Source organism: Mesorhizobium sp. WSM4810, from assembly GCF_055811235.1.
In genome coordinates this window covers 1-47452 of sequence record NZ_JBVVQV010000018.1, presented here as the reverse complement: position 1 = coordinate 47452, position 47452 = coordinate 1, and the positions used below count along the sequence as shown (strand labels likewise).

Genomic DNA, 47452 nt, shown 5'->3' with positions numbered 1-47452 from the left:
GCCCCTCTCTTTTTTTTGTGGCCGTTTTTTACATTGGGGGGGGGGCCCCCCCCCCCCCCCCCCCTTTTTTTTTTTTTTTTTTTTGGGGGGGGGGGGGGGGGGGCGCCCCCCCCCCCCGTCCGGTCGAGCATTCCGAAGGAGCTCGAAGAGCGGCTGGCCTTACTCCTCGATGCCCTTGGTGCCGCGCCGCTTGAGGTAGGCGTCCCAATAGAAATCGTCGGCATTTTCCGCGGTGACGATGGAAAAGCCGTTGTCGACGAAGGGCACGCTCATGGCGTTGAATCCCGACCGCCGGGCGTCGTTCATCGGGTCGATCAGTTCGGGATGCTTGGCCATCCACAGCAGCATGAACCCCATATAGCCCTGCATGCCCTGGTTCGGGTTGACTGAGCCAAAGATTTCGCCGGCCTTTATCATGTCGAGGATCTTGGCGTTGACGTCGGCCAGCATGACCCGGATCTTGCCGCCGCCTTCCTTGGCGGCCTGAGCTGCGCCGATTGCCGAGTTGGCTTCCGGCATGAACACCGCGCCCAGATCGGGATGCGCCTGAGCAAGGCTGAGCACGGCCTGATAGGCCTTCGTCGCATCCTGGTTCGACGCAGCGCGGCCGACGAGCTTCATATCCGGCCATTTGGCTTCCATGCGGGCGATGAAGGCGGCAATGCGCTTGTCGTGATTGTCCTGTCCGGGGTTTTCGAGGACCGCGTATTCGCCCTTGCCGTCCATCGCCTTGGCGACTGCATCGGCAGCATAGGTGCCTTCGGCGACGTTGTCGGAGGTGATGTAGGATACGCGTTTGGAGTTGGGCGAGTCTGCGGCGAATGTGACTACTGCCGTTCCCTGCTCAATGGCCCGATTGATTGGCTCGATGAAGGGATCGGAGTTCATCGGATGGACCAGGATGCCAGCCGGCTTCTGAGCCAGCGCCTGGTCGAACGTCGCTATTTGCTTGTTCACGTCGTATTCGGGGGTCCCGGTGTATTCGGTCTCGCAGCCGAACTGTTTTCCAGCCTGCTTGAACATCTCGTAGACCGGGAACCAGTATTCGACGCCGGAAACCATGACGTTCATGACGTATTTTTCACCCGGCTCGCATTTGAACGGGTTAGCGGCCTGGGCAGCGGCGTGGCTTGCCCCCAACACTGTGGTGGCGGCTGCCGAAATGGCGAGCATGCTCAAAAATTTGCGCAAGAGTCCTCCCTCGGCCGAAGCCTGGTCAATTGGGCGGTCGGACACTTGCGTGCCGCCGCTTGTGGTTGATGAGGCCGAACCTCCTCCCGAGGCCCAGCGGTTGATCATTCGCAGCAGTTGGCTCGAGTGTCAATAAAATTCACATACAGAAATATATTTCACAACTGCTCGTGCACCCGCCCCCGAGACGACAAGCGCCGCCATCGCAGCGGCTGTCCTCGTTCACGAGGACCGGCGCCGAAGCCGTTAGGGTCGCCAGGGTTGGTGAGTGAACAGCCAGGGAAGCTCAGGTCAGCGGTTTCAACTGACCTGGCGATGCTTTCCTGAATGACCTACGACCGTTGTAGGTCAAGGCAGGCAGGGATTGAATGTCAGGGACGGGCCTTCTTCCCCTCTCAGGGGACTTCAGATCGTCCAGCCTTAGACATGCACGGCAATCGAATTGCGCTCCACCAAGCGGGCCGCCAGGACACGGTGCTCGAAAGGTAAGGTGGCCTCCGCCAGCCTCTTCAAGAGAAGCTCCGCCGCCGCCGCTCCGATCAAATGGGCGGGTTGCGCGATGGCTGTGATACCTTGTGCCACGAACTGCATCCAGTCGAGATCGTCGAAGCAAAGCAGCGAAACGTCTCCTGGAATCGCAAGCTTCAGTGCGGAAGTCGCCTCCAGAACGCCTGTCGACATCACACCGTCGGCGGTGAATAGAGCGGACGGCGCATTGCGCATCGTCAGCAGATCGAGCGCCTCTTTGCGGGCCGCCTCGCTGGAATAGACCGTCACGCGGCGGATCAACTGCAGATTCGGCTCGATTCCTGCGGCACGATGGGCTTCCAGATAACCCAACAGCCGTTGCCAGCTTGGATGGTGGTAGCGAACCTCGGCGCTGGAGAGGTCGACGTTCGCCACAAACGAGCCGACATCATCGCGCTGGCCCGGACCTAGTTCGGCCAGTATGCCGATGCGGCTGTGTCCGGCCTCAATCATTGCAGCGATGCTGCTGCGCGTTACAGACACGTTGTCGACCACCACGGAATCGGTTTCCAGGCCTGCCACGATGCGGTCGAACTGCACCACCGGACAGCGAGCCGCGACCGCCTCACGAAGATGATCCGGCTGATCCGCGAAGGTCGACGAGACGATCAAACCATCGACCTGTTTTTCCAGCAGCAGTTGGACTGCCTCTCGCTCGAGTTCGGCATTTTCGTCACTATTCGTAACGATAACCCCGAAGCCGCCACGGCGCGCGACATCCCCTATTCCACGCAAGACGCTCGCGTAGAACGGGCTTTCGATGTCGCCGACCACAACTCCGATAGTCTGCGTTTTACCGGTGATCAGACCTTTTGCCAGGCGATTGGGGCGATAGCCGAGCGCTGCTGCGGCGGCGCGCACCTTCTCCTGAACCTCGGGGCTGCTGTAACCGTAGTCGCCAAGCACACGCCCCGCCGTGGCGGAACTGACCCCGGCGCGGCGAGCAACCTCTATGATGGTTGCGTTTTTTGACGATCTTTGAATCACTCAGCAAGCTCCGCCGCCCATTCGTGCGTCGTAACGACGAGCTAGTGGCAGTTAGGTCCACCCCGCAAGCCCGAACACAGCAGCACTCGCCGTTGCACACACTATTGCAATCAGAGCACCTCAGACAGAAAGCGCCGAAGACGTGGGCTTTGCGGATTGTCGAAAAGGTCCGCTGGTCGCCCTGCCTCGACAATCCGTCCCTCGTCCATGAATACGACCTGGTTTGCAACCTTGCGAGCGAAGTTCATCTCGTGCGTAACGACGACCATCGTCATCCCGCCCCGTCCGAGGTCGGCCATCAAGTTCAGGACACCCTTCACCAATTCCGGATCGAGGGCGCTGGTGACTTCGTCGAACAGCATAATTTCGGGTTCGAGGGCCAGGGCTCGCGCGATGGCCACCCGCTGCTGCTGTCCGCCCGAAAGATTTGCCGGCCGATGGTCTTTTCGCTCCAAAAGTCCAACTTCATGCAGCCTTGCTAAGGCCGCGCGCTCAGCCGCCTCGCGTGACATGCCTTTTACCTTGCGCAGCGCCAGGGTGATGTTGGCGAGCGCACTGCGGTCGGGGAACAAGTTGAATTGCTGGAAAACCATGCCGACACGCCGCCGGAGCTGGTCAGGGGTCTGGCTGTAGATGCTTTCGCCATCGAGCAGGATGTCTCCGGCTCGACACTCGACGAGGCGGTTGAGGCAACGCAGCAAGGTCGACTTGCCCGAGCCGGATGGCCCGATCAGGCAGGTGACCGTCCCGGGTTCCACTTTCAGACTGACGTCATGGAGCACCTGGACGGCGCCGTAGGCCATGTCGATATTCTTGACCTCGATGCTGCCACCCTTGAAGCGCGCGGGCGACTTCGCTGCGCCCGGTAAACCGGCGTCAGCCAGCTCGGCGACTTCCTTGAGGCCGCTCTGCACGCCGCTGATACGCTTGCCGACGCGCAGGCGCGCGTCGATGTAGTTGACGAGGTGGGTTAGCGGCACCGTGATCACGAGATAGAACACGCCGGCCAGCAAGAGTGGTGACAGGTTGCCGGTCAGCACGGCCTGATCTTGGCCGACACGGAACAGTTCGCGTTCGGAGGCGAGCAGGCCAAGGAAATAGACCAGGCTGGAGTCTTTGACGTTGCCGATGAACTGGTTGACCAGTGCCGGTAGGACGCGGCGGATGCCTTGCGGGATCACCACCAGGCGCATGCCTTGGCCATACGTCATTCCGAGAGTGCGGGTGGCGTCGATCTGACCACGCTCGACGCTCTGAATGCCGGCCCGGAAAATTTCTCCGATGTAGGCGCCGGCAATAAGGCTGAGTGCCAGAATGCCCAGCGGATAAGGCGATGGACCGAACAGATCGCGGCCCAACCGCGCGAAGCCCTGGCCAATGATCAGAATAGTCACGATGGCGGGAAGCCCACGGAAGATATCGGTGTAGACCCGCGCGAGGAGTTTCAGCGGCCGGTTCTCGGAGATCCCCATCACGGCGAGGACCATTCCGATCAGCGTCCCGAAAAACGTTGAGGCGACAGCCAGGATCAGGGTGTTCTTGAGGCCGACCGTCACCATGTTTGGCAGAACTTCTGCCATCGCCTGGAAATCAAGGAAGCTGCGGGCGAAGGTATCGAACCAGCTCATATCAAGTCCATCTATAACTCGGCCGGGCACCGTTGCTCACGGGCCCGGCCAGAAAACACAGCAAAGTCGCTCGAACTCACTTCTTGGGCAGATATTGATCCGGCATGGGGGTGCCCGCGAACCATTTTTCGTGCAGCCGCTTCCAGGTGCCATCATCCATGGCCTCGCGCAGCGCCTTGTTCAGTGCCTCGCGGAAGGCATCGTTGCCTTTCTTGACGACGAACCCGGCTGGCGCATCGAAGGACGGCACGTTCATTGTTATCTTCAGGTTCTTGTAGCGTTCTACATACTGCTTAGCCGACTCATAGTCGGTGAAATGGCCATCGATCGTCCCATTGTTCAGCGCCGCCACTGCTGTGTTGTTGTCGGGGAACTTGACGATGTCGCCCTTCAGATTCTTCTCGGCATAGATTTCCTGCAGCGTCCCCTGGATGACGCCGATGCGCTTTCCGGCGGTGCTCTCATTGCTCGTCAGAGCCGGATCGGCCGAAATGATCGACAGATAGCCGGCGATATATCCGTCGCTAAAATCCACGGTCTTCTTGCGCTCCGCGGTCGTGCCAATGGCAGCGACAGCGACGTCGAAGCGGCCGTTGGCGACGGATGGCAGCAGCGCCGAGAATTCCTGGCCGGTGAAGACAACCTGCTCCTCCTTGAACCCAAGCCGGCGCGCCACGTCGCGGAAGAGTTCAGCATCGAAGCCGGTGAAGTTTCCATTGGCGTCGGTGAAGACGTAGGGCTTCGCATCGCCCATCGTTCCGACGCTGATCGCCATCGGGTCGATGAGATTGTAGGGGTTGTCGCTCGCCTTTGCCTGCGTGGACCAGGCCAATGTGCCAAATCCTGTCACCAACGCGACGGTCAGCGCCAGACCGCATTTCACCAGGTGGCGCCTGCTCGAATTTGTTTGCATGTCTTCTCCTCTTAATCGGCCGAACCCGGCCTTGCGGTTCCACTCGACGTCTGATCCATCAAAAATGCTCTTAGGCGGCGTTTCGTTGAGCGGATGAGAACGTTATCACTTCCCCTAGCATTATCCGTTCCTCGCGTCAATTGTTTCGGAGAATTTCGCAGCTAGACAGCTTTCCCGGGTGGAGCGTGCCGGGCCCCGCGGAGGATCTCAGGCGTCATGTTCCCGATATCTATTGCTGACGCATGGCCGATCGCGCCGTAGTACTGGCAGGTTGCAGCCGCCGCCTCTGCGGCATGGCGGAGAATGTCCTGAGGCGCCTCTTCGTGAAGCAGGCCGAGTAGCGTTCGGGCGATGAAGGTGTCGCCCGCGCCTAAGGTGTCGACGGGTTCGACCAGCCGCGCCGGAGTGTGGTAGGAGACAGAGTCTCTGTGAAGCACCGCGCCGGCTCGACCGCGAGTCACCAAAACCCACTTTGAACCACATACAAGCAGCTCGGATACGATTGCGGCCAATTCCTTGTCGTCGAGACCATCCCCTGAGACGGAAGCCAGATAGCAATAAGGTCCAATCTTTCGCCGATGCTCCGGTTCCCGTCGCGTAGAAAAATCGTAAGATAATAGAGAGTTACCTGACACTGAGGCAATCCACGGGTCTAATCCGCTGGACTGGCCGATATGCACGGCCTGAAAGCCTGAGAGAAAATCCAGATCTTCATGCGTCGGCGTGAACATCGAAACACCGAGGTCGAAATCCAGGAAAATCCGATCGGCGTTGTGGTGACCTATGAGGCAGTAAGCGGTCGGCCCTTCGAGGCGCCGCAATCGGGTGATGTCAACGCGCTCCGACGCCAGTGCCGTGCAGATCAGGTCCCCGGCCTGGTCTTTTCCGATCGCTCCAACATAGGCCGACTGCCCGCCGAAGCGGCTCAGGTGGACTGCGACATTGAGGCAGTTTCCGCCAGGATACATCTCCCCGCGATCAAGATAGCAATCGACCACGTTATCGCCCATCGCGGCAATCTTGACCATTGCAGGACTTTCAGCTTATAGGATGTGATAACGTTCGCACAATGACTGCTGCCTGTCAATTGCGCGCCGACCCCAACTCTGTCAGCGAGACGAGGATACTCATGATTTCCGCCCTGCCTGCCGACGTAGAACGCGCTCTGAACGCCACCGCGGGCAGGCAGTTTTCGCACCTCTTTCTCGTGGCGTGCGGCGGCTCGCTCTCGATCATGATGGCAGGCAAATACTTCCTCGACCGCCACAATGGGACATTCGCCTGTGACAGCTACAACGCGGATGAATTCGTCTGCCGAGATCCGCGGCGGTTGGGACCTGACACGCTCGTTGTCCTTTGCTCGCAGACAGGAACCACCAAGGAGACAGTGCGGGCGGCCAATCATGCCAGGGCGCGGGGCGCAACGACAATCGGCATGACGCTCGACCAGACATCGCCCCTCGCGCGGGCGGTCGACCACCCGATTGCCTACCAGGCTTCGTACACGACGGGCAAAGCAATCGATGCAGCCTGCAGCAATTACGGCGTGCTCTACATGCTGCTCGCCGGTTTGATCGATGCTCGGGAGGATGGCGGGCTGACCGACGACCTGCTGATCTCCCTGGGCCATCTTCAACCGGCCATCGAGCGCGCGCACCGGGCCTACGCAGACCGGTTCGAGGCGTTTGCCCCTCGCTTCGCACCTCGAGAGGCAATCTACACACTGGCCAGCGGTGCCAGCTACGGTGCGGCCTATTCCTACGCCATCTGCGTGCTGATGGAAATGCAGTGGTACGACTCGCAGGCAATACACGCGAACGAGTTCTTTCATGGCCCATTCGAAGTCGTGGATAAGGATGCTTGCTTCATTGTCTTGCTGGGTTTGGACGAGACGCGGAGCCTTTCCGAACGCGCCCGCGATTTCCTTATCGAGTACGGCAGCCGGGAAAACATCCTGGTGCTCGATGGAGCCGAACTCGACCTCAGCGGTATGTCCGAACACATCAAACCCTATCTCGTGCCTTTGGTCTTCTTCGACACTCTATGGCGTTTTGCCTACAAGCTGGCCGGTTTGCGCGATCGGCCAATGCTCGAGGGCCGGCGCTACATGAAGAAGCTGTCGGACTACTAGTCCCGCCGCGCGTGTGGCGATCTCACACTCCCAGCCTGTCTTCCGCGTAGAAGGATTTCCCTATGACTGCATCCCCTAAGCCGCGCCATGTCGTCGTTGTCGGCGCAGGCATCTTTGGCACCTCGACGGCGCTGCACCTCGCCCGCCTTGGCCTTGATGTGACCATGGTCAACGACGGCGCGCCGTCCAACGGTGCATCCGGCCGTTCACTTTCCTGGCTGAACTCAGCGCGACGCGCGGACACTGCCTATCACCGTTTGAGGCTTGCAGGCATCGACCGTTATCGGACCCTGGCCGCCACAAGGCCGGAAACCGCATCGTGGCTTCGCTTTGACGGCGGCCTCACCTGGGATGCGGATGATGAGGCGAACCAGATCGCATCGATGTGGCAGTTGGAGCAGGATATTGGTTATGACTCGCTTCTGCTCGACCCTGCCGAAGTTGGCGCAGTGACGCCCGGCATCGATGCCAGTGCGATCGCCCCGCAGGGCGCCATCTTCAATCCTGGCGAAGGATGGGTTGACCTGCCCTCTTTGATCGATCTGCTACTCAATGAATTCCGCTCCCGCGGCGGCAAGCTTGTTCAGGACGCAGGACGCGTGCGGCTAGTTGCCACAGGCGGTCGCGCACGTGGCGTCGTCACTGCTGGCGGTGCGCCGGTCGAGGCGGATGCAGTCGTCCTTGCCGTAGGGCCAGCGACGCCTTGCATGCTTGCGGGGATCGGAGTCCATGTCCCCGACGCCACGCCGATTTCACTTCTCTTGAAGACCAAACCGATCAAGACCGACCTCCGTGCCGTGCTGAATACGCCGCGTGTTGCGGTGCGCCCGACGCCGGATGGCGCACTTGTTTTGGATTCGGCATGGTCGGAGGAAGAAGTCGTGGTCAACTCAGACGGCACCTACACCGTGCACGACAAAACCGTAAAGGGACTGCTCGACGAAGCTAGCGCCGTGCTCGACGGCAATCCGTGGCTCCAACTCGCAACCTACGCCGTTGGCCCGAAGCCTATCCCCGGCGATGGCGAGCCGGTGCTTGGCTCCGTCGAGACCGTCGCCGATCTTCACGTCGTCTTTAGCCACAGCGGCGCCACGCTTGGACTGATCGTCGGCGAATTGCTGGCCAAAGAAATCGCCTCCGGCAATCCGCACCCCATGCTTGCAACCTTCCGCGCCGCCCGTTTCGGCTAAAAGGGCAATCGCGGCCGAGATCGAACTGTCCAGATGAGCCGCGGTGGCATTGCCCAGATGACCGCCTTCGGAGGTTGATCCGCGCAGCTGACTAGGATAACATGACAATCGTAGTTTAGTTTTAGCCGCGGCCGCAGCAAGGCTGGCCCTTCACGCGCGGCGCCATCAAAACCTTTGAAACTTAGCACAGAGCGCCTGCCCGGCGTCTGTGCGACATGGCGTCCGCAACGAATGATCGACAAGAATCAGATTGCAGCAGAACAGGCAACGTTTCGAGCCTTTGCAAACAGCTATCTGCGTGAGCTGAATTCCGGGAACCCGGTGTTCCACCGCGTTGGAGAACGGAACTTCGATTGCGTGGAGATTTCCCTGCCGTCGCGGCATGCCGTGCTGCGCATCGAAATCAAATCCCGATCGCTTTGCGGAATGCACCTGTTTGGACAGGTCTGGATGCGTCAGGATGCCGGTCCGAACTGGCACGAGATAGAACCGATCCTGGCCGTGCATCTGCTTGTGCTGGGAGCCAGAGAAGCCGGATCGGCCACGCACCGACAAGCCGATGTCGAGCTCCTCGAACGGATTCTTCAGAGCTGTCAGGCGACGAAGCGTTACCTCGACGCCGCCGATCGGGCGCCGTCACCGATCGGCTTTATAGCCGCGGAACAATCCCTGTATTTCGGACATCCGCTGCATCCGACGCCCAAGAGTCTGCAGGGCATGTCGAACTGGCAGCAGGATGTCTATGCCCCCGAATTGCGCGGCGGTTTCCAGCTGGCCTATTTCGCCGCCGCTGCCCACCTCGTCCGCGAGGATTCCGCCGGCATCGCGGTGACCTCGATCGTCAGCTCACTGCTGGGGAACGACGCCGATAAGGTAGCCGCAGGCAACGGCGAGATGCTCCTGCCCATGCATCCGCTTCAGGCGCAAGCATTGATGCTCGACCCGGCGGTGCGCGCGCTCATGGATTCAAGGCAAATCCGGTATCTCGGTCCGGCAGGGCCGGTGTTCTCGGCGACTTCTTCGGTGCGCACGGTTTACAGCGATGACGCCGCCTGGATGCCGAAATTCTCGCTGCCCGTCCGCATCACCAACTCCAAGCGCGTCAACAGGCGGCACGAGTTGGAGGCAGGCGTTGCGGTGGCGCGCCTGTTCGAACGCGCCGGGATCGACATGTTCGAGCCGCGCCTCGGCTTTCTCCATGACAGCGCCTACGTGACGCTGGATTTTTCCGGACAGGCCGAGAGCGGTTTCGAAGTCATCTTCCGCGAAAACCCGTTCCGGGGCCGCGCCGACCACCCCGTGATCACCGTTTCGGCACTGACGGCCGAACCACGTCCCGGGCACAGCTCATTGTTCGAAACCATCGTCCGGCGTGTCGCGCAGGATCATGATATCTCGGTGCGGCAGGCGTGCCGTCGCTGGTTCGAATGCTATCTCGACTGTGCGCTCGATCCGCTGGTCAAACTCTACGATCGGTTCGGCGTCGCGCTGGAAGCGCATCAGCAGAACAGCTTGCTTGACCTTTCGCAGCAGGGGCTGCCCAGCCGATACTTTTATCGCGACAGCCAGGGATTCTATCTCTCGAACAGTTTCAGGGCCCGGTGGTATGGCCTGGTCCCGGAGGTTGTCCAGATCCGCAGTCTTTTCTTCGACGACCGTGAGATTCGCGAGCGGCTCTCCTACTACCTCATCGTCAATCAGATCTTCTCGGTCGTCGCTCGCGCCGGGCATGACGGCCTGGCAAGCGAGGCCGAACTGCTCGCCATGCTGCGTGCGCGGCTCAAGAAGCTGGCGCAAGAGCTCACTGGCGCGGGCGGGGAATTCGCGACTAGCCTGCTGGACAAGCCGCACATCACCGCGAAGGCCAACCTGGCAATCCGACTGCAGGATGTCGATGAGCTGGCCGAGGGCGGCAGCGCCGTCTACACGCATTTTCCCAATCCAGTGAGCCGTGTCGGGCTATTTGTCGCCGCGGAGCAGGCACATGCCATTGCCTCTTGATCTCCACGGCATCCCCGAGCTGCGTGTGATGCGCCAGCTCGCGGAAGCCCTGGTCTATGAGGGCCTGGTCGGTTGCGCGGTGTCGCGAGACGGCGGGAAAGCCCGCTTCGAATGGCGCTGCGGCGGCGCCTCGATACGCTGCGAGGGATCGATCGGCGCCTTCGGTCGGGTCAGGGTTGTCGCCGAGACGATCGAGCGGGGCTGCGCCGACCAATGGCGCCCGGCGACGCTCGGCGATCTGCTTGCGAGCATAGACACCTGCCCCGAACGGCGCGCGCAACTCACGTCCGAACTGGATCGGACGCTCGATTTCAGCGCCTGGAACCAGCTCAATCTCCGGCCCAGACCGCGCCGCAATCTGCCATTTGCGCAACTCGACAGCGCGATCGATGAGGGTCATCCCTATCATCCGTGTTTCAAGGCGCGCACCGGCTTCGACTATGCCGACCACGCTGCGTACGGCCCGGAAGCAGGCAACGCCTTCCAGCTGGCCTGGCTGGCGGTCGCGCCCGAACGTCTGCACTTGGCGTTTCCCACGGACGAGCAGGCTTTCTGGTTGCACGAACTCGGCGCCGAAACCTACGCGCTGCTGGACGAACGCCGTGCCCGGCTCGGCGACAATGCAAGGCGGTTCGGCCTGATGCCCCTGCATCCCTGGCAATGGAAAGCGTTGCAGGGCTCGGAGCTGTCGCGCTGGCTGGCGGAGGGCTCCGCCGGATTCCTCGGCGAGGCCGGCGACCTCTATACCGCCAGCCAATCCGTGCGGACGCTTTTCAATCGCGATCACCCGCGGCGCGCCAATCTCAAACTGCCGATGAATCTCGTCAACTCGTCGGCCAAGCGCATCATCGAACCGCATTCGGTGTGCAGCGCGCCGGTGATCAGCCGCTGGCTCAAGGACATTGTCGCCAGCGATCCGCTGTTCGAGGCGCGCTATCCGCTCACGATCCTGGCCGAATATGCCGGCACGATCGCAGATCGGGAAGGACCGCTGGCAGGACAGATCGCCGCGATCTGGCGGGAGGACGTTACCAGCAGCCTCCAGCCCGGCGAAACCGCGGTGCCGCTCAACGCGCTGATCGCCTTGGAGAGTGACGGCCGGCCGTTCGTCGCGGACTGGATCGATGAGTACGGGCTGGACGCCTGGCTCGACAGGCTTGTGGCTACGGTGGTGATGCCGGTGTTTCACCTGCTCGTCGGCCATGGCATCGCGACGGAAGCGCATGGCCAGAACCTGATCCTGATCCATCGCGATGGCTGGCCAGTAAGGCTGGCAATGCGCGACTTCCACGACAGCGTCGAATACGTGCCGGGCTTCCTGCGCGATCCCTCCACCCTTCCCGACTTCCTCGCCTTGAACCCCGCCTACCGCGACGCCGCGCCCAACCAGTACTACTGGATGGAGAGCGCCGATTTGCTCGGCGAGCTCTGCCTGGACGCGCTGTTCGTCTACAACCTCGCCGAGATCTCGCATCTGCTGCGGCAATGTTACGGTCTTGACGAAGACAGCTTCTGGTCAGGCGTCGGCAGGCGGTTGCAGGACCATTGCCGGCAGTTCGGACTGACACACCGGCAGGCGGCGCTTGGCCTGTTCCGGCCACGCATCCGCACGGAATCGCTGCTGCGACGCAAGCTCGCGCCACCGGGCACCGAATGCGCTCACGAAATCCCAAACAGCCTTGCAGTCGCGTAAGGAGACAGAAAATATGATCGCAATCAACGACACGGTCTTTGATCAAACCTATTTCCGCGACGCGGCGGACCGCATTGCGGCCGCGGTGCAACTCGACAAGCGCGCAGGCGACCGTTTTGCGGTCTGTTTCTCCGAGGCGCAGGATTGGCTGGCGTTCTTCTTTGCCGCGCGCGCGGCCGGCGCCAGCGTGCTGCCGCTGCATCCCTCGACGCCATATGCCGCGGCGCGCCGGCAGGCGGAGACGGCGAAGTGCAACCGGCTTTTCTACAACCGGCTAGATGGCGAGCCGATCTGCGAGGAGCGCGCCAGCGAAGCTGGACAGCTGCTGCAGATGAGTTCTGGCACGACCGGCGAGCCGAAATGCATCGCGCGCGCCTGGAGCGACATAGACGACGAGATCGACAGCTACACCTCGGCGTTTGTCGAGCCACAGGACATGACCCCGTTGATCGCCGGCCCAACCACTCATTCCTATGGCTTGATCTGCGGCGTAATGGTGGCGCTGAAGCGCGGCCAGTCGCCCGCCATACTGGACACCGGGAACCCAAAATTCCTGCTGCGCAAGCTGCGCGAAACGGAGCGCCCCTATCTGATCTCATCGCCGGCCATCCTTCACACGCTGGCTAGGCTCTTGCCGGCCGGCGAGCAGATCTACGCAACGATGACGTCCGGCACCCTCTTGCCCGACCCCTGGTTCGGGCAGATCAGGGCCAAGTCCAGGCACATGTTCCAGCAGTACGGCTGCTCGGAAGCCGGCTGCATAGCGATCAACCCGGATGTGCAGGCGGCTAATGAGGTCGGCTATGTGCTGCCGCGCTTCGCGTTGCGAGACGCCGGCACTTCCAATGAACCGAAGGAAATTGCCGTCGAGCGCAAAGGCGTGGTCGTCGAGACGCACGACCTCGGCTACCGCCGCGACGACGGCATGCTGGTCTTCCTGTCGCGTCTCGACGACCTGATCAACGTCTCGGGCCTCAACGTCTATCCGAAGGAAGTCGAGGACGTGGTCATGACGTTCGCCGGCATTGGCGACGCGGTCGTGTTCCGCAAGCAGGATGCATTCGCGGGCGAGCGCGTCGCGCTTCTGTTCAGCGCCGAACATGCGGTCGACCGGGCACAGCTTCGGCAATGGTGCGCCGAACGGCTTGCAGCACACCAGATGCCGACCGAGATCGTTCAGGTGGAGCAGATCCCGCGCCAAGCGAACGGCAAGATCAGCCGGCGTGACGTGGCTGCGCGCTACGGCACGGGCGAATTCGCGCCGGTACGGACGGAGGCAGCCTGATGACCTACGATCAAATACTCGACGCGATGGGGACGATCCTGCGCGACAAGCTCGACAACCAGCACATGGATAGCTTCGCACCGCAAGCCAGGCTGAACGAGGATCTGTATCTCGATTCCGTGCTCATTCTCGAACTCATGCTGGCGCTTGAACTCGACCACGGTGTCGCGCTTCCCGAGGAGGTGATCAGCCGTCAGGATCTGGACACGGTGGACGACCTGGCGCGGCTGTTCGTCGCCGTCTCGGAACCGAACAGAACACTTGTTAAGCCGGCAAAGGAACTTGTTATCGCTCGCGCCGAAAGAGAGGCGGTTGAGCGGATCGGCGTGCATGGCGAGGACTTCGTCGACATCAAGGTCCATTGCTTCGTCAGCAATGTCTGCCACGCGGTGAAGCAAAGGCAGCTTGATCATCGACCTTTCTTCTTCGGCGTCTGGGATGCGGGTTTCGCCGTCGATAAAAGCTGGCGGCTGGCGTATCACGCGCCTGAAATCAACCACGACTTCTTCCGCGATTGGTTCGAGCGCCTGTACGGCGCCAAGGTCCGCCAATGGTATCGGCCGGACGCAGCCAAGGTAGAGAACCTGGCGACGATGCTGGAGCTTCTGGAGCGCAAGAAGCAGGGCGAGTATCTGATGGTCATGCTCGATCTCTTCCACCTGCCGGAGCGCGAGAACAAGTTCAACCAGAATCCGTTCCCGCACTATCTGATGTTGGAACACACCGAGGATCCCGCAGTATGGATGGTTCTGGATCCGGATTTCCGCTGGGAAGGCAGGATCGAGAAGCAGGTAGTCATCAATGCGATCATGCAGCCGACGGTTGCCGGCGGCTTCATCTTCGACGCTGCCGACATCAGGAAACCGTCCGCCGTCGATCTGCGCGACTATTTCCTTGCCTGTTTCCATGAAGACGACAATCTGCTGACGCGCGCAACGCGCGAAGTCGTTCGGGCGCATCTGGAAGGCCGCGACGGCGTGAAGCTGGCCGAGTTGTCGATGGCGCTGCGCGAGCTGCCGGTCATATCGATCCGCAAATACGCGCTGGAGCATGGCTTCGCCTTTTTCTGGCGATCGCTGCAGCTTTCCAACGCCGGGTTCGACACGATCTGCGACGACATCGAATCTCTGATCCAGGAATTCAAGGCGCTTCACTACGCCATCATGAAACTCAGCCAGACAGGCGACGAAGCCCTGGCGTCGCGGGTGTTCGAGAAACTCGATATGCTGGACGCGATGGAGCGCTCGCTGAAGCGCCGCCTTGCCCAGACATATCGGGTGTGGTGCGACACGCGCGGCCTCCAGCACGCGCCGCGCCACGATGTCGAGGACGCCGTCGCATGAGGCTGTCGCTCTGCACGATCACCTTCCGCCATCATCTGCTGTCGCTGGAGGACATCGCGCGATGGGCAGAGGCGAACGACTTCCAGGGCATCGAGCTCTGGGGCGCACACGCGCGCAACATGCAGCATATGACCGAGCGCAACGCCGAATGGATGGCGGCATTCGGCCTTTCCGTACCGATGCTCAGCGACTATCTGCCTCTCGATGACGATCTGGCGTCGCTGCGCCACGCCACGTCGAACCTCTGCCGTCTGGCCGGCCGCTGGGGCGCCCGCAAGGTGCGCACGTTCGCCGGCAAGTCGGCAAGCCGGGACACCTCGCCCGAAGCGCGCTGGCGACTGTCGGCGAGGCTCAAGGACGCCTGCATGATGGCGCAGGACCAGGGCTGCGAGATCCTGGTGGAGACACATCCGGGAACGCTTGCCGATACACTGTCGTCGACGCAGCGCCTGCTCGAGGAGGTCGACCATCCGGCGCTGGGCATCAATTTCGACACCTTGCACGTCTGGGAAGGCGGCGCCGATCCGGTCGCCGCGCATCGCGCCCTGTTGCCGCATATCCGGCACTATCATCTGAAGAATGTCCGCTCGCGTGCCGACCTCGCCGTGTTCGAGCCGGCAAACGTCTATGCCGCGTCCGGAAAGCGGACGGGCATGACCGCGCTTTTCGACGGCGCGGTGGACTATCTGCAATTCCTCCACGAATTGTTCGAGCGCGAGGAGGTGGATGCCTCGCTGGAATGGTTCGGCGGCGACTGCTTCAACATACTCGCCAACGACGCCCGCAATATGCGCCTGCTGCGGGCGGACCGCGAAGCACCGGTTCGCGCCGGCGTAGCGTAAGCGACCGCGTTTCGAGACCAGTTTCAGGGCCGGCACAGGTCACTCCCGCGCCAGCCTTTTCGACGCGCCGTGGCGCTCCGGGTCAGAACCGCGCCGTGACGCTCAGACGGAACGAGCGGCCAGGATCTTTGTGTGGTTCATTGCCCGGCCCTAGTTCCGCAAAATCCTGACCGTAGGCGGCTCGGTCCGTATAATCTTCGTCGAATATATTGAGAGCGTCGGCGCGCAGCGTGAAGTTCGGCTTCGAAGGCGGCGTCCATTCGACATAGGCGTTCACCACCTCATAGCCCGGCAGTTCCTTCTTTGCGCTTGTCGGGTCGGTGTCATGCCGCACCAAGGTCCTGTCGGTCCTCAAGGCGATTTCGATGTCGCCACCGACTTTGAGGCCCCAATCGTCGAACGTGTAGCCGCCGCCGATCATCACGATCTGACCGAGAGGTGTCGTCAAATAGCGGCCGATCTCCGTATCGGCCGGCATGCCGTCGACGTCGGCATTGATATCGGCATATTTCACACTGACAAAGCCGGCGTCCCAATCATAGCGGCCGCCGATTTCCCAGCCCTTCGAATCGAGATCGAGCGTTCGGATCGATGTATCCCCGGGAAGGTATGGCGCGCGTCCGTAGACCGGCAGGCGTGCGTTGTCGATGTTCGTACGGAACAAATTGGCCTCGAAAGTGAAGCCGTTGTAACGCATTTCCAGCCCCGCAGTGTAGTTGTCAGATGTCACCGGCTCTGGACCCTCGCCATAGGTCCAGACTGGATTCTGGATGAAGTTCTCCGCCAGCGGAACACCACCCCAGACATGCGAGGTGCCGGCCTTGACCGTCAGGAATTCCGGTACGAGGTCGTATTCGCCGGAAATGTTGCCGCTCAGGCCCGCATTGTTCCAATCCGAATCATCGACGCCGGTGAACCATTGATGGTCCCCACGTGCGCCGAAGGAGATCCTGGCCCGATCGAACGGCTCCAGGCGGGCTTGGGCATAAGCCCCGACGTTGCTGGCGCGTTCGTCGGCAAATTCGAAGAAACCGGGGAAGCGCGAATCCAGTGCTGCCTTGTCGCTGTAGAAATCGAGACCCGCGGTGACGCTTCCGACGTCGAGCGAAAAGCGGTTTTCGACCTTGCCGTTGAGGCTGGTCGTTTCTCCAAAGGCTGGCCCAGTGACGCCTGCCTGGGGACCGCGAGGGGCCGTAACTTCTGTGCCCAGTTCGGTCCGGGAATATGCAAGCACGATCTTCGGATCCCACCAGCCTTCCGGTGAGGTGTCGGTATATGTGAAAACCGTATTCTGTCGGCGCAGATCGTAGTTGCGGGTCACTGGCTCCGCGCCATTATCGATATAGACATTGGCGCGATAGGGGCGCAGTTCGTCGTCGCGGACCTGCTCGTGACTGAGCTCGAAACGATGGCCCTCGACGCTCTCGTAGGCGATCTTGGCTAACCCGCTGATCAGATCGGTGCCGGTCCCCGGCATCTCCTGGCCGTTGCCGGCGGTGAAGTTGCCGCCACGGCCGTAATTGATGTAGCCGAGATACTCGAAGCCGTCCTGCCGGCCGAAGCCGCTCACGCCGGTGGTGAACATCTCGCTGTTGGTGTCCCATATGCCGGTGACGAAACCGCCAAAATTGCGGCCGGGTTCGAGCAGGTCGGCCGCATCCTTGGTCTCGAATCCAAGCGAGCCCGCGAGTGCGCCCGGACCGGCGTCGGCCGGCGCAACGCCTGCCTGCACCGACGCGGCCTTTAGAAGTGCCGGGTCGAGCAGATAGGTGCCGTTGTGGTGGAACACCTTGTTGTTCTGTCGCGACCCGTCGACGGTCACCGCCAGATTGTTCTCATCGACGCCGTTGACGTAGATCTTCTGCGTGCTGGGGATCGCGCCGCCGACGGCGATCTGCGGCTCACCGGAGAACACCTCCCTCAAATCCTGCGGTTTCTTGCGGTCGATCTCCTGCTGGTCGATGGTGATCAGGTCGGCGCCGGCCGTCGCGTTGGCGCCTGCCCCCACGTCGACGACGAGAATGGTGTCGAGCTGCGTGCCCCCGGCGGGAGCCTGGGCTTGTTCATTTTCTTCGGTCGTGCTCGCCCCGGCTTCCGCTTCCGGGGCGGGGGCAGACTGCGCCAGCGCTTCGGGACACAAGAAAATGGACATCGCGGTGCTGACGGTCAGCGCTCGCAACAGATCTGATGACATCGGCTAAATCCCCTCGAATACGGTAGCCCCGGCTGGCGCGAACCGCGCCTGTTGGGACTGCCTTAATCCATCGGTTGCGCTGCGGCAATAAACTTGATAATAAAAATCCAGTTATGCAAGCCCTTGTATCTGCTGCGCTCTTCGAGCGCTGCAGCCGCGGAGCTTACTCAAGCGTGGTGCAGGACGGTCAGGCGACCGCCGATGTTTTCGACCTGCATCGAGAAGCCAAAAATGCTCTCCAGTATATCGGGCCGGATGATGTCGCCGGTTTCGCCCGATGCGATAACGGCGCCGTCCTTCATCGCGACGATACGGTCGGCGTACGAGGCTGCATGATTGATGTCGTGGAGCACGATGAGCACCGTCTTGCCGTGCTCGTCGGCGATGCGTCTCAGAGTCCGCATGAGGTTTCTTGCATGAAACATGTCGAGGTTGTTCAGCGGCTCGTCGAGAAGGATGTAATCCGTCCCCTGGCAGAAGGTCATGGCGACGAGGGCGCGCTGCCGTTGCCCGCCTGACAAGGTGTCGACGAAGCGCAGCGCCAGATCGCTGAGATCGAACTGCTCGAGCGACGCCGCGATGATTTCGCGGTCTTTCGCTGTCAGCCGCCCGCGGTTGTGCGGGAAACGACCGAACCCCACCAGTTCGGCGACGCGCAGGCGGCTTGCGACGCCGGGATCCTGTCGCAGGATGGCCATGATCCTGGCCAACTGCCGGCTCGGCGTCGTATCGACCGGCAGCCCGTCGACGGTGATGCGGCCGCTTTGCAGGGGCCGCAGGCGGGCGATCAACGACAACAGGCTGGACTTGCCGGCGCCATTTGGTCCGACAAGCGCCGTGACGCCGCCCTTCGGCACGGTCAGGCTGACATTATCGAGAATCCGGCTGCCGCCAAGAGCCAGGGAGACGCCTGCAATCTCGATCATCGCCGGCCCCCGGCAAACAGAATGGCGAGGAACACGATGCCGCCGACAAACTCCACGACGATGCCGAGGCTGCCTTCCCCGCCCAGAGCATGCTGGAGGACCGTCTGGCCGCCGACGAGCACGATTATCGCCGTGAGCGCGGCTGCCGGCAGAAGGATGGCGTGCCGGTTGGTGCCGACGATGCGCTCAGCGAGCGAAACCACCAGCAGCCCCAGAAACGCCACCGGTCCAACCAGCGCCGTCGACGCCGACACGAGCGCGGCGACAACAACCAGCAGCCCGGCAGCCGTGCCGCGCCACGCCAAGCCGAGCCCGATGGCTGTGTCGGTGCCCAGCGCGAGCACATCGAGAACATGTCGCGCCCGCCAGGCGATGGCGACACCCGCCACGGTGATCACGCCGGCCAACAGCAGGAGATCGGGTTCCACCGCATTGAAGCTGGCGAAGACCGTACCCTGCAGTACGGCGAAATCGTTCGGATCCAGCAGCCGCGCCAGCAACGTCGTCAGCGATCGGAACAGCACGCCCAGCACGACGCCCGTCAGCAGCATCAGCGTCAGGTCGAAACGCCGGCGAAGCATCGGCAGGAACAGCGCCAGCGCGAGGCTGGTCATCGCCGTGAAATTGCCGAAGAAGTGCAGGCGGGGATCGATGCCGGCAAAGCCGAAACCGCTCAGCGCAAAAACCAGCGCCGTCTGGCAGAAGGCGTAGAGCGCATCCAGGCCCATGATCGATGGCGTGATGATGCGGTTGGCGCAAACGGTCTGAAACACGACCGTCGAAACCGCCACCGCTACGCCGACCAGAACCATCGCCGCCAGCCGCACGGCACGCAGTTCGACCACGAAGGCGAGATTGCCACGCAGGCCGATCGTCATGAAGGCTACGCCGACCAGCACTGCGACCGCCGCCATCATCGCGAGGCGGCCCTCGTGCCGCATTAGGCCGCGTTGCATCAAAACTTCAGTCATTGCTGTTTCGGCCAAGCAGCAGGACGAGGAACAGCACCGCCCCGACGACGCCGAGGATCGTGCCGACCGGAACCTCGTAGGGGAAACGGATGAGCCTGCCCATGATATCGCAGGCAAGCACCAGCGCCGCGCCACCGCCGGCGACCCACGGCAAGGTGTGGCGCAGGTTTTCGCCGGCGAAGCGTGATACGATGTTGGGCGCGACAAGGCCGACGAACGGGATCGTTCCGACGACGACCACGGTCAGCGCGGTGATGGCCGAGACGATGACCAGGCCGAGCCGAAGCATGCCGGCATAGTTCAGGCCGAGCCCTATGCTGACGTCCCTGCCCAGCGAAAGCATCGTCAGGCGGTCGGCCGTCCACCAGGCCAATACGACCAGTGCGCCCGCAACCCACAACAGTTCATAGCGCCCGCGCAGGATGCCGGAAAACTCCCCCGTCATCCACACTTCGAGATACTGCAGAAGGTCCAGGTGCCAAGCGGCAAAGATCGCGGCGGCGCCAATAACGCCGCCATAGACCAATCCGAACAGCGGAACGAGAAAAGGTTGTGTAGGCGGCAACCTATGCGCGAGCATAAGGAAAACGGATGTCCCGGCGAGAGCGGTCACCGCCGCGCCGGCTGCCTTCCATCCAAGCGATGCATCGGGCCAAACCAGCGTCACCACCAGTATGCCGAGTGCCGCGGATTGCGCGGTTCCAGCCGTCGAAGGCTCGACGAAACGGTTGCGGGCAAGCGTCTGCATCACAAGCCCTGCGATGGCCAGGGCGCTGCCGGCCAGAAGTGCCGCCAACGTCCTCGGCAAGCGGCTGATCATGATCAGCCGCAAGGCTTCCGGATCGGAGGCCAGACTGCCTATGGCAAGCTGTCCGACGCCGACGAACAGACTGGCCACAAACAGCGCCAGCAGGGTTGCGGCGCCGATTGCCTGATAGGCGAAGCCTTGAGAGCCAAGCGATCCGGCGGTCATTGGGTCCGCGAGAAAGCGTCTCGAATGGTCTCAAGCACGCGCTTCGTCGACTGGACGCCGCCTGCGGCGATGTAGAAATCGGCTGCCGGCATGTAGACCACCTGCCCTTTCTTCCAGGCTGTGGTTTCGGCCACCAGTTCATTGTCCAGCGTCGCCCTGGCGTTCTGCTCCCCCGAGCCGATCGCCGCGGCGCGATCGAGCACGATGAGCCAGTCCGGATTGGCGTGGCGGAGGAACTCGAAGGAGATCGCTTCGCCGTGGGTGGCGGCCTCGACATCCTCGACCGCCGGCGTGAGCTCGAGCGCCGAATGCAGCCAACCGAAGCGGGACTCCTTGCCGTAGGCGGTCACCTTTGGGCCGCTGGTCATCAGGATCAGTGCCGTGCCCTTGCCCTTGACGGCGGCACGTGTGGACGAAAGCGCCTCATCGAGTTCCGAAGCAAGCGCCGCCGCCTCGGCCGGCTTGCCGACGAGAGCGCCGTAGGCCGTCAGGCGCTGCTTCGCCTGCGCGAACAGATCATCGCCATTCATCGTCATATCGATGCTCTGCGCAATCTGGCTGGTCGCCGCCAGTTGCGGCGAGGAGCGCCCGCCGACAATGATCAGGTCCGGCGCCAGCGCGCTCAGCGCCTCCAGATCGGGCTCGAAGATGGTGCCGACGATTTCCGCGCCGTCCTTCAACCCGGCGAGTTCGGGCACATAGAGCTTATCGGGCAAGCCGGCGATCTTCACGCCCAGGCTGTTCAACGTATCGACCGCCGCAATGTCGAACACCGCGAGCGTTTGCGGCGTCTTGCCGACCGTTACCGGGCCGTTCGCGGTCTCGATCTCGGTTGCGAACGCCTGAACGAGGAAAAGCGCCAATGCCGGCAAGGCCAGGACCGACTTGAGCCATCTCATGAGCATGCTCCGTAGCGAAGACGACGCTTCAATCGCGCCAGGCCAGCGGCTGGAGATTTTCGCGGAAGGCGAACCGGAAGAGATGCGATTCGATGACCTGCTTGGTCTCGGTCAATGCGGTGGTGTCGGCCGCTTCCACCACTATGTCCAGCCGTTCGAGACCGGCATTCATGGTAGCCGTGCCGCAGGAGAACCGGCACTGCCCATGCCCATCGCCATAGGCGACCTCGACCTTGTGCGCGAAATGCTTGCAAAGCTGCTGGAGATATTTGCCCGCATTCGGCGTTTCGCAGCGCGTGGTTGCAGTCAGCATGGAGACCTCATAATATGATGTTTACACTCCACTTATCGTAAGCTATCCGTTCGGACAAGTCGGCGCCGCTGAGCAGTCGCCGCAAGAAATGCCTTTAACGACGGCCCTCGCATAGCCATGCTTCCTGGCAGGCCAGACCTTCGAACAGAAAAAGCGTCCCCATGCTGCGCAGATTTTTCGCCTACTACCGCCCCTGGAGAGGTCTGTTCATCCTGGATTTCTGCTGCGCGGTTCTGTCTGGCCTGCTGGAACTCGGGTTTCCGATGGCCGTCAAGCTGTTTGTCGACGAGCTGTTGCCGACTCAGCAGTGGCTGCTGATCCTTGCTGCGTCGGCCGGCCTGCTTGCCATCTACGTCGTGAACACCGGACTGATGGCGGTCGTGGTCTATTGGGGCCATATGCTCGGTATCAACATCGAGACCGAGATGCGCCGGAAGAGCTTCGATCACCTGCAGAAGCTCTCGTTCCGCTTCTATGACAATCACAAGACCGGTCACCTCATCGCCCGGGTCACCAAGGACCTGGAGGAAATCGGCGAGGTTGCCCATCATGGCCCGGAAGACCTGTTCATCGCGATCATGACGTTCATCGGCGCCTTCGCGCTGATGTTCCTGGTCAATCCGCAGCTTGCGCTGATTACGGCGGCAATTGTGCCGCTGGTCGCCTGGGTGACAAGCCGCTATGGCGCGCGCATGACGCGCAACTGGCAGGCGCTTTACGGGCGGGTCGGCGATTTCAACGTTCGCATCGAGGAGAATGTCGGCGGCATGCGGGTGGTGCAGGCTTTCGCCAATGAAGACCACGAGCGCAACCTGTTCGCGCGCGACAACGCCAGCTACCGCAAAACCAAGCTCGATGCCTATCGCATCATGGCCGCAAGCACGTCGCTGAGCTACATGAGCATGCGGTTGATCCAACTGGTGGTGATGATCGCCGGAAGCTACCTCGTGCTGCGTGGCGAACTTTCCAGTGGCGGCTTCGTTGGCTTCCTGCTCCTGGTCAATGTGTTCTTCCGGCCGATCGACAAGATCAATTCGGTGATTGAAACCTATCCGAAAGGCATCGCCGGATTTCGCCGCTATGCAGCCCTCCTCGACACTGAACCGGACATCGCGGATCGGCCCGGCGCAATTGACGCACCGACACTCCGGGGTGACATCAGCTACCGGGACGTCAGCTTCGGCTATAGCGGCGAACGGCCGGTTTTGAAGAACATCAATCTCGACATCGCAGCAGGACAGACCATCGCCTTCGTCGGGCCATCCGGCGCCGGCAAGACCACCCTGTGCTCGCTGCTGCCGCGTTTTTACGAGGTCGACAGCGGGTCCATCACCATCGACGGTCTGGATATCCGCGATATGACGCTGGCTTCGTTGCGCGGCCAGATCGGTATCGTCCAGCAGGACGTGTTCCTGTTCGGCGGCACGATCCGCGAGAACATCGCCTATGGCCGGCTGGACGCGGTCGAGAGCGAGATCGTCGAGGCGGCGCGCCGCGCGCGCCTCGACGAACTGATCGCCTCGCTGCCGGAAGGCCTCGATACGATCATCGGCGAGCGCGGCGTAAAACTTTCGGGCGGTCAGAAGCAGCGCCTGGCAATCGCGCGTATGTTCCTGAAGAACCCGACCATCCTCATCCTGGACGAGGCGACGTCGGCACTCGACACGCAGACCGAGCGGGAGATCCAGCAGTCGCTGGCAGAGCTTGCGCAGGGCCGAACGACGCTGGTTATCGCGCACCGGCTGGCGACGATCCGCAATGCCGATCGCATCGTGGTGGTCGCCGATACAGGCATCGTCGAACAAGGTCCGCATGATGAACTGGTGGCGCGTGGCGGTGCTTACTCACGACTGGGCGCGGCTTCAGATTAAATGAGATGCCGCTCGCAAAGCTCGGGCCGAGGAGAGTTCTCCTGAGACGCACCCGATCGGGCTGCGCAACCAAGGCCGCTCCAGCCCACGCTACGAGATCGAAAAGGATCTTCCCTCCGCTGGGCGTGAGGTGATTCCAAGCGGCGGGCGAGCCCGCCGCTTGGAAGTCGAATCCCGACCGTGTGGCCGAACGCTCTTATCGGCTCCCCCACATCCCCTGTCCGTAACCTGGTGCGGGCTTATCGAAGACCGATTTTCCTGCCGAGGTCGGTGCGCTGTCGGTCGTGTCGACACTCGCTGTGCCGCTCGGGTCGAGCGCGTAGCCGTTGTCGGACACCATCGAATGGTCACCGGTCTTCGGATAGAAGGAGCCATGGCTGTAGTCGGAGCCATAGTGGTCGCTGCCGGCAAAAGCCATGCCGGAGGCAAACAGCAAGGTGGCAGTGGCAAGAACGATCTTGAGCATTTCAATTCTCCATTTTTGAGGGTTAGCGTTTGGCCTCAACGCGCCGTGCCCCGCACCGCATCGATGAGGCCGTCTTTTCATGCCCTTTGGGCAAACCGACCAACCACTATCCTCCTGGATGTGCGGCGGCAGGTTGTTCAGCGCACGGTCTCTTGTTGCGTTCGTGCGCTGTTGGGTGGGCTGCTCAATGGCAGCCGAGATCATCACCAATCGGCAGTGTCAGCGCGGCCGTACGAATGGCGGCTGTTGCCGATCAGCCGTCGCGTAGCGGGGGTGACGTCTGCCCCTTGTCGATCATGGCGTTGCAAGAGCCGGCGAGCCCCTTCATGGCCCGGGTGGTTTTTGCCAACAAGGCTCGCGCGGAGCCGGTCGGGGAAATCGTATGAAGCAACCGGCCTATGCATTTTGAACCTCAGGTTTCGGAGCAAAAAACGTCGACCCTCGCCAAGACTAGATGTCCTGTCTTAGGCTCTGGATATTTTCGTTTCGTCCGTTTATTCTTCCGCGTCTTCGGATCTTATTGTCATACACCGCTTTCGTTTCATGCGTTTTTCTGCATCGCGGTGGGAGTGTTTCGTTTGTTTCAGAGGCACGCGCGACGGGCGGGACGCATTTTGTGGATGATCGTCCTCGATGGCGCGACACCGGCTTGCGCATGCCACAGGCCTGTCCGCCTCGGCTCGACCTAAGGACGGACAGGCTCAGCCTCGGCTTACGGCCGGATGTTGTGGTTGACGCGGAAGAGGTTCGCCGGATCGTATTGGCGCTTGGCCGCGACGAGCCGCTCATAGTTGGCGCCGTAGGCGGCGCGTACACGCGCCTCGCCTTCATCATCCATCATGAAGTTGATATAGGCGCCACCATGCGGGTTGTGCTTGTGCACCGCGGCCCAATACTCGCTTGCCCAGCGCCTCAGTGCGGGCGCCTTCGTCGGGTCGGGGTCGATGCCGGCGATAACCATGGACCAGCGCGCTCGCCGCGCTCCCCAGGCGGTAGCGTCCGGAGCCACTTCCTGGGCCGCTCCGTCGATGGGGTAGAGATGCATCAGCGACAGTTCGCTCGGCGTCTTCGAGCCGTGCTCGGCATGGGCTGCGATGGCCGCATCGGACAGCTCGTCGACATAATCGCCCTTCCAGTACCACTGCAAGCCCTTCGGCAGCAGCGGATCAAACAGCGCCTGCAGATCGACGAAGGGCATCTGCATCATACCGTCCATCAGTGGCCCGGGAAGCGCGTCGCGCACGGGCTGCATCGCCCGGATGCCGTCCTCCTCCGCGCCGTTGTAGCAGCTTATCAGCGCGCAGACGCGCCTTCCCCAGATCTCGCGCGGGAAAGGGTCGCAGGAGGGCACCGTCTTGATGCCGAAGAACATCCCGAGCTCTCGCGGCGCTCCGGGCAGGAAGCCGCGGTACCAGCGCATGATCTCTGCGGTATGCTCGATGTCGAAGAAGATCGGCCCGGCATAGACATCCTTCGCCGGATGCGCCTGAAATGTGAAGCGCGTCACGACGCCGAAGTTGCCGCCGCCGCCGCGCAGCGCCCAGAACAGCTCCGGGTGTTCGTTCTCACTTGCCGTCACGACGCTGCCATCGGCCAGCACGACCTCGGCCGCAAGCAGATTGTCGATGGTGAGGCCGTGTTTGCGCGTTAGATGGCCAGTGCCGCCGCCCAGCGTCAGTCCGGCGATGCCTGTGGACGAGACGAGGCCAGCCGGCACCGCCAGCCCATGAGCGCTGGTGGCGCGGTCGACATCGCCTTGGGTGCAGCCGGCCTCGACGCGGACCGTGCTGGTCCCGAGATCAATATCGACCCGATTCATCGGCGACATGTCGATGACCATTCCGCCGTCGCAACTGCCGAAGCCCGGACCGCTGTGGCCGCCGCCGCGAATGGCAAGAAGCAACTGCTTCTCCCGGGCATGATTGACTGCCGCGACGACATCAGCGACCTCGGCGCAGGGGATGATCCAGCGCGGCCGCTTGTCGATCATGGCGTTGTAGAGCCCGCGAGCCTCTTCATAGGCCGGATGGTTTTGGTCAATAAGGCTCGCGAGGAGCCGGTCGGGGAAATCGTGGGAAGTAACTGGTTTATCCATATTGAACCCTCAGGTTTCAGAGCAAGACGCGTCGACACTCGCCAAGACTAGATTGTTCATCCTGGGCGCTGGACATTTGCGCTTCGCCGGTTGAATCTGCCGCATCTGCGGCTCTTCTTGTCCTACACCGCCTTCGTTTCAGGCGTTTTTCTGTGGTGTGGTGGGAGTGTTTCGTTTGTTTCAGCGCGCCCCCACGGGGATGACAGGCGACACGTCAGCGCCGGCGATGTCTCCTACGCGCCGAAACAGTTGAAACAAATCACGCGTCGCCCGAACGCGTGCTGAAACAAAGAGGGGCTATTATCCGCCCTCGCGGGATCACGCGAACAAAGGGAACGACCATGCGGCCTGATAATCCGGTGCCATCCACACACACAGGCTATGCCCTTTTTGACGCCAACCATGTTCTCGTCGACAGCAATCCGCAGATATTTGGAAGCCGGCGGCTCGACCGCGGCGAGATGCAGCCGACGGACGCCATTGCCGCAGTCGCCGAAGCCCTCTCACGTCTAAAGAGTTTCGACGGCCGCCCCATCGAGCCGGGCAACGCATTTGTTGAAAGCGCCGCGGCGCGATGGACGCAAATCGACGACGCTCCAGTTGAAGCCGAGACATTGGATGGCCGGTGGAAGTTGCTCACCGCACATCCTCGGCCGGATGGCGGCATGGCCCTGGTAAGCGTCGACATTACCGAGATGAAGCGAGCGCAGATCGCGCACCAGGAGAACGCCGAGATATTCCGCTGCATCACGGACAGTCACCCGCTGCCGGTTTGGGTGGTGGACGCGGGAAGCGGGCAGATCCTCTACGAAAGCCTCGATGCGTCGAACCTGCTTGGCCGAAAATGGACGCCGAACGAGCCGCAATTCCTGACGGATCATTTCGTGAATTCTGGCGAATTCGATGAAATCAGTTCTCTCGCCAGCAACAGCGAGATCGTCCGGGATCACGAAATCCAGCTTAGAAACACAAGCGGATCGGCCGTCTGGTGTTCGACCAACTGCCGTCGCGGCGTCTACGGTGGGCGCCCCTCGCTCATCATCGGGGTATTGGACATCACGGAACGCAAGCAGCGCGAGGATCTGTTCGGTTTCCTGATCAAGCATCATCCGTTGCCGGTATGGATGAACGACGCAAGTTCGGGGGAACTCATCTACCAGAGCAATGCTGCCGAACGGCTGCTTGGATGGAGCAAGAAGGCGCAACGCGAGACGGTGCGGCTTGGCGATTACTTTGTCGATCCCGAGAAGCACCGGGAAATCAATCGGGAACTCATGCAAAAGGGCGTCGTCGAAAATTGCGAGGTGCTCCTCAAAAGACCCGACGGCCAGGAGTTCTGGGCCACGGGCAATCTCAGGATCGTCGAATTCCAGGGCCGGCGGGTGGTTCTCGCCGGCATCGCCGATGTGACCAAGCAGAAGAAGCGTGACGGCGAAGTCGCCGCGGCGCGGGAGATGCTCGCGGACGCCGTTGAATCACTCTCCGAGGGATTCGCGCTGTACGACGAAGACCACCGCCTGGTCATGTGCAACAGCCTTTACCGCGAGCTGAACCGCCCGGTTTGGGATCTCGTCGAACCGGGCGTGGAATGGAACGAACTCCTTCGCGAATCCGCCAGGCGCGGCGTGTACCGCAATGCGGTTGGGCGCGAGGATGAGTGGCTCGACGAGCGGCTCCAAAGCCGGATCGAGTTCCACTCCCATTTCGAGGTCCCCCTCTCCGACGGCAAATGGCACTCGGTATCGATTCATCCCACCGATCTTGGCGGCTTCGTCGTAACGCGCACCGACATCAGCGAGCGCAAGAAGGCCGAGGCTTTCGAGCGCGACGCCACGACACTGCTGCAAAAGGTGCTCGATGCCTGCCCTTCGCCGATACGCATGACCACGTTCGAGGGAGAAACGCTCTACCGCAATCCTGCTACCAGAGATCTCTACGCCGACCGTCCTCGGATAACCGACCAGTATGTCGATCCAGACTATAGCGCGATATTGGAGCGCACCCTGATCGAAAAGGGCAGGATCGATGATTTTCGAGTCCAGCAGTACGACACCGAGAACAAGGCCTTCTGGGCTTCGATTTCCGCTCGCCTGATCGATTTCCAGGGAAGGCAGGTGATAGTGTCGAACACGACTGATATCACCGACATGATCACCGCCCAGCAAGAAACGCGCAAGGCCAACGAGCGGCTGATCGACGCGATCGAATCTCTGGCCGAAGGGTTTGCCCTCTACGACAGGAACGATTGCCTGGTGCTGGCCAACAGTAGGTACCGCCAGATGCACGCGATAAGCGCGGATGTGCTCATTCCCGGGGTGAACTGGTTCGATTTCCTCCGCGTGACCGCAGAGCGCAACCAGTTTCCGGTTCCACCCGACAAGATCGACGACTGGCTTGCCGAGAGGGCAAGGGACCGCCGCGAATTCCGGCAACAGGAATTCCGTCATACGGACGGGCGTTGGTTTTTCGTCTCGAACTGTCCGACCCGCGAAGGCGGGTTCGTGGTCACCCGTGTCGACATTACAGAGCGCAAGCGGGCCGAGGAGGCCGCCAAGGAAGCGGACGAACTGGTCCGTAAAGTCCTCGAAGCCTGCCCCGTCAACATCCAGATGACCCGCGCGCATGACGGGAAGCTGCTTTACCGCAGCCCCGCCACCGTTGAGCTGCTCGGCGACGTCACCAGCGCCGTCGACTATTATGTCGACCCTTCAGAGCGGAGGCGATACGTTGAGCGGCTGCTCGCGACGGGGTTGGTCGACGATTTCGAAACCCAGCTCAAACGCAAGGACGGTGGTACCTGCTGGTGCTCGATTTCGTCTCGACTGATCGATTACCACGGTGAGAAGGTGATCGTTTCCCACGCCTACGATCTCACCGACCGTATCGACATGCAGCAGGAATTGGAGCGGCAGCGCGAGACGCTGCACCAGAACGAAAAAATGTCGGCGCTCGGTGGATTGCTGGCCGGGGTGGCGCATGAGCTCAACAATCCGCTCTCGGTGGTGCTTGGCCTGTCATCGCTGTTGAAGGAGACCGCTGCCGACGCCAAGGTCGTGGAACGCGCCGACAAGATAAGTAAGGCAGCCGAACGCTGCGCCAGGATCGTCAAGACATTCCTGGCTATGGCCAGACAGCAGCCGACGCGAACCTCAAACGTTGCGATCGATGACATCATTTCCGAAGCGGTCGAAGTGGCGAGCTATTCGATTCGATCGTCGGACATCGGGCTTTCAGTTCATCTTGAACCTGGTCTTCCCCTGATCTGGGCGGATCCCGATCAGCTTGGCCAGGTGCTGATCAACTTGCTTGTCAATGCAGAACAGGCGTTGCACGGCTGGGAAGCACGACGGACAATCACGGTTTCAACGCGGCTTCATCCCACAACCGGCAACATAGTCGTCAGCGTTGCCGACACGGGTCCGGGAATTCCCAAAGAGATACGTCCCCGCATTTTCGAGCCGTTCTTCACGACCAAGGAGATTGGGGCAGGGACTGGGATCGGGCTGTCCTTTTGTCATCGGATCGTTCAATCCCATAGAGGAACCATCGAGGTCGAATCCCCCGAGGGGGGTGGCTCGACCTTCATACTTTCGCTGCCTGCTTCGGACCATCTCGATGAAGGAACCGAAACGGCCGAAGACGAGCTCCCAAATTCAACCGGCATTGCCTGTCTGGTGGTGGACGACGAAGAGGAAGTGGGTGAGCTGATTGCTGAGGTGCTCAGGCGAGATGGTTTTGACGTCACCATTGCCAGATCCGGCGAAGAAGCGCTGCTGCACCTCAAGAACCGCAGTTTCGCGGTGATCCTGAGCGATCTGAAAATGCCTGATATGGACGGACGGGGATTGTTCAACCAGATTGCCAAGCTCCATCCGGCTGAACTCGACAGGTTAGCCTTCCTGACGGGGGACACGATCAGTCCGGACGCGCAGATGTTCCTGCGCGCCGCGAAACGGCCCTATCTCGAGAAACCGATCAAACCGAACGAGCTCCGTTCGTTTGTCTCTAATCTGGTCAACAACAATGCTTGACAGACCCGTTGATTTGCACGTCACTTTAGAGGCAGCTTATCCATCAGGCTGGTTGCTCGGTGGTCGATCTTGACGACGCACGCACATGTAGTGGTCTGCGATGACGAACCGGATATCCGCTACACGGTAGCGGAATATCTGGAGCACCATGGCTATGCCGTGACGCCCGCCAACGCGGGGCCTGCCCTGCGTGAACTTATTGAGAGCCAGCACGTCGATGTGGTCATATTGGATATCCGAATGCCAGGTGAGGATGGCCTCTCGCTGGCGCGATATCTACGAGAGCACTCAGACGTTGCCATTATCATGCTGACCGGATCGGCGGAAATCGTCGACCGCGTTGTCGGATTGGAGATTGGCGCCGACGACTATGTCGCGAAGCCCGTCGACCTGCGGGAGCTGCTGGCGCGGGTCAAGGCCGTGCTGCGCAGGACATCGGCGAGCGAACGCGCTGCGGGGAAAGCGAGTACTCCGGGCCCTCACCAGCTCCAGTTCGGCAAGTGCCGCTTCGACCCGGACGCACACAAATTATACAATGCCGAGGGAATCGAAATAGCGATCACCCCGATGGAGTTCCGGCTTCTGAAAGTATTCAGCGAACATCGCGGACGCGTACTCAACCGCGATCAACTGCTCGAACTCGCCCATGACCGCGGGTGGGATCCCTTCGATCGCAGCATCGACATTCGCGTTTCGCGCCTGCGGAAGAAAATCGAGGTCGATCCCTCGAAGCCCGAGGTGATCAGGACGATCCGCGGCATGGGTTACCTCTACGCTTGATCGCGCCACTGGCTGGTTGAACCAGCGCCTCGGCCCCTGCGGCTTATGCGGTTTGTGGCTCCAGGCGGGTAGTCCTCTCAACCTCTGATCTTCGGGTGCGTTTCTACTATGACGTGTGGCACTGGAGCGCAGTTACCGGCCAAGCATGTCATTTTCAACCTGGGATTGCGTGTCGCAGCCGGGGTTGCGAGGCTGCGACACGTTTCCTGAGCCGACAACGACGCCGGCACCTTAAGAGCGGGTCAGAGCCGTTCGATGCCGAGAAAATCCGGCGCTCCCACCCAGGCGGCCTTGAAGCGCGCATCCATCTCTTCGGCATCCGCTGTCCTGCCGGTCCTGCGGAAAACCTCGCGCAGGCCCCACAACGCCCAGGCGTTGTTTGGCGTCTGTTCCAGGACGTGCGCGAAGGCTGCCGCGGCCACCTCGTGCTCACCCATGGCCATGTAGACCGCGCCGAGGGTCTGTCGGACCGGATAATACCAGTAGGCCGGTTCCATATAGGCAAGGCCGTCCTCGATCGCGACCGCCGCCTCAAGCTTATCGCGCGCTTCCCGCAGGTTGCCCTGGTGCTGGGCAATGCGGGCCTCCACGATCAGCGCGCTCAATTCCAGCAAATCCGGCGCCGGAAGTCCTCCCGCCGTTTCCGTGGAAAAATCGGTCTCGGCAGCGAGCTTGCGGATTGCGGCGGTCTCGGCGCGCGCCGCCTCGCTCGCACCCTTTGCGGCGAAGGCGACGCCCCGCGCATATCGCCAGGTTGCGTTGACATAAGGCAAGGCGTTTGCCGGCAGCGGCAGCGCGAGTATGGCCTCGGGATCGCTATACTGGGCGTGGGCAAAATAGGTCGCCGCCTTGATCGGCTGCAGCCCGGCCACCTTGCTGGCCGTGGTATTGGAGACCAGCGATTCGAGCTTTTTGGCCGCCTCGGCGATTGCCTCGACGTCGCCCGCCATCTGTGCGGAGGTCATCAGGAAATGCAGGTTGTGCGGATAATAGCCGTCCGTGTAGACACCGGGCGTGCTCTCCGGCGCTATGCCGACGCGCTCGAAATAGGCCTCGTCCGCTGCCACCGCCTCGCGGTTGATCTCCAGGCTGTCGATCCACCGGCCGACCTGGTGATAGATGTGCGCTGGCATGTGCACGATGTGTCCGGCGCCGGGCATGAGGGCGGCAAGCCGGTCGGCATGAGCTTCGGCCCTTTCCGGCGTCGTGGATGCTTCGACGGCATGGATATAGAGATGGATCGCACCGGCATGATCCGGATTGCGCGCCAGCACCCGCTCCAACGAGGCCACAAGCTTGGCCGTGTCCGGCTTTGGCGTTGCCCCGCCGTCAAGCCAGTAGTCCCACGGCATCAGGTTCATAAGCGCGTCAGCGTAGAGCGTGGCGATCTCGTCGTCCTGCGGGTGGCGGTCTGCCAGTTCCGCCATCGCCGCGGCATAGGCCTGGTTCAGGGCACCCTGATCGGCCGAAGTATCGGCGCTGTAGCGCTTGGAGAGCGCGGCGATAAGATCCTTTTCCCGGCTGGAGGCGAGGTGCGCTAGCTTGCGCGCCTGCGCGACGGCTTCGGCAGCATTCGCTGCCGCCTCCTGGCCCATGCCGGCGTTGATGTTGGGGCCGAGCACGTAGGCCTCGCCCCAGAAACACATGGCGCAGGTCGGGTCCAGCTTCTGCGCGACCCTGAAAGCGCGTTGCGCTTCGGCGTGGTTGAATGCCCACGCCCAGCGCAGGCCCTGATTGAAATAGGCCTGCGCCAGCGGGTTGGCGGTGGTGACAGGGTAGGAATGACTGCCGAGGTTTTCGACTAGCGGGACGCTTGTCGAATCCTCTGCAACCGCCGCCTTGGCCTGGCGGTGCGGAACGCCCGTTTCATGGGCATTCGCGGCGGGCGCCGCCAGAAGGGCGGCCGCGCTCGCACAGGCCAGTAGCGGGAGCCTAAATGAAAGCTTCATGGTTCAGCCCGCCTTGTCTTCTTGGCCGCGCTGCAAGCCGCGGACCACCAAGCCAATCTCGGACCGGCTGATCCCGATGTCCTTCAGGAGGGCATCGTCCATTGCCGCAAGGGTCCGTTCCGCCATGCGGTGAATCCGGTAATTCCGAAATGAGCGGTAAGCTGTTCGCATTCTCGACATCGCAATACTCCATTGATTGGCGCCGCGGGGTGCAGCGGTGCCGTTGGATTTAAACCATCGCTGTTTCAGGGGTTTTTCCGCGCCGAACTCGAAGTGTTTCGTTTGTTTCAGCGGCGGGGAGCGCTTCCCACGAAGTGTGAATTCCGAGCTGCCAGAGTCGCACGGGTCCTGGTGATGAATGGTGAAACCGGCGCCCGTGATCAGCCACGCTCGCTCGCGCGTCAGATGGCAGCACCGGGAGCCAGCCCCACAGTCCGTCAAGACGCCTTTGCAGTGTGCTCGAGCGGCGTTTCCCCGCCGCCATGCTCCATGAACACCAGCCGCCGAGCTTCAGTACGCGGCGGAACTCAGCCAACGCGTCCTTCGGGTGCGGGATGGGACAAAGCGATTAGATGACGACTGCGGGATCGGCCTAGTATTAGCCAGAACGTCTAAGGCCGTTGAAGCTGGAGGAGGCATCGCCGGCGCCCTGCCCTTTGAAGTCGATGATTTGCCTTCGAGGCATCCGCCGAAACTTCTGCTTCGGCAAAATTCTGTGAATCGGCTCTGTGCTGTTCAAGCCCGGAAGGGACCAGAGATAATGCAGCCCGCCTATCGATCTAATCGCCGATTATCTGCTGCCTTCCGAAACGGCACAATGCGCCAACTCTGGTTTTTCCCCAGTGATGCTCCGAGGATTGTATGCATTTCGTTGGGCAGCGCAGATCGTTGCACGGCAAGCAGCCTAGCGTCCGGGCTTGCGCAATACAGGCCGTCAGCGAACCCTGTAGAACGGATTCGGCAGCAGGAACAGCTTCTCGGCATGCCCCCCGAACAGGTCGGATGGCTGGTCACCGATATTGGCAATTATCGTGTAGCCGGCCTTTTCGATTTCGGCTCTTATGGGTGCCTTGAAATCTGCAGCGGAAGCATATTTGGCTCCAGGCTGGACCATGTAAAGTTGCTCATAGCCGGCATAGCCCGCCGATTGCAGGTTCTGTTTGGTCGCCTGACGCTGGTCCTCCGGACGTCCGGTGATGAAGAATACTGCGACTTTCGCCGTTCGCGCCTGCCGGAAGACCTCCAGCACAGGGTCGATGGCCGGATCCTTCGCGAGTTGGTCCCAGGCGGCCCAGCCACAGGGACCGTCGATTGCGATGTCGCAGGCGCCCCCGATCGGACGGCCGAAGTTGTCGCGTGTGATCACCTCCCAGTTGGCCAAAGCCGTCTCGTCGATATCGAGCACCAGCGCGGGGCGAGGCACCTCCATAGCGCGCTTGACGACCCAATCGCCTGCCTGCTTCGCCACTGCCGCAAGGTCGCGATCATAGTCGCCGGAATCATGATAATTGGCGGCTGCCAGCATCGCGTCGCCGACATTGCCTGGCTGGGACGGGCTTGTGAGAAGGAGTGAGCCGTCGGCACGCGCCGACCCGGGCACATTTGTGCCAATCATCAGGACGATTGCCCCGGCGGCCGCACCACGCGCAATTCTATTCCAAATAATCGTCTGCATCACGAGACATTGCGGTCGCGAGAAGTCCTCTGTCAAGCAAGGCAAGGCACAGGTCCTCGAAACTGCGGCGCTGAATTAGAGGATTCCGAAATAACCGACGCACGTCCTGAATGCGCCAATTCCATAGTCCGGCCGCCGACGACCATCACTCAAAACCACCTCCTCAACGAGACGGTGGACCAGCCAACCGCAGCGGAGTAAGGGTGCGGTGTTCGAGGCTGTTTGGGTCATCTTACGAAAGCACGTGGCGCCGCATGACGTGCAAACGTTGCGAATGCGATTAGACCGACTATCGGTGGAGTAGTCATGAAGAAGACTGTCGTTAGAGTTGTCTGTGCCATCGGCCAAGCGGGACAGCTCGGCCTCAAAGGGGGCCTTCCCTGGGAAGGCAACCGATCGCCGGAGTTTGTCGCTGACGTTGCGCGATTTTTCGACCTCACCAGAGGGCACGTCTTGCTCGCCGGTCCCAAGACGATCGCGAGCGTTCCCGATTTTGCTCGCGCGGATCGGGAACTTGTCGTCGTTCGCTCCAGCATGGATCCGGAGGACACGCTCCAGCGCTTTGCGGGCCGCGTCGTCTTCATCGGTGGCGGTCCACCGGTGTGGGAAGCCTACGCGCGCTTCGTTAGCCACTGGGATGTCACGCGCCTGCCCTATGACGGGCCGGCGGACCGCTGGTTCGACGCAAGATGGCTTACGGCGGGCGGCGACGTCGCCAGAAATCACCCCGACCAATGAAGGCTCGGCACGTTTCGATCTGGGGAACATTTAGACTACCGGGCGACCCAAGTTCCGATCCGCATTTTATGCAACTTTGACCTGTAGCGGCTAAGTTAAAATGTCCTGGTCTGGCAAAGTAGGAATCTCGCTCCTGCTTATGTTTGCCGATCTCTCGCGTTCGACAGCACAGGAGATTGCAGGTCGGGACTGGCGTGATGAGCGAGCGGGAGCTGCAAGGCAGTGTTGTCGAGAGTTATAGAGCGGCGGATGACGAGCATTGCCAAATCTTGCCAATGCCGCCCATACAACGGCGCGAACAATCGCGCCCATCCCTGAGTGGCTGTTTTTCGCGCTCACCTCATTTTGCCAAGGATACTGTCCGATGTCTGCGACGCCGTGCCTTTGGCCAAAGCCATGACGGATCACTCCGCCGCCACTCGATCAATGTCCCTCGCGAGCCTGGGATGGACGGATTTTTTCGGCGATCAGTTGGGTCCGCATGAGGCAAACCTCGTCCCAATGCGTATTGCAACGGTGCACCGTGATCGCCTGACCGGCATATCTCAAACAGGGCAAATGGATCTGACGCTGCCGACGCATACGAATACTGGCGATTACGCCGTTGGCGACTGGGTCCTTGCCGATCCCCATGCCCACCTGCTGCACCGCCGCCTGACGCGCAAGGCAGTGCTGGAACGCCGCACGGGCACCAAGGTGCCGCAGCTTGCCGCAGCCAACGTCGACACGTTGTTTATCGTCACCTCATGCAATGCTGATTTCAACCCCGCTCGGCTAGAGCGCTATCTGGCGCTGGCGAACGAGGCCGGAACAAATCCAGTGATCCTGCTGACCAAGGCCGATACCGTGGCTGACGCCCGGGAGTACGAAAAGCAAGCCGCCGCACTACAGCGGGGGCTGATCGTAGTGACGTTGAACCCCCGCACGGCTGATGCCGCAATCGCCTTAGCCGCCTGGTGCGGCGCTGGACAAACAGTTGCACTGGTCGGTTCCTCCGGCGTGGGCAAATCGACTCTGGTGAACACGCTGGTCGGATCAGCGCAGCAATTGCCTCAACAGACCGGAGACGTTCGCGAACACGATGCCAAAGGACGCCACACCACCACTTCGCGATCTCTGCACCCCATTGCAGGTGGCGGGTGGGTGATCGATACGCCAGGAATGCGAACGCTGCAGGTTAGCGATGTGGCTTACGGCATCGACACGCTGTTCGCCGAGATTACCGAGCTTGCCCCGCTCTGCAGGTTCCGCGACTGCACTCATGCTCATGAACCGGGCTGTGCGGTACAAGCAGCTTTGGCCGCTGGTACGCTGGCTCCCGAGCGCCTTGCTCGCTGGCGCAAACTCACCGACGAAAACCGCAACAACACGCCAGTTCAAACCCGGCCTCGTGGCAGCAATCTCACCAGCGGTCACGGCAAACGGCGTTGAACGACAAGGCTTGAGCTCAGGCACTGTCCTCAAAGACACTGGAAGCAGCGCGGCACAAGGCCGAGGTAGGCGCTCAGATCGTGGGTCGCCTGAAGCAACCGGGATCAACCACTGCGAGCGACGTGGCGGGCGTTGCCGTTCAACGGGCACCGCGGTGGAACGACCGCGGTGCCGTAGTCTGTACCCGCACACCTAGCAGTTCGCTCCAGTTTGCGGATCGCACGCTTTGTTTTCTTGCTTCTGTGGTTTGGGCTTGGCCGCCTGCTCAGGCTCGGCCTGCTGCTGCTCGGCGGCGGGCTGCTCCTCGGCCTTCGGCTTCTCAGGCTTGGCCGCCTGTTCCGGCTCGGCCTGCTGCTGCTCGGCGGCCGGCTGCTCCTCGGTCTTCCGCTTCTCAGGCTTGGCAGCCTGTTCCGGCTCGGTCTGCTGCTGCTCGGCGGCAGGCTGCTCCTTGGCCTTCCGCTTCTCAGGCTTGGCCGCCTGTTCCGGCTCGGCCTGCTGCTCGGCAGCGGGCTGCTCCTTGGTCTTCGGTTTCTCAGGCTTGGCCGCCTGTTCCGGCTCGGTCTGCTGCTGTTCGACGGCCGGTTGCTGCTCGGTCGTCGACTTCTCAGGCTTGGCGGTTTCTTCCGGCTCAACCTGTTCGCCGGTCGCCGGCGCCTGTTCGGTCGCTGCTGCGCCTTCGGTCGGCTTCGATTTCCGGCCGGCCTGAACCTGCCTCACCTCCTCGATGTCTTTGAGCTCAGCTGGTTTGGCATCGGGATCGGCTTTCACCTCACCTTCAAAGACCGTGACGGTATTGTTTTCCAATTTGCCGGCCTGCTCGGGCGTCTCGGTCTCGCTGACCTCGACGACAGTCACCTGCTGGTTCGTCTCCTTCTCGATCACATCGACATCAATGACTTTGTTGATCACCACGGTGTTCTGGATCGTCACGTCGCCGGCCGGCTCGGCCGCCTCGACAATGCGCACAAACTCCGGCTCATCACGGATAACGACGACAGAAATGTCGTCAGCAAGGAATTCGCGGGTGGGGACCACTACCCAGTAAAAATCCGGCGTGGTGTCGATGGTCACCTCGATCGAAATCAAATCGGGATCGCGGCGCGGCGGCAGCGGAGCCCAGATGACGTGCTCCCTTTCGCGCCGCCAACTCACCCATGCTGGCGCCCAACGAGTGCCGGGAACCCAGTACCAGCCGATGTCGTCGGCATAGCCCCAGCGGCCGTAATGGTAGGTCGCCCACCCGAACGGCTCGTCGGACACCCAGAGCCAGCCATACTGCTCGGTATAGACCCAATGCCCAATGGTATATGGACGCCAATCGTCAGGTACATCAACCGGGACGAAAACGGTCGCTCCCCGGTACGAAACCCAATCACCATGGGAAGACAGTTCATCGTAAAATGTGCTGATCGAAACGGAAACGTCGGTGGCAGCCCTCGCCTCGGACACAAGCGACAATGGCGCCACCGGGCTGGGAATCTCGACGACCGTGAGCAAGCCGGCGGTTACGCCGCCCAGCATCAGCCGTACAACGTTTTGGGCAAGGACGCGTTTCATCGCAGTTTCCTCCGAAACAGATCGCCCTTCATCGTGGAAACTCACCGGCTGTCGAATTGTTCCGGCTTGGCATCACCGCGCCTTGCTACAGGGTCGTCTTGACTTCCCCGATCTCGGCACCAACTACGGTTATATGAACGCCACAAAAAAGACCCGTCGCGATTTTCTTTTCCGGGTTTGCCCCATCGCGGGATCGTAACCCCCGGCTCGGCTGCCATGTGCCCCGGGCCGCGGGGCAAGCACATAAAATCGACATCGAACGTAGGCAGGCCAGCACCGGCTCTGGGGCATCGGTTTTGAGCAAGATCTGCCTCGAATTGGCCCGTTAAACCATGCTTGAGGCAGCCCGCTCAACTGAGAATACGAGTATTCGAAAATGCAAGATAACATCAAGGCGCGGCGCAAGCCGACCATCCGCATCTCGAAATCGGACCATGCGCGTTTATCGGCGCTTGCGAGCACCGTGGCCGCACGAAATCCGCAGGCTTCCGATGACCTGCTCGCCGAACTCGAGCGAGCGCGCATCGTTTCCGATGGTTTGATGTCCGCGGGCGCCGTCCAGATGGGTTCGATGGTGACGTTCAAGCCCGATACCGGTGATGCGAAAACGGTGACGCTGGTTTTTCCTGGCGATGCGGACATCTCCGAAGGCAAGGTTTCAATCCTTACGCCGATCGGCACGGCCCTGATCGGCCTCTCGGCCGGACAGTCGATCATGTGGACCGCGCGAGATGGGCGCCGGCATGAATTGTCGGTGCTTGCCGTGAACCGGCCTGCCCGCGAAGGCGATGCAGCCGATCAGCGTGCACCAGCACCTTCAACGACGGCGGGCGACTAAAGCGCGTCGCGTTTGACCGGCCTCATGCGGCGCGCTTTAGGTTGTTGTTTGTTTCCGCGAAAACTGCGGGCATCAACGAGGACCTCAAGCGCCTTCTCCACGAACGCCTCGTGATATGGACAACCGGTGCTGAAGCAAACGGCCCGGCCCTACGCCGACCCGCTCTTACCAGCCGGCGGTTGGATGGATCGACTCGGGTTAGGTGGGCCTTGCCGCGTGGCAAAAAAACAACAGGTTGGCTGTCGGGAGGCGCACCACTTGTTCGTCCTGTGGACACGAAGCAACGAAACCAGGTGAAAGACCCGTGAGCGAGTTTAGATCATCGAACACATATGCGGTCGATGTAATCCAGGCCGACCTTATGATGGCGTTCATCGGTCCCGTTCAGGCCGGCGAGCCGCCCAAGGGCTGGTTCGACTGAGGTCTGATAGTCGCGGCACGAACAAATACCACCCAAGAACCGAGGAGATTAAAAATGACGAAACTCGTGACCTGCCTGTGGTTCGACCACGGCGAAGCGCGCAAGGCGGCAGAGTTCTATGCCGCCACCTTTCCCGACAGCCATGTGGATCGGCTGAATGCGGCCGCGTCGGACTATCCCGGCGGCAAGGAAGGCAATGAACTGACGGTCGAGTTCACAGTGCTCGGCCAGTCTTTTCTAGGCCTGAACGGCGGCCCGAATTTCAAGGCGAACGAATCCGTCAGCCTGATGGTGCTGACCGAAGATCAGGAAGAGACCGACCGCTACTGGAAGGCGATCGTTGGAAACGGCGGCAGCGAGAGCGCCTGCGGATGGTGCAAGGACCGGTGGGGCTTCTCCTGGCAGATCACGCCGAAGCGGCTGATGGAACTGACGACCAGTCCCGACCGCGCCAAGGCCAAGCGCGCGATGGAGGCGATGATGACGATGAAGAAAATCGATATCGCGGCGCTGGAAGCCGCAGCAGCAGGCTAACCCGATCCACGGCAACGACGCCCTGGTGAACTCAACGAATGGAGATGATCATGCCCAACACCGTTAAACTGCACCGGGTTCTCGCCACCAAGCCCGAAAAGGTCTACCGCGCATTTCTGGAACCTGACGCGGTCGCGAGTTGGCTCCCGCCCTTCGGTTTTACCTGTACTGTGCATGAGCTTGAGGCGAAGGAAGGCGGCAAGCACAGAATGTCGTTTCGAAACTTCACGACCGGGCACAGCCATTCCTTCGGCGGCACCTATCTGAAACTCGTCCCCGGCGAGACGCTCGTCTACAGCGACGTGTTCGATGATCCGAACCTTCCGGGCGAGATGAAAGTGACCGTCACGCTGACGGCCGTTTCAGTCGGAACGGAGATGACGGTGGTTCAGGAGAACGTGCCCGATCTGATCCCCGTCGAGGCATGTTATCTCGGTTGGCAAGAGTCGCTGCGCAAGCTTGCTCACCTCGTCGAGCCCGAAATCACGCAATAAACCGTCTGCGTGATCTCGTCCGACTGCGACAACAAGGAAACCAAATGACCAACCAGCAGATCACCATTGCCACCACGATCGCCGCGCCGATCGAACGCGTCTGGGAGGCCTACACGACGCCCGGCGATATCACGCGGTGGAACTTCGCTTCCGACGACTGGTGCTGCCCAAGCGCGGAAGCCGATCTAAAGGTGGGCGGCGGCTACACGGCGCGCATGGAAGCCAAGGACGGCAGTTTCGGCTTCGATTTCGAGGCGGTGTACGAAGAGGTCGAGCCGTACAAGGCGATCGCATTCGCCATGAGCGACGGGCGCAAGGCGCGTACGACCTTCGAAGCCGCAGGCAACGGTACGAAGGTGACGACCATATTCGATGCCGAGACGCAGAACTCCATCGAGATGCAGCGTGACGGCTGGCAGGCGATCCTGGACAACTTCGGGCGTTATGTTGAATCCAGCGCAGGACATGAGCAAGTTCAAGGAGGTCGCTGAACTCCGCCGGAAGCAGTTTTTTCAAGCCCTGTCGGCGGAGACGATCGTCGAGATGATAGCGCTCTAAACGCCCGAGGCGATGATCGAGATCGAAGCCATAGCAGCCGTGGCTGCAGACGACGGTCTATTCGCCTCGGGACCTTTCAATCACTATCCGCTGCAGTCCTGACCGGTCGCGCTATGCACTCAAGCGAAACCGTGTGACGTCAATGGCCGCGGCCATCAGCGTCTGCGTGTAGAGTGCCTGCGGATTGCTGAAGATCGCCTCGGTCGGCCCTTCCTCGACGATCTTGCCCTGCTTCATGACGATGATGTAGTCGGCCATGGCACGCACGACGGCGAGATCGTGGCTGATGAACAGGTAGGACAGTTCATGGTCGGCCTGCAGCTTGCGCAGCAATTCGACGATCTGCTTCTGGACGGAGCGGTCGAGCGCCGACGTCGGCTCGTCGAGGACGACCACCTTGGGCTTGAGGATCATCGCCCGCGCGATGGCGATGCGCTGGCGCTGGCCGCCGGAGAATTCGTGCGGGTAGCGATTGCGCGCATTCGGGTCGAGCCCGACCTCACGCAAGGCCTCGACGGCGCGGAGGTCGCGTTGCCTGCCCGACAGGGTCGGCTCATGCACCAGAAGCCCTTCGGTGATGACCTGGCCGACGGTCATGCGCGGCGACAGCGAACCGAACGGGTCCTGAAAGACCAGCTGCAATTCGCGCCGCAGCGGCCGCATGGCCTGGCGGTCGGCGGCAGAAATATCGCGATCGCCAAAGCGGATGAGCCCATCGCTTGGCAGGAGCCGCAGCAGGGCTCGGCCGAGCGTCGATTTCCCTGAACCGGATTCGCCTACGATGCCGATGGTCTGGTTGCGTTTCAGCCGTATCGAAATGTGGTCGACCGCGCGCAGGATCAGCGGCTCTCCGGCGAGAAACCCGCCGCCGATCTTGAAGGTCACTTCGACATTCCTGCCTTCGAGCAGGACAGGCGCATTTGGCGGTGGCGGCGCCTTGGTTCCGGTCGGCTCGGCGGCCAACAGCATCTTGGTATAGGCATGCTGCGGATTGACGAAGATCGCTTCCGCCTCGCCCTCCTCGACGACTTCGCCGTAGCGCATGACATAGACGCGGTCGGCAAAGCGCCGGACAATGCCGAGATCGTGGGTGATGAAGACGATCGCCATGCCAAGCTTGCGCTGCAGCTCGGCAAGCAGCATGAGAATCTGCGCCTGGATGGTCACGTCGAGCGCGGTCGTCGGTTCGTCTGCAATCAGTATGTCGGGGTCGTTGGCCAGCGCCATGGCGATCATGACCCGCTGTCGCTGGCCACCCGACAATTCGTGCGGATAGGATTTCATCCGCCGCTCGGGATCGGGAATATGGACCAGCCGCAAGAGCTTGAGCGCCTCTTCGCGTGCTTGCGCCGCGCCAAGGCCACGATGCCGGCGGATCGGTTCGATCAGCTGGTTGCCGATCGAATAGAGCGGATCGAGCGAGGTCATCGGCTCCTGGAAGATCATGCTGATCTTGCGGCCACGGACTTGGTTGAGCTCGGACTTGCTCAGGGTCAAAAGGTTGCGGCCGCGATAGTCGACGACGCCGGTCGCCTCGCCGTTCGAGGCCAGCAGGCTCATCGCCGCCATCATCGTCTGGCTTTTGCCGGAACCGGATTCGCCGACCACGGCAACGGTTTCGCCTGCATTGACGTGGATGTTGATGCCCTTGACCGCCTCGACCACGCCGTCAAGCGTGCGGAAGCGGACGCGAAGGTCCTTGACGCTGAGGATCGTTTCGGAGGTGTCCATCTCAACGATCCCTCGGGTCGAGCGCGTCGCGCAGGCCGTCGCCGACGAAATTCAGCGCGAACAGTGTCGAGACAAGGAAAAATGCTGGGAACAAAAGCAGCCAGTTGGCGGTGCCGATGTTCTTGGCGCCGGTCGAGATCAGCACGCCCCAGCTGGTCATCGGTTCCTGCACGCCGAGCCCGAGGAACGACAGGAAACTCTCCAGGATGATGACTTGCGGCACCAGCAGCGTCATATAGATGACCACTGGGCCAAGCAGGTTGGGAATGACGTGGCGGATCAGAATGCCGCGCTGGCCTATGCCCATCGCCTCCGCCGCCTGGACATATTCCTGCCGCCGGATCGACAGCGCCTGGCCGCGCACGATGCGCGCCATGTCGAGCCACAGCACGGCGCCGACCGCCAGGAACATCAGCACGAAGTTCCGACCAAAGAACACCACCAGCATAATGACGAAGAAAATGAACGGCAGCGAATAGAGCACATCGACAATGCGCATCATCACCTCGTCTATCCTGCCGCCGGCAAGGCCGGCCGCAGCGCCGTAGAGCACGCCGATGACGCCCGCAACGACCCCGGCGAGCAGGCCGATGGCCAGCGAGATGCGCCCGGCCATGAGCGTCCGCGACAGGAGATCGCGGCCGGTATTGTCGGTGCCGAACAGGAAATACTGCTGCCTGATTGAAGCGCTCATCACCGCTTCAAGGCCGTCAGCCGCTTTGCTCTCTATCTTGGTGTTGTCGAAGGCATCGGAACGGTCGAGGTAGCGGACATTGCGGTCGTCGATCGGCTTGCGCGATGTGACGGTGACGAAGATGCGATTGTCTTCCTGCCGCCACTGCTTGATGTCGACCCGCATGCGCTTGATCGCCTCGTTGAGCGCGGTTTCTATCTTGTCGGGCTTCGGATAGGCCGACAAGCTCGGCGGCATGCGCACATAGTCGGCGTAGATGGTGGTGTATCGATGCGGCACCAAAGAGGGTCCGAACACGCTGAGGATCGCGATGAAGGCAAGATAATACAGGCTGAACATGGCGGCGCGGTTGGCCTTGAGGCGCGCCCAGGCATCGCCCCACAGGGAACGGCCGACGATGGCCGGAGCGGTGGCTGCGATGTCAGTCATAGCGCACCCTCGGATCGACGAAGGCATACATGACGTCGACGATCAGGTTGAAGACGATGGTGAACAGCGCGATGACCACCACGGTGCCCATGACCAGCGTGTAGTCACGGTTGAGCGCGGCCTCGACAAAATAGCGGCCGATGCCGGGAATGGAAAAGATCGTCTCGACGATGATCGAGCCGGTGAGCAGTGCCGCCGCCGCCGGGCCGGTGAAGGAGACGATCGGCAATATGGCACCGCGCAGCGCATGTTTGACGACCACCGACCAGTCCGACAGGCCGAGCGCACGTGCGGTGCGAATGTGGTGCGAGCGCAACGATTCGATCATCGAGCCGCGCATCAGGCGGGCGACGATGGCGATCTGCGGCAGGGCGAGGGTCAGCACAGGGCCGATCTTGTTGAGCAGGGCGCCATCGCCCCAGCCGCCGATCGGCAGCAGTTTCCAGGTCAGACCGAACAGAAGCTGGATAACCGGCGCGATGACGAAGGTCGGAATGGTGCTGCCGGCGGTCGCCAGAGCGATCACCGAATAGTCGGCAAGCTTGTTCTGGTTGAGCGCGGCAATGGTGCCGAGGAGGCCACCGAGCAGCAGCGCCAGGATCAGGGCCGAGGCGCCGATCTGGATCGAAACGGGCAGGCCCCTGGCAAACAATTCGCCGACAGTGAAATCCGGCATGTTGTAGCTCGGACCGAAATTGCCGCGCAGCAGATTGCCGAGATAGTGGACATATTGCAGCCAGAGCGGGTCATTGAGACCGAACTGCGCTTCGAGATTGGCCTTGATCTCGGGGCTCAGGCCCCGCTCCTGATTGAACGGGCCGCCAGGCGCGACGCGTATCAGGAAGAACGCCATGGTCACGATGACCAACAGCGTCGGAATGGCGGTCAGAAGCCGCCGGAATACGTAACGCAGCATCGGTTCCCCGCTTTGCTAGCAAACCGGGACCGCCGCCTCTAACGCATGACCCGAGCCGAAGGTCCGGAGAGGATCACGTGCAAAATCAACGCGTTACAGCGCCCTGTGCGCGCCCCAAAGGACGCGCGGCGCTGTAAAAGGAGCGGCAGTCCGGCCAAGGGATCAGTCCTTGGAGATGAAGCGGGACGGATGCACATCCATGACGTTGTCCTCGAAGCCATGAACCTTCGGAGAAACGATATCCTTGTAACTATAGTAGAGAAGCGGGATGTTGCCGACGTCATCGACGAGGATGCGCTCGGCCTCGGCGAGTTCTTTCATCCGCTCTTCGGGCTTGCCGCCGGCGGCGGCCGCCTCGTCCATGGCCTTCTCGAATTCCGGGCTGTTGTAGCTCGAATAGTTGTTGCCGCTTGCCTTGCGGGAGATGCCGAGGAAGGTTTCCGGATCCTTGTAATCCGCAATCCAGCCGGCACGCGCCACGTCGTAGTCGCCCTTCTGCTCAAGGAAGGAGTAGTGGGTCTTGGTGTCGGTGTTGAGCAGCGTGATTTCGACGCCGAGCGGCTTCAACTGCTCCTGGATGGCGACTGCAGTGTTCTTGTGGTTTTCCGACGTGTTGTAGCGGATTTCCATCTTCAGCGGTTTCTCGGGCGTATAGCCAAGCTTCTCGAGTACCTTCTTGGCCTCATCCTCGCGGTCGATCTGCGACATGTCCGCGTATTTGGCCATTGCCGGCGTATAGCCCTCAATGCCCGGAGGCACCATCGAATAGCCGGGCAGCATTGAGTTCTGCCAGACCTTTTCGGCAAGGAAATCGCGGTCGACTGCCATGGAGATGGCATTGCGCAGTTCGACGTTGTCCCACGGAGCCTTGTCGGTCTTGATCGAAAAATAGTAGGTGCCGAGGTAAGGTCCAACGCGAATCTGATCTCCAAACTTGGCCTTGAGATCGGCGAGCTGCTCGGTCGGGAGGTCGTCGTAGCTGTCGAGTTCGCCGGCCTCGAAGCGCTTTATCGCCGACGAACGATCTTCGGTCGGGATGTAGTTGACGACGTCGAGCTTGACGCTCGCAGCATCCCAGAATTTCGGATTCTTGACCAGTTTGATGTGGTCGTTGGGAACCCACTCCGCCAGGGTAAAGGGGCCGTTGGAGACCAGATTGCCCGGCTTGATCCAATCGGCGCCGAGCTTGTCAATGGACGCCTTGCTGACCGGATAAGTCGCCTGGTGGGTCAGCATTTCAAGGAAATAGGGCGTGGGCGCCTTCAGCGTCACTTCCAGAGTATTTGCGTCGATTGCCTTGACGCCCATCTCCTCCGGCTTCGCCTTCTTGGTGTTCACCTCCTCGGCGTTCTTCACGGGATAGAGCATCGAAGCATATTCGGCGCCGGTGGCCGGATCTTCCAGCCGATGAAACGCGTAGACGAAGTCATCTGCCGTGACCGGGCTACCATCCGACCAGACACCGTCTTTGCGCAGCTTGAAGGTGTAGACGGTGCCGTCGTCCGATACAGTCCAGCTTTCGGCGGCGCCCGGAATGACGTTCGCCTTCTGGTCTTGCATGACCAGCCCCTGGAACAGGTCACGCAATACAGCGGCTTCGTATATTGTCGAGGTCTTGTGCGGGTCGAGCGACTCCGATTCGGCGGCGGTGCCGCGGTTGTAGACGACCTCGGCGAAGGCTGGCGTGTAGAACGTGCCGGCGGCCAAAGCCATGGTTGTGGCGAACACCGTCGCCTTCAGCATGTTTTTCAGCATGAAGTTCTCCCTGTCGAGGCGGCCGTTCAGCTGCGCCTCTTGAGTGTTGACGCCCCGAAGCCGATTAGCTGGCCCCTTTGAGCGCGCCGCCGGTTCCCTTTCCGGCAGCTGGTGGGCAAACAGTAACGTGGTGATTTTTTATTTCAACAGACTCGTGAGGTCACCCTAAGTAAGGCGCAGCGACAGCCACTGCGCGGCCGGCAGAACAGCGGTCGAAACCATGGACCGAGCCTTCCAGCTACGCAAAAGCAGCTCGGCCACGCCTCGGCCGAGCGATGACTCGCAGATACCAGCGCCGACGTGACCGGTGAATCTCACCAAGGCCTCTTGAGAAAGTCCCTCCCCGTTACGCGCCAAACAGCCGCCGGTCCCAGTAGACCGGCTGGTGCAGGCCTGTGTGGATTTTTGAAAACTCCGGATGCGCCGGATTGATCAGCACATTGCAATCGAGACGCGCCACGACACTCGGCACCAGCAGGAT

37 protein-coding genes are annotated in these 47452 nt (G+C 61.4%); 16 read left to right on the top strand and 21 right to left on the bottom strand.

The features are described 5' to 3' along the window. Positions 1 to 159 precede the first annotated feature (159 nt). From AC0L3O_RS23430 to AC0L3O_RS23410, 5 genes are all read right to left on the bottom strand, one after another. Entirely contained in the window at positions 160 to 1191 is a 1032-nt protein-coding gene (locus AC0L3O_RS23430) for a substrate-binding domain-containing protein (RefSeq protein ID WP_287071218.1), read from the bottom strand. A gap of 420 nt (positions 1192 to 1611) precedes the next feature. Next, positions 1612 to 2706: a LacI family DNA-binding transcriptional regulator gene (locus tag AC0L3O_RS23425; protein WP_473616751.1), complete on the bottom strand. Its 1095-nt coding sequence runs from the start codon at positions 2704 to 2706 to the stop codon at positions 1612 to 1614. 110 nt (positions 2707 to 2816) lie between these two features. Continuing rightward, positions 2817 to 4334, bottom strand: a complete 1518-nt coding sequence (locus AC0L3O_RS23420) for an amino acid ABC transporter permease/ATP-binding protein (RefSeq protein ID WP_473616750.1) — start codon at positions 4332 to 4334, stop codon at positions 2817 to 2819. Positions 4335 to 4410: 76 nt separating this feature from the next. Next, the gene (locus AC0L3O_RS23415) at positions 4411 to 5247 is read right to left on the bottom strand and encodes an ABC transporter substrate-binding protein (protein WP_236388090.1); all 837 of its coding nucleotides are present in this window, start codon (positions 5245 to 5247) and stop codon (positions 4411 to 4413) included. 161 nt (positions 5248 to 5408) lie between these two features. Next, positions 5409 to 6275, bottom strand: a complete 867-nt coding sequence (locus AC0L3O_RS23410; protein ID WP_473616749.1) for a PfkB family carbohydrate kinase — start codon at positions 6273 to 6275, stop codon at positions 5409 to 5411. A gap of 101 nt (positions 6276 to 6376) precedes the next feature. Here AC0L3O_RS23410 and AC0L3O_RS23405 point away from each other — a divergent pair, with 101 nt between their 5' ends. From AC0L3O_RS23405 to AC0L3O_RS23375, 7 genes are all read left to right on the top strand, one after another. Beyond that, positions 6377 to 7378: an SIS domain-containing protein gene (locus AC0L3O_RS23405; protein ID WP_287120052.1), complete on the top strand. Its 1002-nt coding sequence runs from the start codon at positions 6377 to 6379 to the stop codon at positions 7376 to 7378. A 62-nt stretch (positions 7379 to 7440) separates the two neighbouring features. Continuing rightward, on the top strand, positions 7441 to 8568 hold the full coding sequence (locus AC0L3O_RS23400; protein ID WP_473616748.1) for an NAD(P)/FAD-dependent oxidoreductase: 1128 nt from the start codon (positions 7441 to 7443) through the stop codon (positions 8566 to 8568). Positions 8569 to 8799: 231 nt separating this feature from the next. Beyond that, entirely contained in the window at positions 8800 to 10569 is a 1770-nt protein-coding gene (locus tag AC0L3O_RS23395; protein WP_473616746.1) for an IucA/IucC family protein, read from the top strand. Continuing rightward, positions 10553 to 12262, top strand: a complete 1710-nt coding sequence (locus AC0L3O_RS23390) for an IucA/IucC family protein (protein ID WP_473616745.1) — start codon at positions 10553 to 10555, stop codon at positions 12260 to 12262. Before AC0L3O_RS23395 ends, AC0L3O_RS23390 begins: the two co-directional genes overlap by 17 nt. 13 nt (positions 12263 to 12275) lie before the next feature. Beyond that, complete coding sequence (locus tag AC0L3O_RS23385; protein WP_473616743.1) at positions 12276 to 13547, top strand: AMP-binding protein; 1272 nt, start codon at positions 12276 to 12278, stop codon at positions 13545 to 13547. Continuing rightward, on the top strand, positions 13547 to 14890 hold the full coding sequence (locus AC0L3O_RS23380) for a DUF6005 family protein (RefSeq protein ID WP_473616742.1): 1344 nt from the start codon (positions 13547 to 13549) through the stop codon (positions 14888 to 14890). The genes AC0L3O_RS23385 and AC0L3O_RS23380 overlap by 1 nt, the downstream gene beginning before the upstream one ends. Continuing rightward, the gene (locus tag AC0L3O_RS23375) at positions 14887 to 15732 is read left to right on the top strand and encodes a sugar phosphate isomerase/epimerase family protein (protein WP_473616741.1); all 846 of its coding nucleotides are present in this window, start codon (positions 14887 to 14889) and stop codon (positions 15730 to 15732) included. Before AC0L3O_RS23380 ends, AC0L3O_RS23375 begins: the two co-directional genes overlap by 4 nt. Positions 15733 to 15814: 82 nt before the next feature. Here AC0L3O_RS23375 and AC0L3O_RS23370 read toward each other — a convergent pair whose 3' ends face one another. The 6 genes from AC0L3O_RS23370 to AC0L3O_RS23345 form a co-directional block, all read right to left on the bottom strand. Further along, the gene (locus AC0L3O_RS23370) at positions 15815 to 17926 is read right to left on the bottom strand and encodes a TonB-dependent receptor domain-containing protein (RefSeq protein ID WP_473616739.1); all 2112 of its coding nucleotides are present in this window, start codon (positions 17924 to 17926) and stop codon (positions 15815 to 15817) included. Between the two features lie 167 nt (positions 17927 to 18093). Further along, complete coding sequence (locus AC0L3O_RS23365) at positions 18094 to 18852, bottom strand: iron ABC transporter ATP-binding protein (protein ID WP_473616738.1); 759 nt, start codon at positions 18850 to 18852, stop codon at positions 18094 to 18096. Then, on the bottom strand, positions 18849 to 19823 hold the full coding sequence (locus tag AC0L3O_RS23360) for an iron chelate uptake ABC transporter family permease subunit (RefSeq protein ID WP_473616737.1): 975 nt from the start codon (positions 19821 to 19823) through the stop codon (positions 18849 to 18851). The genes AC0L3O_RS23365 and AC0L3O_RS23360 overlap by 4 nt, the downstream gene beginning before the upstream one ends. After that, positions 19816 to 20796, bottom strand: a complete 981-nt coding sequence (locus AC0L3O_RS23355; protein ID WP_473616735.1) for an ABC transporter permease — start codon at positions 20794 to 20796, stop codon at positions 19816 to 19818. Before AC0L3O_RS23355 ends, AC0L3O_RS23360 begins: the two co-directional genes overlap by 8 nt. Next, positions 20793 to 21695, bottom strand: a complete 903-nt coding sequence (locus AC0L3O_RS23350; RefSeq protein WP_473616734.1) for a siderophore ABC transporter substrate-binding protein — start codon at positions 21693 to 21695, stop codon at positions 20793 to 20795. Before AC0L3O_RS23350 ends, AC0L3O_RS23355 begins: the two co-directional genes overlap by 4 nt. 28 nt (positions 21696 to 21723) lie before the next feature. After that, the gene (locus AC0L3O_RS23345; protein WP_473616732.1) at positions 21724 to 22008 is read right to left on the bottom strand and encodes a DUF2218 domain-containing protein; all 285 of its coding nucleotides are present in this window, start codon (positions 22006 to 22008) and stop codon (positions 21724 to 21726) included. A 161-nt stretch (positions 22009 to 22169) separates the two neighbouring features. On the opposite strand from AC0L3O_RS23345, the gene AC0L3O_RS23340 reads away from it, so the two are divergent. Further along, the gene (locus AC0L3O_RS23340; RefSeq protein WP_473530573.1) at positions 22170 to 23879 is read left to right on the top strand and encodes an ABC transporter ATP-binding protein; all 1710 of its coding nucleotides are present in this window, start codon (positions 22170 to 22172) and stop codon (positions 23877 to 23879) included. A 196-nt stretch (positions 23880 to 24075) separates the two neighbouring features. Here AC0L3O_RS23340 and AC0L3O_RS23335 read toward each other — a convergent pair whose 3' ends face one another. Then, positions 24076 to 24345 carry a hypothetical protein gene (locus AC0L3O_RS23335; RefSeq protein ID WP_473616731.1) on the bottom strand — a complete coding sequence of 90 codons (270 nt, stop codon included), beginning with the start codon at positions 24343 to 24345 and terminating at the stop codon, positions 24076 to 24078. Positions 24346 to 25057: 712 nt separating this feature from the next. Beyond that, positions 25058 to 26440, bottom strand: coding sequence for an FAD-binding oxidoreductase (locus AC0L3O_RS23330; RefSeq protein WP_473616730.1), 1383 nt, complete (start codon positions 26438 to 26440; stop codon positions 25058 to 25060). Between the two features lie 359 nt (positions 26441 to 26799). On the opposite strand from AC0L3O_RS23330, the gene AC0L3O_RS23325 reads away from it, so the two are divergent. Both AC0L3O_RS23325 and AC0L3O_RS23320 read left to right on the top strand, forming a co-directional pair. Next, positions 26800 to 30471 carry a PAS-domain containing protein gene (locus AC0L3O_RS23325; protein WP_473616728.1) on the top strand — a complete coding sequence of 1224 codons (3672 nt, stop codon included), beginning with the start codon at positions 26800 to 26802 and terminating at the stop codon, positions 30469 to 30471. Between the two features lie 69 nt (positions 30472 to 30540). Beyond that, a complete protein-coding gene (locus AC0L3O_RS23320) occupies positions 30541 to 31251 on the top strand; it encodes a response regulator (protein ID WP_031255152.1) in 711 nt (236 codons plus the stop codon). A gap of 242 nt (positions 31252 to 31493) precedes the next feature. On the opposite strand, the gene AC0L3O_RS23315 is transcribed toward AC0L3O_RS23320, so the two are convergent. The 3 genes from AC0L3O_RS23315 to AC0L3O_RS23305 form a co-directional block, all read right to left on the bottom strand. Next, entirely contained in the window at positions 31494 to 33200 is a 1707-nt protein-coding gene (locus AC0L3O_RS23315; RefSeq protein WP_287237030.1) for a tetratricopeptide repeat protein, read from the bottom strand. Positions 33201 to 33203: 3 nt separating this feature from the next. Next, complete coding sequence (locus AC0L3O_RS23310; protein ID WP_128172270.1) at positions 33204 to 33371, bottom strand: DUF1127 domain-containing protein; 168 nt, start codon at positions 33369 to 33371, stop codon at positions 33204 to 33206. Between the two features lie 763 nt (positions 33372 to 34134). Beyond that, positions 34135 to 34815 (bottom strand): HAD family acid phosphatase, encoded by a 681-nt coding sequence (locus AC0L3O_RS23305; RefSeq protein ID WP_473533835.1) that lies wholly within the window; start codon positions 34813 to 34815, stop codon positions 34135 to 34137. A 366-nt stretch (positions 34816 to 35181) separates the two neighbouring features. Here AC0L3O_RS23305 and AC0L3O_RS23300 point away from each other — a divergent pair, with 366 nt between their 5' ends. After that, positions 35182 to 35613 (top strand): dihydrofolate reductase family protein, encoded by a 432-nt coding sequence (locus AC0L3O_RS23300; RefSeq protein WP_128179956.1) that lies wholly within the window; start codon positions 35182 to 35184, stop codon positions 35611 to 35613. Positions 35614 to 35991: 378 nt separating this feature from the next. Then, positions 35992 to 37044 (top strand): ribosome small subunit-dependent GTPase A, encoded by a 1053-nt coding sequence (gene rsgA, locus AC0L3O_RS23295; protein ID WP_473533945.1) that lies wholly within the window; start codon positions 35992 to 35994, stop codon positions 37042 to 37044. Positions 37045 to 37236: 192 nt separating this feature from the next. Here the strand turns inward: rsgA and AC0L3O_RS23290 are convergent, their stop codons facing one another. Next, entirely contained in the window at positions 37237 to 38541 is a 1305-nt protein-coding gene (locus AC0L3O_RS23290) for a DUF6600 domain-containing protein (protein WP_473533836.1), read from the bottom strand. Positions 38542 to 38977: 436 nt separating this feature from the next. Here AC0L3O_RS23290 and rnk point away from each other — a divergent pair, with 436 nt between their 5' ends. The 4 genes from rnk (at position 38978) to AC0L3O_RS23270 (ending at position 41379) form a co-directional block, all read left to right on the top strand. After that, the gene (rnk, locus tag AC0L3O_RS23285) at positions 38978 to 39439 is read left to right on the top strand and encodes a nucleoside diphosphate kinase regulator (protein WP_236388068.1); all 462 of its coding nucleotides are present in this window, start codon (positions 38978 to 38980) and stop codon (positions 39437 to 39439) included. 475 nt (positions 39440 to 39914) lie between these two features. Next, the gene (locus AC0L3O_RS23280) at positions 39915 to 40394 is read left to right on the top strand and encodes a VOC family protein (RefSeq protein ID WP_023799726.1); all 480 of its coding nucleotides are present in this window, start codon (positions 39915 to 39917) and stop codon (positions 40392 to 40394) included. 50 nt (positions 40395 to 40444) lie between these two features. Continuing rightward, positions 40445 to 40888, top strand: a complete 444-nt coding sequence (locus tag AC0L3O_RS23275; RefSeq protein WP_031255154.1) for an SRPBCC family protein — start codon at positions 40445 to 40447, stop codon at positions 40886 to 40888. 44 nt (positions 40889 to 40932) lie between these two features. Beyond that, positions 40933 to 41379, top strand: coding sequence for an SRPBCC family protein (locus AC0L3O_RS23270; protein WP_236388067.1), 447 nt, complete (start codon positions 40933 to 40935; stop codon positions 41377 to 41379). Positions 41380 to 41557: 178 nt separating this feature from the next. Here AC0L3O_RS23270 and AC0L3O_RS23265 read toward each other — a convergent pair whose 3' ends face one another. The 4 genes from AC0L3O_RS23265 to AC0L3O_RS23250 all read right to left on the bottom strand — a co-directional run bounded on the left by AC0L3O_RS23265 (position 41558) and on the right by AC0L3O_RS23250 (position 46971). Continuing rightward, positions 41558 to 43177 (bottom strand): ABC transporter ATP-binding protein, encoded by a 1620-nt coding sequence (locus AC0L3O_RS23265; protein ID WP_236388066.1) that lies wholly within the window; start codon positions 43175 to 43177, stop codon positions 41558 to 41560. A gap of 1 nt (position 43178) precedes the next feature. After that, positions 43179 to 44300 carry an ABC transporter permease gene (locus AC0L3O_RS23260; protein WP_236388065.1) on the bottom strand — a complete coding sequence of 374 codons (1122 nt, stop codon included), beginning with the start codon at positions 44298 to 44300 and terminating at the stop codon, positions 43179 to 43181. After that, positions 44293 to 45216: an ABC transporter permease subunit gene (locus AC0L3O_RS23255; protein ID WP_023799733.1), complete on the bottom strand. Its 924-nt coding sequence runs from the start codon at positions 45214 to 45216 to the stop codon at positions 44293 to 44295. The genes AC0L3O_RS23260 and AC0L3O_RS23255 overlap by 8 nt, the downstream gene beginning before the upstream one ends. A gap of 162 nt (positions 45217 to 45378) precedes the next feature. After that, positions 45379 to 46971: a peptide ABC transporter substrate-binding protein gene (locus tag AC0L3O_RS23250; protein WP_473533838.1), complete on the bottom strand. Its 1593-nt coding sequence runs from the start codon at positions 46969 to 46971 to the stop codon at positions 45379 to 45381. Positions 46972 to 47452 lie beyond the last annotated feature (481 nt).

What these genes read in the sequence shown, in the direction of transcription:
- AC0L3O_RS23420 (WP_473616750.1), bottom strand. Translation starts at nt 4,334, where the DNA reads ATGAGCTGGTTCGATACCTTCGCCCGCAGCTTCCTTGATTTCCAGGCG.
- AC0L3O_RS23415 (WP_236388090.1), bottom strand. Translation starts at nt 5,247, where the DNA reads ATGCAAACAAATTCGAGCAGGCGCCACCTGGTGAAATGCGGTCTGGCG.
- AC0L3O_RS23410 (WP_473616749.1), bottom strand. Translation starts at nt 6,275, where the DNA reads ATGGTCAAGATTGCCGCGATGGGCGATAACGTGGTCGATTGCTATCTT.
- AC0L3O_RS23405 (WP_287120052.1), top strand. Translation starts at nt 6,377, where the DNA reads ATGATTTCCGCCCTGCCTGCCGACGTAGAACGCGCTCTGAACGCCACC.
- AC0L3O_RS23400 (WP_473616748.1), top strand. Translation starts at nt 7,441, where the DNA reads ATGACTGCATCCCCTAAGCCGCGCCATGTCGTCGTTGTCGGCGCAGGC.
- AC0L3O_RS23395 (WP_473616746.1), top strand. Translation starts at nt 8,800, where the DNA reads ATGATCGACAAGAATCAGATTGCAGCAGAACAGGCAACGTTTCGAGCC.
- AC0L3O_RS23390 (WP_473616745.1), top strand. Translation starts at nt 10,553, where the DNA reads ATGCCATTGCCTCTTGATCTCCACGGCATCCCCGAGCTGCGTGTGATG.
- AC0L3O_RS23385 (WP_473616743.1), top strand. Translation starts at nt 12,276, where the DNA reads ATGATCGCAATCAACGACACGGTCTTTGATCAAACCTATTTCCGCGAC.
- AC0L3O_RS23380 (WP_473616742.1), top strand. Translation starts at nt 13,547, where the DNA reads ATGACCTACGATCAAATACTCGACGCGATGGGGACGATCCTGCGCGAC.
- AC0L3O_RS23375 (WP_473616741.1), top strand. Translation starts at nt 14,887, where the DNA reads ATGAGGCTGTCGCTCTGCACGATCACCTTCCGCCATCATCTGCTGTCG.
- AC0L3O_RS23370 (WP_473616739.1), bottom strand. Translation starts at nt 17,926, where the DNA reads ATGTCATCAGATCTGTTGCGAGCGCTGACCGTCAGCACCGCGATGTCC.
- AC0L3O_RS23365 (WP_473616738.1), bottom strand. Translation starts at nt 18,852, where the DNA reads ATGATCGAGATTGCAGGCGTCTCCCTGGCTCTTGGCGGCAGCCGGATT.
- AC0L3O_RS23360 (WP_473616737.1), bottom strand. Translation starts at nt 19,823, where the DNA reads ATGACTGAAGTTTTGATGCAACGCGGCCTAATGCGGCACGAGGGCCGC.
- AC0L3O_RS23355 (WP_473616735.1), bottom strand. Translation starts at nt 20,796, where the DNA reads ATGACCGCCGGATCGCTTGGCTCTCAAGGCTTCGCCTATCAGGCAATC.
- AC0L3O_RS23350 (WP_473616734.1), bottom strand. Translation starts at nt 21,695, where the DNA reads ATGAGATGGCTCAAGTCGGTCCTGGCCTTGCCGGCATTGGCGCTTTTC.
- AC0L3O_RS23345 (WP_473616732.1), bottom strand. Translation starts at nt 22,008, where the DNA reads ATGCTGACTGCAACCACGCGCTGCGAAACGCCGAATGCGGGCAAATAT.
- AC0L3O_RS23340 (WP_473530573.1), top strand. Translation starts at nt 22,170, where the DNA reads ATGCTGCGCAGATTTTTCGCCTACTACCGCCCCTGGAGAGGTCTGTTC.
- AC0L3O_RS23335 (WP_473616731.1), bottom strand. Translation starts at nt 24,345, where the DNA reads ATGCTCAAGATCGTTCTTGCCACTGCCACCTTGCTGTTTGCCTCCGGC.
- AC0L3O_RS23330 (WP_473616730.1), bottom strand. Translation starts at nt 26,440, where the DNA reads ATGGATAAACCAGTTACTTCCCACGATTTCCCCGACCGGCTCCTCGCG.
- AC0L3O_RS23315 (WP_287237030.1), bottom strand. Translation starts at nt 33,200, where the DNA reads ATGAAGCTTTCATTTAGGCTCCCGCTACTGGCCTGTGCGAGCGCGGCC.
- AC0L3O_RS23310 (WP_128172270.1), bottom strand. Translation starts at nt 33,371, where the DNA reads ATGCGAACAGCTTACCGCTCATTTCGGAATTACCGGATTCACCGCATG.
- AC0L3O_RS23305 (WP_473533835.1), bottom strand. Translation starts at nt 34,815, where the DNA reads ATGATTGGCACAAATGTGCCCGGGTCGGCGCGTGCCGACGGCTCACTC.
- AC0L3O_RS23300 (WP_128179956.1), top strand. Translation starts at nt 35,182, where the DNA reads ATGAAGAAGACTGTCGTTAGAGTTGTCTGTGCCATCGGCCAAGCGGGA.
- rnk (WP_236388068.1), top strand. Translation starts at nt 38,978, where the DNA reads ATGCAAGATAACATCAAGGCGCGGCGCAAGCCGACCATCCGCATCTCG.
- AC0L3O_RS23280 (WP_023799726.1), top strand. Translation starts at nt 39,915, where the DNA reads ATGACGAAACTCGTGACCTGCCTGTGGTTCGACCACGGCGAAGCGCGC.
- AC0L3O_RS23275 (WP_031255154.1), top strand. Translation starts at nt 40,445, where the DNA reads ATGCCCAACACCGTTAAACTGCACCGGGTTCTCGCCACCAAGCCCGAA.
- AC0L3O_RS23270 (WP_236388067.1), top strand. Translation starts at nt 40,933, where the DNA reads ATGACCAACCAGCAGATCACCATTGCCACCACGATCGCCGCGCCGATC.
- AC0L3O_RS23265 (WP_236388066.1), bottom strand. Translation starts at nt 43,177, where the DNA reads ATGGACACCTCCGAAACGATCCTCAGCGTCAAGGACCTTCGCGTCCGC.
- AC0L3O_RS23260 (WP_236388065.1), bottom strand. Translation starts at nt 44,300, where the DNA reads ATGACTGACATCGCAGCCACCGCTCCGGCCATCGTCGGCCGTTCCCTG.
- AC0L3O_RS23255 (WP_023799733.1), bottom strand. Translation starts at nt 45,216, where the DNA reads ATGCTGCGTTACGTATTCCGGCGGCTTCTGACCGCCATTCCGACGCTG.
- AC0L3O_RS23250 (WP_473533838.1), bottom strand. Translation starts at nt 46,971, where the DNA reads ATGCTGAAAAACATGCTGAAGGCGACGGTGTTCGCCACAACCATGGCT.